The 57671-nt window shown below is 40.1% G+C and carries 46 protein-coding genes (1 of these 46 running past the window's edge); 28 read left to right on the top strand and 18 right to left on the bottom strand.

Annotated features, from left to right (window positions below):
* Nucleotides 1–347: 347 nt before the first annotated feature.
* Entirely contained in the window at nt 348–1082 is a 735-nt protein-coding gene (locus tag DDZ16_RS18145) for a DNA-binding domain-containing protein (protein ID WP_109265905.1), read from the bottom strand.
* 532 nt (nt 1083–1614) lie between these two features.
* Nucleotides 1615–2046 (bottom strand): hypothetical protein, encoded by a 432-nt coding sequence (locus tag DDZ16_RS18150; RefSeq protein WP_109265906.1) that lies wholly within the window; start codon nt 2044–2046, stop codon nt 1615–1617.
* Between the two features lie 274 nt (nt 2047–2320).
* On the opposite strand from DDZ16_RS18150, the gene DDZ16_RS18155 reads away from it, so the two are divergent.
* The 3 genes from DDZ16_RS18155 to DDZ16_RS18165 all read left to right on the top strand — a co-directional run bounded on the left by DDZ16_RS18155 (nt 2321) and on the right by DDZ16_RS18165 (nt 5328).
* On the top strand, nt 2321–3079 hold the full coding sequence (locus DDZ16_RS18155; protein ID WP_109265907.1) for a helix-turn-helix transcriptional regulator: 759 nt from the start codon (nt 2321–2323) through the stop codon (nt 3077–3079).
* A gap of 1345 nt (nt 3080–4424) precedes the next feature.
* The gene (locus tag DDZ16_RS21075; protein WP_262511948.1) at nt 4425–4547 is read left to right on the top strand and encodes a hypothetical protein; all 123 of its coding nucleotides are present in this window, start codon (nt 4425–4427) and stop codon (nt 4545–4547) included.
* Nucleotides 4548–4707: 160 nt separating this feature from the next.
* On the top strand, nt 4708–5328 hold the full coding sequence (locus tag DDZ16_RS18165; RefSeq protein ID WP_198416760.1) for a hypothetical protein: 621 nt from the start codon (nt 4708–4710) through the stop codon (nt 5326–5328).
* 187 nt (nt 5329–5515) lie between these two features.
* Here DDZ16_RS18165 and DDZ16_RS18170 read toward each other — a convergent pair whose 3' ends face one another.
* Complete coding sequence (locus DDZ16_RS18170; RefSeq protein ID WP_109265909.1) at nt 5516–6235, bottom strand: (Fe-S)-binding protein; 720 nt, start codon at nt 6233–6235, stop codon at nt 5516–5518.
* Nucleotides 6236–6534: 299 nt separating this feature from the next.
* Here DDZ16_RS18170 and DDZ16_RS18175 point away from each other — a divergent pair, with 299 nt between their 5' ends.
* Nucleotides 6535–8031, top strand: a complete 1497-nt coding sequence (locus DDZ16_RS18175; protein ID WP_109265910.1) for a choice-of-anchor Q domain-containing protein — start codon at nt 6535–6537, stop codon at nt 8029–8031.
* On the opposite strand, the gene DDZ16_RS18180 is transcribed toward DDZ16_RS18175, so the two are convergent.
* The 5 genes from DDZ16_RS18180 to DDZ16_RS18200 all read right to left on the bottom strand — a co-directional run bounded on the left by DDZ16_RS18180 (nt 8011) and on the right by DDZ16_RS18200 (nt 14508).
* Nucleotides 8011–8463, bottom strand: coding sequence for a methionine-R-sulfoxide reductase (locus DDZ16_RS18180; RefSeq protein WP_232526812.1), 453 nt, complete (start codon nt 8461–8463; stop codon nt 8011–8013). The genes DDZ16_RS18175 and DDZ16_RS18180 overlap by 21 nt on opposite strands.
* Before the next feature lie 235 nt (nt 8464–8698).
* Nucleotides 8699–8905 carry a heavy-metal-associated domain-containing protein gene (locus DDZ16_RS18185; protein ID WP_109265911.1) on the bottom strand — a complete coding sequence of 69 codons (207 nt, stop codon included), beginning with the start codon at nt 8903–8905 and terminating at the stop codon, nt 8699–8701.
* Nucleotides 8906–9050: 145 nt separating this feature from the next.
* Complete coding sequence (locus DDZ16_RS18190) at nt 9051–11480, bottom strand: heavy metal translocating P-type ATPase (RefSeq protein WP_109265912.1); 2430 nt, start codon at nt 11478–11480, stop codon at nt 9051–9053.
* A 314-nt stretch (nt 11481–11794) separates the two neighbouring features.
* The gene (locus DDZ16_RS18195; RefSeq protein WP_109265913.1) at nt 11795–12358 is read right to left on the bottom strand and encodes a helix-turn-helix domain-containing protein; all 564 of its coding nucleotides are present in this window, start codon (nt 12356–12358) and stop codon (nt 11795–11797) included.
* A gap of 110 nt (nt 12359–12468) precedes the next feature.
* Nucleotides 12469–14508, bottom strand: coding sequence for a M3 family metallopeptidase (locus tag DDZ16_RS18200; protein WP_109265914.1), 2040 nt, complete (start codon nt 14506–14508; stop codon nt 12469–12471).
* 553 nt (nt 14509–15061) lie between these two features.
* On the opposite strand from DDZ16_RS18200, the gene DDZ16_RS18205 reads away from it, so the two are divergent.
* Together DDZ16_RS18205 and DDZ16_RS18210 are read left to right on the top strand one after the other, a co-directional pair.
* A complete protein-coding gene (locus tag DDZ16_RS18205) occupies nt 15062–16006 on the top strand; it encodes a hypothetical protein (RefSeq protein ID WP_109265915.1) in 945 nt (314 codons plus the stop codon).
* A gap of 58 nt (nt 16007–16064) precedes the next feature.
* Nucleotides 16065–17072 (top strand): DUF6588 family protein, encoded by a 1008-nt coding sequence (locus tag DDZ16_RS18210; RefSeq protein ID WP_109265916.1) that lies wholly within the window; start codon nt 16065–16067, stop codon nt 17070–17072.
* On the opposite strand, the gene DDZ16_RS18215 is transcribed toward DDZ16_RS18210, so the two are convergent.
* Complete coding sequence (locus DDZ16_RS18215; RefSeq protein WP_109265917.1) at nt 17059–17574, bottom strand: nitroreductase family protein; 516 nt, start codon at nt 17572–17574, stop codon at nt 17059–17061. The genes DDZ16_RS18210 and DDZ16_RS18215 overlap by 14 nt on opposite strands.
* A gap of 355 nt (nt 17575–17929) precedes the next feature.
* Between DDZ16_RS18215 and DDZ16_RS18220 the strand changes: the two genes are divergently transcribed.
* Entirely contained in the window at nt 17930–18481 is a 552-nt protein-coding gene (locus DDZ16_RS18220) for a YdcF family protein (protein WP_232526813.1), read from the top strand.
* Between the two features lie 209 nt (nt 18482–18690).
* The gene (locus DDZ16_RS18225) at nt 18691–19482 is read left to right on the top strand and encodes a GIN domain-containing protein (RefSeq protein ID WP_109265919.1); all 792 of its coding nucleotides are present in this window, start codon (nt 18691–18693) and stop codon (nt 19480–19482) included.
* On the opposite strand, the gene DDZ16_RS18230 is transcribed toward DDZ16_RS18225, so the two are convergent.
* Together DDZ16_RS18230 and DDZ16_RS18235 are read right to left on the bottom strand one after the other, a co-directional pair.
* On the bottom strand, nt 19479–19778 hold the full coding sequence (locus DDZ16_RS18230) for a hypothetical protein (protein WP_146192261.1): 300 nt from the start codon (nt 19776–19778) through the stop codon (nt 19479–19481). The two genes, DDZ16_RS18225 and DDZ16_RS18230, sit on opposite strands and share 4 nt — an antisense overlap.
* A gap of 167 nt (nt 19779–19945) precedes the next feature.
* Nucleotides 19946–21244 carry a DASH family cryptochrome gene (locus DDZ16_RS18235; protein ID WP_109265921.1) on the bottom strand — a complete coding sequence of 433 codons (1299 nt, stop codon included), beginning with the start codon at nt 21242–21244 and terminating at the stop codon, nt 19946–19948.
* A 247-nt stretch (nt 21245–21491) separates the two neighbouring features.
* On the opposite strand from DDZ16_RS18235, the gene DDZ16_RS18240 reads away from it, so the two are divergent.
* Nucleotides 21492–22898: a radical SAM protein gene (locus DDZ16_RS18240; RefSeq protein WP_109265922.1), complete on the top strand. Its 1407-nt coding sequence runs from the start codon at nt 21492–21494 to the stop codon at nt 22896–22898.
* Here DDZ16_RS18240 and DDZ16_RS18245 read toward each other — a convergent pair.
* The 3 genes from DDZ16_RS18245 to DDZ16_RS18255 all read right to left on the bottom strand — a co-directional run bounded on the left by DDZ16_RS18245 (nt 22892) and on the right by DDZ16_RS18255 (nt 27365).
* Nucleotides 22892–23455 carry a DJ-1 family glyoxalase III gene (locus DDZ16_RS18245; RefSeq protein ID WP_109265923.1) on the bottom strand — a complete coding sequence of 188 codons (564 nt, stop codon included), beginning with the start codon at nt 23453–23455 and terminating at the stop codon, nt 22892–22894. The genes DDZ16_RS18240 and DDZ16_RS18245 overlap by 7 nt on opposite strands.
* 132 nt (nt 23456–23587) lie before the next feature.
* Nucleotides 23588–26053: an AMP-binding protein gene (locus tag DDZ16_RS18250; protein ID WP_232526814.1), complete on the bottom strand. Its 2466-nt coding sequence runs from the start codon at nt 26051–26053 to the stop codon at nt 23588–23590.
* A gap of 103 nt (nt 26054–26156) precedes the next feature.
* Entirely contained in the window at nt 26157–27365 is a 1209-nt protein-coding gene (locus DDZ16_RS18255) for a uracil-xanthine permease family protein (protein WP_109265925.1), read from the bottom strand.
* 235 nt (nt 27366–27600) lie between these two features.
* On the opposite strand from DDZ16_RS18255, the gene DDZ16_RS18260 reads away from it, so the two are divergent.
* The 5 genes from DDZ16_RS18260 (at nt 27601) to DDZ16_RS18280 (ending at nt 31766) form a co-directional block, all read left to right on the top strand.
* Nucleotides 27601–28308, top strand: coding sequence for a head GIN domain-containing protein (locus DDZ16_RS18260; protein ID WP_109265926.1), 708 nt, complete (start codon nt 27601–27603; stop codon nt 28306–28308).
* Between the two features lie 598 nt (nt 28309–28906).
* Nucleotides 28907–29653, top strand: coding sequence for a sulfite exporter TauE/SafE family protein (locus DDZ16_RS18265; protein WP_109265927.1), 747 nt, complete (start codon nt 28907–28909; stop codon nt 29651–29653).
* Between the two features lie 13 nt (nt 29654–29666).
* Entirely contained in the window at nt 29667–29999 is a 333-nt protein-coding gene (locus DDZ16_RS18270; protein WP_198416761.1) for a cupin domain-containing protein, read from the top strand.
* Between the two features lie 187 nt (nt 30000–30186).
* Nucleotides 30187–30882: a YiiX/YebB-like N1pC/P60 family cysteine hydrolase gene (locus tag DDZ16_RS18275; protein ID WP_232526815.1), complete on the top strand. Its 696-nt coding sequence runs from the start codon at nt 30187–30189 to the stop codon at nt 30880–30882.
* A gap of 95 nt (nt 30883–30977) precedes the next feature.
* A complete protein-coding gene (locus DDZ16_RS18280; protein WP_109265930.1) occupies nt 30978–31766 on the top strand; it encodes a PhzF family phenazine biosynthesis protein in 789 nt (262 codons plus the stop codon).
* On the opposite strand, the gene DDZ16_RS18285 is transcribed toward DDZ16_RS18280, so the two are convergent.
* Nucleotides 31756–34011 carry a TonB-dependent receptor gene (locus tag DDZ16_RS18285; RefSeq protein WP_109265931.1) on the bottom strand — a complete coding sequence of 752 codons (2256 nt, stop codon included), beginning with the start codon at nt 34009–34011 and terminating at the stop codon, nt 31756–31758. The two genes, DDZ16_RS18280 and DDZ16_RS18285, sit on opposite strands and share 11 nt — an antisense overlap.
* Before the next feature lie 151 nt (nt 34012–34162).
* On the bottom strand, nt 34163–35599 hold the full coding sequence (locus tag DDZ16_RS18290) for a PQQ-dependent sugar dehydrogenase (protein ID WP_109265932.1): 1437 nt from the start codon (nt 35597–35599) through the stop codon (nt 34163–34165).
* Between the two features lie 664 nt (nt 35600–36263).
* Here DDZ16_RS18290 and DDZ16_RS18300 point away from each other — a divergent pair.
* Both DDZ16_RS18300 and DDZ16_RS18305 read left to right on the top strand, forming a co-directional pair.
* Nucleotides 36264–36608 carry a DsrE family protein gene (locus tag DDZ16_RS18300; RefSeq protein ID WP_109265933.1) on the top strand — a complete coding sequence of 115 codons (345 nt, stop codon included), beginning with the start codon at nt 36264–36266 and terminating at the stop codon, nt 36606–36608.
* A gap of 362 nt (nt 36609–36970) precedes the next feature.
* Entirely contained in the window at nt 36971–38533 is a 1563-nt protein-coding gene (locus DDZ16_RS18305; RefSeq protein ID WP_109265934.1) for a PAS domain S-box protein, read from the top strand.
* A 173-nt stretch (nt 38534–38706) separates the two neighbouring features.
* On the opposite strand, the gene DDZ16_RS18310 is transcribed toward DDZ16_RS18305, so the two are convergent.
* A complete protein-coding gene (locus DDZ16_RS18310; RefSeq protein WP_109265935.1) occupies nt 38707–38847 on the bottom strand; it encodes a zinc ribbon-containing protein in 141 nt (46 codons plus the stop codon).
* A gap of 273 nt (nt 38848–39120) precedes the next feature.
* Here DDZ16_RS18310 and DDZ16_RS18315 point away from each other — a divergent pair, with 273 nt between their 5' ends.
* The 4 genes from DDZ16_RS18315 to DDZ16_RS18330 all read left to right on the top strand — a co-directional run bounded on the left by DDZ16_RS18315 (nt 39121) and on the right by DDZ16_RS18330 (nt 42480).
* Nucleotides 39121–41055 carry a S9 family peptidase gene (locus tag DDZ16_RS18315; protein WP_109265936.1) on the top strand — a complete coding sequence of 645 codons (1935 nt, stop codon included), beginning with the start codon at nt 39121–39123 and terminating at the stop codon, nt 41053–41055.
* 148 nt (nt 41056–41203) lie between these two features.
* A complete protein-coding gene (locus DDZ16_RS18320; RefSeq protein ID WP_198416762.1) occupies nt 41204–41494 on the top strand; it encodes a DUF2089 family protein in 291 nt (96 codons plus the stop codon).
* Nucleotides 41487–42086: a hypothetical protein gene (locus DDZ16_RS18325; protein WP_146192262.1), complete on the top strand. Its 600-nt coding sequence runs from the start codon at nt 41487–41489 to the stop codon at nt 42084–42086. The genes DDZ16_RS18320 and DDZ16_RS18325 overlap by 8 nt, the downstream gene beginning before the upstream one ends.
* A gap of 79 nt (nt 42087–42165) precedes the next feature.
* Nucleotides 42166–42480 (top strand): hypothetical protein, encoded by a 315-nt coding sequence (locus tag DDZ16_RS18330; RefSeq protein WP_109265938.1) that lies wholly within the window; start codon nt 42166–42168, stop codon nt 42478–42480.
* 109 nt (nt 42481–42589) lie between these two features.
* Here DDZ16_RS18330 and DDZ16_RS18335 read toward each other — a convergent pair whose 3' ends face one another.
* Nucleotides 42590–44488 (bottom strand): methyl-accepting chemotaxis protein, encoded by a 1899-nt coding sequence (locus DDZ16_RS18335; RefSeq protein WP_109265939.1) that lies wholly within the window; start codon nt 44486–44488, stop codon nt 42590–42592.
* 1102 nt (nt 44489–45590) lie between these two features.
* Between DDZ16_RS18335 and DDZ16_RS18340 the strand changes: the two genes are divergently transcribed.
* From DDZ16_RS18340 to DDZ16_RS18380, 8 genes are all read left to right on the top strand, one after another.
* Nucleotides 45591–47921, top strand: a complete 2331-nt coding sequence (locus DDZ16_RS18340; protein WP_109265959.1) for a glycoside hydrolase family 20 protein — start codon at nt 45591–45593, stop codon at nt 47919–47921.
* A gap of 852 nt (nt 47922–48773) precedes the next feature.
* Nucleotides 48774–49232, top strand: coding sequence for a response regulator (locus DDZ16_RS18345; protein WP_109265940.1), 459 nt, complete (start codon nt 48774–48776; stop codon nt 49230–49232).
* Nucleotides 49229–50461 carry a YaiO family outer membrane beta-barrel protein gene (locus tag DDZ16_RS18350; RefSeq protein WP_109265941.1) on the top strand — a complete coding sequence of 411 codons (1233 nt, stop codon included), beginning with the start codon at nt 49229–49231 and terminating at the stop codon, nt 50459–50461. Before DDZ16_RS18345 ends, DDZ16_RS18350 begins: the two co-directional genes overlap by 4 nt.
* 1 nt (nt 50462) lies before the next feature.
* Nucleotides 50463–51698: a hypothetical protein gene (locus DDZ16_RS18355; RefSeq protein WP_109265942.1), complete on the top strand. Its 1236-nt coding sequence runs from the start codon at nt 50463–50465 to the stop codon at nt 51696–51698.
* 7 nt (nt 51699–51705) lie between these two features.
* Nucleotides 51706–53169, top strand: coding sequence for a glycosyltransferase family 2 protein (locus DDZ16_RS18360; RefSeq protein WP_109265943.1), 1464 nt, complete (start codon nt 51706–51708; stop codon nt 53167–53169).
* Nucleotides 53170–53273: 104 nt separating this feature from the next.
* Nucleotides 53274–53681, top strand: coding sequence for a bacteriohemerythrin (locus tag DDZ16_RS18365; RefSeq protein WP_109265944.1), 408 nt, complete (start codon nt 53274–53276; stop codon nt 53679–53681).
* A 113-nt stretch (nt 53682–53794) separates the two neighbouring features.
* Nucleotides 53795–56365, top strand: coding sequence for a T9SS type A sorting domain-containing protein (locus DDZ16_RS18370; RefSeq protein WP_109265945.1), 2571 nt, complete (start codon nt 53795–53797; stop codon nt 56363–56365).
* A gap of 489 nt (nt 56366–56854) precedes the next feature.
* A protein-coding gene (locus DDZ16_RS18380) for an AMP-binding protein (protein WP_109265947.1) crosses the window boundary here: on the top strand, nt 56855–57671 show its start. It continues 836 nt past the right edge of the window; 817 of the gene's 1653 nt are visible here — the first part of the coding sequence; its start codon is at nt 56855–56857; its stop codon lies off the right edge, out of view.

The raw sequence follows: 57671 nt of genomic DNA on the forward strand, positions 1-57671 counted from the left end.
TTATTGTTAAATAAATCACAGCAAATATATGAAGAAAATTCGACTATCATCCCGAAAGGGGTGAGTTGCGTCTGTTTACCAATCTTCAAATCAAGCACTTAGGCTTTGTAAGCCTGACGGCTATGCCTGTAGGGGCAGGTTATTGTTTTGTTCTTTTGGACTTTATGCCCGACGCACTCGGGTTATTGAAAACGCTTCACCAAAGTTCGTGAAAGCGCTTCACCAATGCTGGTGAAAGTGTTTCACCAATGCTGGTGAAAGTGTTTCACCAATGCTGGTGAAAGGTCTTCATCCGTGTTAGTGAATTGCTTTCACCAGCATTTTTACTTTTCACAAGGTGGACTTTACTATTCCACTGTCAGGGGAATAGCAAAAACCGTGGATCTGGGTTCTTTCAGTAGTGAGCTCTGGCTATACTGCGTCGTCACCTTCACGTTATAAGTCCCGGCTTCCAGATTGGGCGTAAAAATGATCAGTTCCGAAGGCATATTTTCCACGATGTCGGTAGGATCTACCTTTACCACATCGCCGGTGGAAGCGTTGACAAAGCTGACGCCCACATCGGGGTGGTCGCCGTCAATTTTAACCTTTGTACCTCTGATGCGCAGGTTACGACCGGACGTTACCACATCGTTGACAGATCCGCTTTTTACATCCACCACTTCCATGATGACAGTTCCCGTGTCGGCCACACCCTGTATTTCCACGTTGATGTTTTGGATCTCTTCACGAAGAAGTGCGCCCTGGTTAAACTGGAAAAGTACGGAGTGCTTGTTGGGGTCGAAGCTTTCACCGGGACTGTTGAAAACACCTTTGATTAAGGCCCCGGCAGTAAAATAGCCTGTGTTGACCGAGAAACCGTTGCTGAGCTGGTAGCCCATTTCTTTAAAAAACAAATCCACATGATATTCCATGGATTCGGCGGTTGTTGCCGCGCCTCCACGTGTCACTGCTGAGCTGCAGATGTCGCCTGTGGAAAGCGATTTTTCGGAATCGACCCTTGCAGAATAATCGTTGGGGTCGTCGGTCAGCAAATTCAGGTAAAGATTTGCTTTGATGCTGTGCAATGTTGAAGTTGCCATAGTTTAAGATTTAATGGTTAATAAATCATTTCAGAGCGAACGGCTGAAATACGAATTAATAATCAAACCGTGAGTTTATGCAACAAATTAAAACCAATCAATGGTACTAAAGTATGGTTTTTTATTATTGTTAAATTGTAGTGTTGAGGTGATTACCTTGTCCAAATCGACCGATGGGAGGTGGTGTTTCTGATTGGAAATCCTGAAAATAGTCATCCATATTATTGCCTGCACCTGATTGAATGGTGATACTGCTATTGGGGATTACCACTTTTTCGTTTAAAAGGTCGTTGTTTTGCTCCTGGTTATTTGAAAAGAGAAGAATCCAAGGAGGAGTGCAAGTAGTATTTGCTTCATGAAACAGTGGATTAGTGAAAACAGGGAATGGCGCTCAAAAGAATACCAGATATTAATACTAAAAAGTTTCTGCACTAATATCAGTGCAAAACCTTTTAATTCTATGTTTGCTTAATCATTAATTCAACGTTATGACGACACAGCTTACAATGAGCTTTCCTTAATACCCGGGTTTTTATTCTTTCCCAAACCTGTAGGTAAATCCTACTGTTCCGCGAATAAAGAACCGGTCATCATATCCATCCGGGAGATCCCATTCATATTCTGTGCCGTATGTGCCGTACACTTCCATTACAAATCCAAAATTTTTGTTGGCAAATGGAAACGCGTCAATCCCCACTGGAATTCGTACACCGGAAACATGATCCAGATCCACCAAAGTTATACCTGCGTGGAAAGTATAATCTTCCTTCTGAATAATTTCATATTTTACCGAAGGCATGACCATCGCCCATTTGTCAACATCAGGATCAAAAGTCGCTCCCAACCTGAACCGGTTTATTTTGTAATCAATAGTGGATTCCATCTCGGTGTTGACACTTGCTCCAATTTGACTATATGCACTTATGGAGGTGAGCACAAATACTAAGGTTAGTAACTTTTTCATGTTTTTCTTTTACTATTTAAAAACTCATTTCAGGAATTTCAGCTGCAATTTTAACAGATAAACGTACTGTTCCCAATAGTCCTTTAGTATGGTTTTTTATTATTGTTAAATACATGTAAGACTACGACATGTAGTTTGTCTAAATGACTATTTTGGGGGTTTGTTGATATATCATTTCTTTTATTGTTCTATTGGAATGGCCGTCATTTCAAAATATTTAATAATTTTGATTAATTGAATTAGCACGAAATGTAACCTTAAAGCCCAAAAGTGTATGTCTTTCGTAAAACATCTTATCGATTCGGTTGGAAGTGCAGTGACTGCAGAAGGTATCCCGGTAGAGATGCCCGATTCGTTTAAACTCCTGGATGTTTTCTCCACGTTGATGAATCAGAGTATATATGTGGCCGATTTCAGCCGGGGGAAGTTTTTATATGTATCTGATCATCCTTTGTTTCTGTGTGGTTTCACGGCTGGTGAAGTGAAACAGATGGGCTTCTCTTTTTATGAGAAAATCATTGCTCCCGAAGATATTCCTTTAGTGATGAATGTGAATGAAAACGGGTTCCGCTTTTTTAATACCAAACATTCGTTAAATTGCCGGGATGATTGCTTTTTGTCTGTGGATTTTAGAATAAAACAGGAAGACGGAGGCCTCATGCTGGTTACTCAGCGACTGGTGCCCCTGGTTCTCTCGGATGATAATAAACTGATATCTGCCCTTTGTTTTGTTGTTCCTTCTTATTCTTCCTGCCCCGGAAACGCCGTGATTCAGAGTCTCAGTGAACCCTATCAGTACAGATTTAACCCTTTTACCCGCCGGTTCGACTTCCGTAATCAGCACCAACTTTCCAAACGCGAAAAAGAAGTGCTTAGCTTGTGCGCCAAAGGGTGCGGCAATCAGGAGATAAGTAAAGTGCTCAATATAGCTTTATCGACCGTTAAGCACCACAAGCAAAACATTTTTCAAAAACTGGGTGTGACCAGTACTTCTGAAGCTGTTTATTATGCCATTAGAAACAGGATGTTGTAAAGGGGTAATTTGTTAATTTCGATGGGTTCTTCGTTTTCCTCTTTCTCACATCCTGCCCCCAATAAAGCCAGGAGAAGGAGTAAGGCACTGATCTTTAAAGTATGAGTGTTCATGGTGATTAGTTGACTTTTGATATGTTTTTTAAAGATATCTGGTTGTAATAATTCCAGGGGAAAGACGGGAAAAACGCAGTGCAAGGGCCACATGAAAATTTAATTTTTTCTTTCTCATGTGATTCCCTGTATTGAAATCTTATTCTATAATTGGATTTCAAATATTCAGGGAAAAATGAAGGTCCACAATCATTGAAGCTAGAGGTTTGGTTTAAAACATCATCTGGAAAATCAAAAAACTCAGAAGGCAGATCGAATGTGTAAAAGTCCATAGGCCAGTGAGCATCCTCATTTTCACTTCCTTCCAATAAAATACAATAGCCTCGTTTAGTTCTGTTCCCTGTGGCTACATCGGTTTTTGGGTCGATTTCATCACATATAAATGAACCAACAATTTAGCCTACAACGGGTCCCTGGAGCACTGGTTCTTTCTCCTTCTACACCCCGCTCCCATCAAAGCCAGAAGCAGAAATGCGGCACTGAATTTTAAGATAAATGTTTTCATGGTTGTAGATTTGTATGTTTGACAAAAGAATTGAATAGCCCTGTATTGCCGGGCCTTAACTGAAAATGTAGGGTGGCGTATCCATAGTTTAAGTTTTAGAAGTGACACTATTATTTTGCGAATAGTTAAAGAGCTTATTAAGTGTTTCATTGTCCGCAGTGTGAGGGGCTTGAAATGCCTTTCTGCCAAACAGCTTCTAGCTTCTATCATCTAGCCTCTAACATCTAAACTCCAGCATCTAACCTCTAATCTCTATTTTCTAATATCTAAAAATCTAATAGTCTATTACCAAGATGCATTAACATACAATAAGTTGCGTGGTTTTGGTGTATTTTAAATTAGAAGTTAAGGTGGAACAAAGCAATAGTTCTTTAGTATAGTTTTTAGTTATGTTTCATTGAATAGGAAGAACTATGACTTCAATTGAATAACGGGAATTGGGCTTTCAGCCCGCTATAGGCCGTTGGCCATTTTCCCGGGGCGGTGCCCCAGGCTGGGATAAGCTGGGCCTGCGGCCCGTCAGGGGTTGAGGTGTAATATTGGAGCGTCTAATATTTATTTTTCCAATCTTTCTTTTCCTGTGGTTTTTGTCTTGATCATTGGAATTTCTAATTTGTTCCGGGCTCTCGCCCTGTAAGGGCTTTTAAACCCCGCCCGGGGCATCGTCCCGGGGAGGAGGCCGGATGGCCGTTAACGCCCCGTCGGGGCAGATTATTTTATCTGTCAAATGCCAATCAAGAATATTCTGAATGGCATTCTGGAGTTGGGCTTTCAGCCCGTCTTTGGCCGTTGGCCAATTCCCCGTGGCGGTGCCCCGGGGTTGGCTAAAATGGCCCTTCAGCCCGTTTGAGGCCTGGTTTTAATTAGGGCGAATTATTAACATTATTCTGGGATTGCCATTGCGTAAAACTTCCCCTTTAATTATTCAATATTTTTATACCTCTGAAACTTCATATTTAAACTTGCGTAAGCTTTCACATCTTCATTGTTGATTGGATTTTGTGAGAGTTATGAGACAGGTTACTAGATTTTTTTGGGTGGTATTGTTGATGTTGGTTGCTGGTAATGCATCAGCGCAAATACCTGAGGGGTGGCGATTTCCTGAGAAATATACTTCACTGGTTGAATTTTTGGCAGACAGTCTTCCCGATCTGCATGACATAAAAATCAAGGTTAAAGAAAAACCGATAGGTACTACGATGGCAATGCGTCCGGCATTTGGATCCTTTTTCAAAAAACCGGAAAAGAGAACCTATGTGTTATGTATCAACAGTAAGGAAAATTTTTCAGGAGTACTTTATGACGATGTGCCGCCGGAAGCCCGGGTTGGACTGGTTGTTCATGAGTTTATGCACATAAGGGACTATCAGGATCGAAACTTTTTTGGTCTGTTAGAACGGGGGTGGCAGTACTTGTCAAAAAAGGGGAAGCGGAAATTTGAATTTGAAATAGACCAGATGGTCATTGAAGCGGGTTTTGGATTTTTTCTTTATGCCTGGAGCAGCTACGTAATTGATAAATCAGGTGTGGATGAGAAATATCTGGAGTTTAAGAAGGAAGTTTATATGGGGCCTCATGATATTCTTACTGAGATCAATCAAATTGGCGATGGTGAAATCCTGAATCTTTAATCTCCATTATTATTAAACCGTAATATATTTAATAGTCCTTTATCCCGATGGTTCGGGATTGCAATGAGCTTTGAATGAATCGTTTATAGAATAGTAACTCCTCTATGTAAAGCCCCGATTATCAACTTGTTGTGATTTATCTTGAATCTTATATCTATAAGTCTAATGATCTAATGATTTAGGGATTTCAAAAATTGGCCAAAACATCTGCGATGTGCAAGGTTTTTATGGGAAGTTCATTTTTGCGAATGTAACTTTCGATGTTAATAAGACAGGAAGCCTCCGTTGAAACAATGTATTCAGCTCCGGTTGATAAGGCATTTTCTACTTTTTGTTCCACCATGGCGGTTGAAATGGGGACAAATTTCACCATAAAAGTTCCTCCAAAACCGCAGCAAGTGGTGTTTTCGGGCAACTCCCGAAGATCAATCCCTGCCACATTTCTCAATAATTTTCCGGGTTCATCTTTTAGCCCATACTCTCTTAAAGCCGCACATCCATCGTGATAGGTGATTTTGTGGGGGAAGCAGGCTCCAAAGTCTTCAATTCTTAAGTGATTGACTAGGAAATCAGTCAACTCAATAACATTGCGACACACCCGGTCCACATCTTCTTTCAGCTCAGGTTGATCTTTAAATAGCTGTGGGTAATGATTTTTGATATATCCGGCACAGGAGGCAGATGGCACCACAATAGGCCTGTCGTTGGGGAAATCTTTCAAAAACTTCTGAGCAATTTTCCGGGAGGGATTCCAGTAACCACTATTAAAGGTGGGCTGGCCACAGCAGGTTTGTTTGGGGTTGTAATTAACTTCAATTCCCCCTTTTTCCAGCACTTTAACCACATTCCATCCCGTTTGGGGGAAAAGCTGATCGATAAAACAGGGGATAAACAGATCTACTTGCATAATGCAATACTTAGTTGATTTTGCAAAGAGCTAAAAAGCAGTTACTTGTAATTTGCAGGGCAATTGCTTTCAAGCTCAGGTTATTAGTGTTATCAGATTTGTCTTAAATCTTAGTTCTAAAAATCTAACGATCTTAACATTTGGGAATTTACTGAATACAAATATAGTATTAATGCATTGGATGTTATTTTAAGCTGAAATGATTATTGATAAAAGGCTCTGTGGTCTGTTTTTGAATGTTTTATGATGGGATTTAAAAAGTTTTTTCTATTTTAAAGCCCAAATTAAAGGGTTGCATTATGAAAAATTTATACTCCTTCATGCTGGTTTTTCTTTTTTCTGCTTTTCTGCCTGTTTCTGTAAGTTCACAGGATGTTTCCGGAACCATTAGCGGTAATGTTACCTGGGGGCCGGGTACTGTTAATGTAGTTGGGAATGTTTCGGTTTCCGGCAATCTTACCATTGCAGCGGGAACAACCGTTTCTGTCTCTGATCAGGTTATGATAACGGTAACTTCAACCGGAACCATTACTGCGCAGGGAATTGAGGGAAACGAAATTCTTTTTACTGCTGCCAATGCTTCTATAGGATGGGAGGGGATTTATTTTAATGGCGGGCCAGGCGATGAGTCGGCGTCGGTATTTGAATATTGTACTTTTGAATATGGGAAAAAGACCGGAACCGGAACTTTTGATTCATCAGGAGGGGTTGTTTATCTGGACAACCATTCCAATGTAGCTTTTAGCAATTGTACGTTTCAAAACAATGAAGTTCAAAGATATGGAGGGGCATTTAAAGCGGTTGAATCACAAGTATCTATTTCCAATTGTGTATTCAAGAATAATTCCACTACCTCATCTGATGGGGGAGGAGCCATTGATATTGTTAACGGAGAGGGGAATGTATTGAAAATTGAAAACAGTAGTTTTTATAATAATTATTCTCATACTGGTGGAGCATTAATGGCAGAAGGGTGTTCAGGATTGAACATTGTGGGCTGTATTTTTGCAAATAATGAAGCCAATTTTGGAGGCGCCATCACAATTAGCCAGGCTAGTAATAACATTTCTTTATATGCCAATACTTTCGCGAACAATAAAACACTAAATTCTGATGCTACGATCCGTGTAGATGCCATTCAGTATTTTAATTTCATAAACAATATTGTATCCGGCTTTGATGCTGATAATGCAATAGAATTTGATGGTGCTTATGCTGATAACCTCACATTCGAAAATTGCTTAATTGAAGGTGGGCTTTCTTCTGTTTTGGGTTTGCCGGCATCTTATGTTTGGACTGATATGGTGGATGGAACGGCTTCTTTTGTTGCTCCTTCATCTGCGTCGGGACTTGCCGGGGATGGAAGCACTGCCGACTGGCAGTTAGGTGATCAATCACCTGCCATCAATGGCGGAAAGGAAGATATTTCAGGTTTGAATCTGGAGACGCTTGATTTGGCCGGAAATACCCGGGTTCAGCAAGGTAGGATAGACATTGGAGCACTTGAAAGCAATTTTGTGCCAACTTCTGTTTTTAATCCCGGAACTGATGAAACTTTTGATGTTTTCCTGAGACGGGATGAGAATAAAATTCTGGTTAAAGCGGATAATTCTTTCGTGCGGTTTTCAGGTATTTTATTCGATATTTCCGGGTCTATTGTGTCAGACAAAAGATCTGTTTTGCAACAGCATCAAATGACCTTTGAAACAACCGGACTCAGAAAAGGCATTTATGTAGTAAAAATCCTTAGCGAGTCCGGTAAAGTATTGGAAATATCAAAGATCATTATCAATTGAGTCGGCCGGAATAAATTCCATCGAAATACTGTTGACGCAATGCCGTGTGTTTTTGGAGGTGAAACCTTCTCCAATAAATACATGGCCCAGATGCGCATCGCAACGGGCACAGATTATCTCCGTTCTGCGGCCATCGGCATCCGGCACACGTTTTACCGCACCGTCAATCTCATCATCGAAGCTTGGCCATCCGCAGTGACCATCAAACTTTGCACTGCTTTTGTACAGATGTGCGCCGCATCTTTTGCATGTGTAGATGCCCTCTTTATAATGGTCGTTGAATTTGCCGGTGAAAGGTCTTTCGGTTCCTTTGTTAATAATAACATACTCCTCCTCCGGGGTCAACTCCTTAAAGTTGAACCGTATGCTGTCTTCTTGCGCCATAGCGTTTCCTCCGATAAAGATTAATAATATGATTGCAAACTTCTTCATTTAATTATCAATTTCACTGATCAATAGATCGTTAGATTTTTAGATTTAAGATGAATCATAACCAATTGATATTCGGAGCGTTAATCCAAAATGCGATTGGCGTATAAACAATTGATTCAAAGCTCATTGCAATCCCGAACCATCGGGATAACGAACTATTAACTGATAAGAAAACAAGAATTCTTAGACTAAACCGGACTTGTTATATCAACTAATGACTATATCTAGCCACTATTTACACTTTTTCTGCTTTGTATCCGGCCTCCTTAAGTAACTCAACTACTTCATCAGCATTCCCTTCAGTTTCTACGGTTAAAATCCTTTCAGGACTTTCCAAATCAACGCTCCAGCCAGAGACATTGTTCGAACCCTCTAGAAAAGGTTTTACGGTATTAACACATCCGTTGCACTTAATGGTGGTTTTGAATTTTAAAGTTTCCATAATTTGTTTGTTTTATAATTGTACAATACTTCGTTAAATCTTTCATGGCATTGCATGTCAGTTGTTTGAGTTTATGGGTGTTTGTTTGTTAAAATACAGAATATCAAGACTGTATGAATTATCTAAAATTCTAACGATCTATTGATTATATTTTGGCCCTTTTTAATCTCAGGCTGTTGCTCACTACAGATACAGAACTAAAAGCCATAGCAGCTCCGGCAATCATGGGGTTTAAAAGAAACCCGGAGACCGGGAATAAAATTCCTGCCGCAATGGGGATGGCAATAACATTGTAAAAGAAAGCCCAGAATAGATTTTGTCGTATTGTTCGCACTGTTTTATGAGAAAGCTTCAAAGCTTCAGGTACCTTCAATAAGTCGGATGATGTGATGGTCATGGCTGCTACGTCCATAGCCACATCAGCACCTTTCCCCATAGCAATTGAGAGATCTGCAAGAGCCAGGGCTTCAGAGTCGTTGATGCCATCTCCAACCATGCCCACAGTTTTACCCTTGCTTTGTAATTCTTTTACAAAATTGGCTTTGTCTTTTGGCAAAGTCCGTGCTTTAAAATGTTTGATTCCGGTAGCCTTAGCAACTGCTGAGGCGGTCTGTTCATTGTCCCCGGTAAGCATATAAACTTCAATGCCCTGTTGATGGAGCTTCTTAACCGCTTCTTTAGAGGTCTCTTTTATTTTATCGGCAATGGCTAATATTCCTGCCGGTTTATCATCAATGGCCACCCATATTACTGTTTTAGCCTCTTCCTGCCAGGAGCGTGCCTTTTTCAAGAGGTTTTCAGGCAATGGAATATTGGATTGGGCCATCAATTCTTCGTTGCCCGTCAATATTTTTTGTCCGGAAATTTCGGCCTTAACACCATTTCCGGAAAGATTCTCAAAGTTTGAAACAGAAGTCTCGGACGAACCAAATTCTTTTTCTATGAAATTGGTGATGGCCTGAGCAAGGGGGTGTTCTGAATGGTTCTCCAGAGCATACAGGTGTACAAAGAATGTTTGGTTTGAATCTGATATTACTTCATAGTTGGTAACTTCCGGCTTACCTGATGTGATAGTACCTGTTTTATCCAAAACAATTGCATCAGTTTTATGTCCTTTTTCCAGACTGGTGGCATCTTTTATCAGAATTCCGTTATTGGCTCCTTTTCCAACGCCTACCATAATGGCGGTTGGAGTGGCCAGTCCGAGTGCACAGGGACAGGCAATAACCAGAACCGATACAGTTGCCAGAAGTGCCTGTGTGAGATAGGTGGTGCCACCAAATATCATCCAAAGGGAAAATGTTAATATGGCAATGCCGATTACCGTAGGCACAAATATTCCGGCGACTTTATCTACCAATCTTTGAACCGGTGCTTTTGTGGCCTGAGCATCCTGAACGGTTTTGATAATTTGTGAAAGAACTGTTTCTCCGCCTACTTTTTCGGCTTTCATGGAGAAACTGCCACTTTGATTGATGGTACCGGTGAAAACTTTACTTTCAGTGGTTTTTTCTTCCGGCATAGATTCTCCTGTGACCATACTTTCATCAACAAAAGAGGCCCCCTCAGTGACTACTCCATCAACCGGAATCTTGTTCCCGGGCTTTACTCTTAATACATCTCCCTTTTCTACAAGGTGAATATCCACTTCTTTCCAGGAGCCATCTTCCTGTTGTTTAACAACTGTTTTCGGTTGTAAGCCCATTAGTTTTCGGATAGCAGAAGAGGTCCCTTCCTTGGCTCTTTCTTCCAGCCACTTTCCCAGCATGATAAAAACGATGATCACTGCGGCGGCTTCAAAATAAACGTGAGCCTCAAGCCCTTGCGATGTCCACACTTCAGGAAAAACAGCATTAAACGAACTGAAAAGATAGGCCATGCCGGTACTCAATGTCACCAATGTGTCCATATTCGCAGCCCCATGTCTGGCCTGCTTGAATGCATTGATAAAGAAATGACGGCCAAATACAAATAAAACGGGTGTAGTTAATGCCCACATTATAAAATTGGCATAAGGGATGTTATTAAAAAACATACCAATCAGAAAGACCGGAAATGCCAGTGAAGCTGCCCAAATCAATCGTTTTCTGGTGCGTTGGCTTTTCTGCTTTCGGGCTTCCTCCATCGCTTCATCAGATGCCGCCTGTTCATCAATTATGAGGTCGTATCCTATGGATTGGATGGTTTTTTTCATTGCCGAAAGGCCAATATTTTCCGGCACCCATTTCACATTCACTGTATTCTGGGCGAGATTTACAGAAGCCTCCAGAATACCCGGTTGACTATTCAGCATGCTTTCCACGCTGGATGAACATGCTGCACATGACATCCCATCCACAGGTAGCTTTTTTTCTGATACGACCGGTTCAATGCCAATATCTTTTAAACCACGAACAAGATCATCTAATCCGTTTTCCTGCTGGGTAGTAACAGTTATTCTTTGATTGGCCGGTTCCCAGTTCCAGTTTTCGATGTTGTCAAAATCTTTGAAAGCTTTGGCAATCATGGATTCTGATATGTCACTGGTGGATGTGGCAACCGGTATTATCCATTCTTTTTTATCTTGTTGGCTCATATCTCGTTTTTATCTCTTTTTGTAGTTACAAAGATAGGAGGGAAGAGGCCTGATATTTTTACATATTTTTCGGAAATACTTGCATAAGAGAAGGTAACTGGCCAATGACGTTTAAAGTTTTAAACAAAAAAAACTGCCTTAAAAAGCAGGTCTGTAAACTCCACTTCTTAAGGCAGTTTGATGAATGAGGCTTTTCCAAAAATATAAAATACCAATCAAGCATTTCATTTTGAGTCTGAGCCTTTGTTTATCAAACGAAAAGATTCTTCGACAAGCTCAGAATGACATCCAATTTGGACCTTTGATACAATCTTCTATAGCTTATCTATAGTATTTCGTACAGGCTTTCTTAATTTTTTAAAATCTCCGGGCGTCATTCCGGTAATTTTTCGAAATTGATTCGACATATGTGCCGGACTGCTGTACCCAATTTTATATGCTATTTCAGAAAAATTAAGTTGTTGATAAGCTATCAGTTCTTTTACTTTTTCAATCTTTTGCTTGATGATGTATTGCTCTATGGTCATGCCCTCAAAGGCGGAAAACAGGTGACTTAAGGACTTGTAATCCTGGTTTAGATTATCTGATAGATACTTAGACCAATTAAACCCCTGATAAAGCCTCTCGTGATGAATTTTCTGAACCACAAGGGTCTTTATTTTATCAATAATTTGTTTGTTGTGGTCTTCAATGCGTTCAAAACCCAATTCTTCAAGTTTCTTGTCAAGTTCTTGAAATTGAAATGGAGTCAACTCCTTTTCTTCAATTTCAACCTGACCAAGTTCAACAGAAACCGGGTGAAGGGGCAATTTTAAGAGTAATTCCCTTACTGCTGAAATGCAGCGTGGGCAGACCATATTTTTTATGTGCAGGAACATAACAATTTTTGTTTGATATTAAAAAGCTAACATAGAACTCAGGACCCAGAACTCAAAACCACCGGCAACTGACCACCCATCACTGAATACTGACCACTGATAACTGGCTACTATTTAAGCCCACTACGTTCAAGTAATGGTTCGATGGATGGCTCCTGTCCCCGGAAAGAGACATAAAGATCCATTGGATCTTTTGTGCCCCCTTTTGAGAGGATATTATCCCTGAATTTTTGGGCCGTTTCCTTATCAAATATTCCGTTTTTCTTAAACAGGTCAAACGCATCAGCATCCAATACTTCTGCCCACTTGTAGCCGTAATAACCGGCGGCATATCCACCATCAAAAATATGGCCGAAAGCTGTGCTCATACAACTTCCATCCACATCCGGAAACAATTCGGTTGCTTGCATTGCTTCATTTTCAAACTCACTTACCTGCTTTGATACTGGTTTTTCAATGGTATGCCATGCCATATCGTTCATCCCAAAACTCAACTGGCGAACGGTAGCATAACCACTTTGAAAATTGCCTGCAGCAATTATTTTATCAACCAGTTCACCGGGTATAGGTTCACCGGTTTTGTAATGCTTTGCCACCTTCTGTAACCAATCTTTTTGTTGAGCCCAGTTTTCCATTATTTGTGATGGCAGCTCAACAAAATCCCGGTATACCGATGTGCCGGCCATACTTTCATAAGTCACGTTACTAAGCATTCCATGTAACGCATGACCAAATTCGTGGAGGAAAGTATTGACTTCATTGTATGTCAGCAATGATGGTTTTGTGGAAGTGGGGCGGGTAAAGTTGGTAACCACTGAGATATGTGGCCTAACGTCTTTGCCGTTTTTTTTGTGCTGTTCAAGGTATGAAGTCATCCAGGCACCGCCCTGCTTACTGTCTCTGGGGAAGAAATCAAGATACAAAACGGACAGGAATGATCCGTCGTTGTCATATACTTCATATGCTTCAACTTCCTTGTTGTAAACGGGGATTTCCTTGTTTCTTTTATATGAAAGTCCATACAGTTGATTGGTAAGATCAAATATACCATCCTTTACCTTTTCCAACTGAAAATAGGGCTTTGTCATTTCATCACTGATGTTGAAACTCTCAGTTTTGAGTTTTTCGGAGTAGTAGGCAAAATCCCATCGTTGCAAAGTTCCTTTAAATCCTTCTTTCTTAGCAAATGTCTCGACGTCCTTTACATCTTTTTGAGCAAAAGGAAGTGCGGCCTCTAAAAGTTCATTAAGAAAACTGTTGACTTTATCGGGTGTTTTGGCCATTCTCTCAGTCAAAACATATTCTGCATGATTTTTAAAACCAAGAAGTTTTGAGCGTTCTGACCTAAGGGCGACTGTCTTTTTAATGATTTCATTGTTGTCCCTTTTGTTGCCCTTATTGCCTCTTGAGGTGAAGGCTCTGAACATTGTCTCCCTCAAATCACGGTTGTCGGCGTATTTCATAAAAGGTAGATAACTGGGGATTTGTAATGTAAATATCCAGCCTTCCTTGTTGTCACTTTTTGCTCTTTGTGCAGCTGCATCCAGCACATCCCCGGGAAGCCCGGCAAGATCATCCTTGTTGGTAATGTGGAGTTTGAAATCATTGGTTTCTGCCAGAACATTTTCTCCAAACTGGAGCGATAACTGAGAAAGTTTTGAAGAAATTTCTCTGTAGCGCTCTTTTTCTGATCCACTTAAAGAAGCCCCTCTTCGGGCAAAGGCCTTGTAAGTATCGTCTAAAAGTTTTTTCTGTTCTACATTGAGTTGAGAGTTATTCTCATGCTGGTTATAGACCTGTTTTACCCTTTCAAAAAGCTTTTCGTTCAGCCAGATGTCATTACTGTACTCCGAAAGCATAGGAGATACCTCTCGGGCAATACTTTGGATTTTTTCATTGGTTTCTGCGAGGTTGAGGTTGAAAAAAACCGAACTTATGCGATCAAGCAATTTGCCCGATTTTTCCATCGCTTCAATGGTATTTTCAAATGTTGGTTCTCCCGGATTGTTTATGATGGCTTTTATTTCAGAACGCCCCTCTTCAAGAGCTTTTTCAAATGCCGGCATAAAATCCTCTTCCGTTATTCTATCGAAGGGAGCTGTTTGATGAGGAGTTGAAAAATTCTGTAACAATGGATTAGTATCGCCCATTTTAACTTGTTTTTTGCATGATACAAAACAGGTTGCACTGCTAAAAAGCACTGCCAAACCTAAGATTTTAATTCGATTCAAGATGTTAGTTGTTTTTTTACTGTGCCCAAAAACAATCTTGTGTGTTGTTCTTCAGTATTGTTTTATGGGAACATGGATTTAAATATAGTGTTCATTTACAATACTTCGTTATCCCGATGGTTCGGGATTGTAAAAGGCTATCAATCAATTTCCTGGAATTACAAGCATGGTTGCTTCAAATCTCTGGTTATTAGTACTATATGGTTCCTCTTAAATCTTGTATCTATCCCGAAGCATCGGGACTAACGATCTATTGCATTTAGGTGTACTGTATTAATATGCAATTTTACGGTTTTAGGCTGATTTCTCAAAGAAAGGAATTTTTGCTTACGATTGTTTATGCGGTTGCCTTTCATGATAACATATTGTAACTTTTCGAGGCCGGAAATGTAAAGAACTGCTGAGGCTTTTTCAGATGCTTTCCAGCAGACTGTTTTTTATATGATAAGTTTAATGGTTTCAATTTTTGGGAATGAAAATTTTTGCTCAGTTTATTTTTTTTCTGGTTAGTCTGTTTTTAAGTGTTTCTGCTTTTTCTCAGACCAATGATTTTTACCTTGTTTCTCCAGAATTGCTTCCGGCAAAATATCAGTCCGGTATTGAAAAAGCCAAAAGATACATAAAGAAAGGGGAGGTGTATCTCGAAAAAGCAGCGCAGGCCCAACAAAAACTTCAGCGTTATCAGGAATCCGAATCAGTTAAACCTATGAAGGTAATGACTCTGAAAGAGGGTGTGTTCAGACATCAGCTAAAGGCTTCTTCTTATTTTCATGATGCCCACCGCACAGAATTTAAAACTTTAAAAAGGTATTTGAAAGATGAGTTTCCAATACCTTATGAAAGAATCTATGAAAGGGCAGCAAAACAATTTCACCGTGGCTCCGTTTTAAGGAAGCGAGGTTCAGAAGCCGTTCCAAACAGCAGCCCATTGGCTTTTATTCATGAGGCAGTTGGTTATGAACAGGAGGCATTGGAAGATTTTGAAAATGTTTATCTGTTTGGTGAAGAGCTCTTGGTATCAATGCCATTGCCTGATTTTGAGTTGGATAGCGTGTTTTTTGTGGCAGGTGCCATAAAAGCACCTTTAGAAAAGCATGGGGTATTGAAACCAGAACCCTTGCAACCCGTAGAAAGGAGCATTGTTTCAAATGAGAAATCCGGGGTGTTTTTTTCAATCCAGTTTTTGGCAACGAAAGACCCGGTTTCGGAAATAAAGGCCCGGCAGGTTTACCAAGGGGCTTTGCCGTTGATAAAAAGTTACGGAAGCGGTTGGCATCGTTATTCAGCCGGCAGATTTACATCTGTTGAAGAAGCCTCCAGGCTTATGAAAGAGGAAGGAATTTATGGTTTTGTTATTGCTTTTAAGGGCGATGAGAGAATTTCAATAAAAAAAGCCAAACAACTAATGCGGCCTTGATTTTAATTTGAATTTTAAGAGTGATAAATCAAATAAGAATTAACCAGAAACTTTATCTATGAAATTAATGAAAAGAAGTTTTTCCGTTCTGTTAGCTTGTTTTATAAGTCTGTCGGCATTTTCTCAGGAACCACTGCGTAACTTTTTTCAGGCAGGTGAAGATAATGCCCGTATCTTAACAAAGGCCTATTTAAAGCCTTATGGTGAGATGTTGGGGACTTCCCTCAATGCCGGATGGTACAATACTGCAAAAGTACATAAGTTAGGTGGTTTTGATTTGACATTCAGTGTGATGAATGCAGTGGCGCCATCTTCAGCCACTACATTTGATGTTAGTGAGCTTAACCTGAATGGCTTAACTGTTGAGGGGACAAGTGCTCCCACTATTGCAGGAGATATGCCTGAAGCTGATAGAGCCGTGCTAAGCCCGTCTGCAGCAGGTGGTGATATGGCTGAGTTTACCATGCCCAACGGGGCAGGCAATGATAAATTGCCCATACCCATGCTGCAGGCCGCTGTAGGTTTGCCATTCAATACTGAAGTGATGGCCCGTTTTGTTCCTACCATGGATTTTGGAGATGCAGGTGAAGTGAGTGCTATAGGGTTTGGATTAAAACATAGTTTGAAGGATTATATTCCTTTCGTTAAGAGGCTTCCATTTCTTCAAATGTCGGTTTTGGCAGCTTACACCGACTTTAATAGTTCTTATGGTGTAGGAAGCGGAGGCATGATGGAGGTTGAAAATGGTGCGTTAGACATCTCTTCGGGTGCCTTTACCACAAGATTACTGGTTGGAGCCAACTTTCCTGTAGTAGCTATTTATACAGGGGTTGGTTATGGTTCTACCAATAGTGACTTCGATGTGAAAGGTACTTATACTTACACCAATGACTCCTCACAAGAAATCAGCATCGGGCCTGATCCTTTTACACTTGGGTACAAAACCACAGGTATCGACTTTAATGCAGGACTCAGGCTTCGTCTTGGATTCCTGGCCCTGCATGCCGATTACACTGTTGGAGATTATTCAGTTTTAACAGCCGGTGTAGGAATTAATATCCGTTAAAAACAACCATCTCAGAAAGAGTTTTTCTCCTCTTGGGAGGCGCTTCAACCTCTTCGGGACGACCAATTGGCAATAATACTGCCGGTTCGAGATGCCCGGGGAGGTTGAGTGTTTTTGAGACCTTGGCAGGATCAAAATTACATACCCAGCAAGTTCCCAATTCTAATTCTGTTGCACGCAAGGTCATATGATCCGTGGCAATAGCCAGGTCAATATCTGTATGATCTTTGCCATCAACCGATCGTTTCCAGGCAGTTTTGTGATCCCCGCATATCACTATTACCTGAAGGACCTGGCTAAACCAATCGCGCGAATAGGCTTCATGAAGTTGTTTTAATTTATCAGGGTCGTTTACTACTACAAAAACAAATGGTTGCTTATTGACTGCTGTGGGCGCCATTCGGCCGGCATCCAATACTTCATTGAGTAGTTCGTCTGATAAAATTTCGGGTTTGTATTTCCTGACAGAATACCTGGCTTCTATTAGAGGTTTAAAATCCATAATGTTTTGTTTTTAGTTTGTCATATGGATTAAAGACGGTAATTTTTCGCAATTTTGCAACATAATATTATATAAGACATCTTAAAAGTTTTCAGTCCCTCTCGTCAAAAAAGGGGGGCAGGATTAATATTTAGTTACTATTGTTATGTTCTTTATTCTCTCAAAGCTTCTTGATGTTTTTTTATCGCCATTATTTTGGGTTGTTTTCCTGGCTTTGGGGTCTTTTTTTCTGAGTTGTAAACTGAAAAGAATATTCAGATTAAGTTCGCTGATTTTGTTGGTTTTGTTTTCAAACAGTGCTCTTTTTAATCTTGTTTCCGTAAACTGGGAAGAACAATCTGTAAAACCCGATGACTTGCAAAAAGCTAATTCTTTTGCTGTGGTTTTAGGAGGAATGGCATCAGAAAACATGCATAATGGTCTGCCCAGGTTTGCTAAAAGTGCTGACCGTTTATGGCAGGGGCTTTATTTGTTGAAGCAAGGCTATGTCGATACACTTCTGATATCAGGAGGTTTGGGTCGTTTATTTGATAAACAGATACCGGAAGGTGAATTGTTAGATAACTACTTAACGGCTATTGGATTGAAGGATAAAACCATAATTATTGAGTCTTCTTCCCGGAATACCTTTGAAAATGCCCGTAATACCGCTAAATTATTTGACCGGAAAAAACTACCTAAAAAGATAATTCTGATAACTTCAGCTTTCCATATGCCGCGGGCGAGAGCTTGTTTTGAAAAGCAGGGGTTTGACCTGGAAGCCTTTCCTGCTGATCCTTTGTCTGATACCAGACCTATGCAGTGGAAAGACTATTTAATCCCCTCCGGAAGTGTTTTAGCTCAGTGGAATGTATTGATTCGTGAATGGGCGGGTATGGTGATGTATAAAATAAATGGGTATATTTAGAAGCTACTGAAAAAGTCAGAAGGGCAAGCGTAACGCAGTAAATGAGACTTTATGGACACGCACTGGTTAGTGAAATATGCGTTTTTCAGCGGACCCTGTTTAGTTCGTTTTTTGTTTACGACAGATAGGCGCTTTGAGAGCTAAAAGCCGAAACATACATCTCCAGGGAACTAAATGGCTTTTAGAATGAGTGATTAAAAATTTTATAAATGACCGAGAATTTGTTGAAATCTATTTTAGGAACAGCCATTGTTCTTTTTTTCTCTTCCTGCGATGAGATTTTGAATGTTGAGATAATAGGGGATGGGAATATCAAAACCGAAACAAGAGAATTTGGTTCCTTCGAAGAGCTAAGCTTGAATGCTGATTTTAAGCTTTCCCTTACCAACGGGTCTCCATCTGTTGAAGTTGTGGCAGATTCTAATCTTCTCACTTATATTGAAACTGAAATTGTGGGAAGCGAGCTTCAAGTGTCAGTTAAGCCTAATTTTCAGATAGTCCCTCGTCAGCCGGTAAGAATTTATGTAAGCGTCGATGATCGGTTTTCCGGAGTTGAAATTACGGATGGAGGAACTGTTATTGCCGACTCTTTGTGGACACAAAAGCTAAATCTCGCGGTTTATGGTGTTTCTAATTTTGTTGGAGATACCTTGGGGGCTCAAGCTCTGAATGTGTTTTCTGAAGGGAGTACCAATATTGATATAAAGGGAAGTTTTGATGATTTATCCATAAGACAAATTGGTTCCGGAAACATTTTTTTGGAAGGTTACTCTGAATTCGGGTCTATCATACTTGAAGGTTCCGGGAAAATTGATTCACAGCATTTAACAATAGGCAACGGAAAAATTAAACTCTATGGCAGTGGCCTGGTTTTATGCCGCATTATTGGAACTTTGACTGCCGAAATAGAAGGGAACGGGCGCATTTATTACTATGGCATACCAACCAATCTCATTAAAAAAATAGAAGGAGAGGGCTTGGTTTTACCGGCTGACGATTAAATGCATCCACAAACAAATCCCTCAGCCAGGCTGTCCAAAGCATCCTTTTCAGCCGTCTTTTCAGCTTCAGTTCCTTTGCATTGGTTACAAACAGGAAGATTTGTTTTGGCGTTGAAGTTTTTCTCTGCTTTGTCTGTAATTTCCTTTTTGCAAACAAAGCATTGATTCATAAGTGTTTTTTGCTCAGCCATATTTTCGACAATAAATAGTGTTTGTCTATAAAGTCCAACTTCTGCGTTGTTGCTTAAAATCCAAATCCTCAAATACATTAGTATTCTGCGGTTTCGATTTTTCACACGCCTTGAATTTGAACTTTCTAGTTCAAACACCTGAAAAACGCTTAGTTTATGGACAGGCTCTAAATAGGTTCTTTTCAGGCTGCAAAATTACTGATTTTAAGTTTTAAATCAAGCATTCATTTTGCAATTGAAGACCGGAAGCTAAGGTGACTCGAAATGAATTATTAAAACTCCAGTTGCAAATTCTGGTGCCCCGGGTTCCATCTTTCTACAAAAGTACCTTTGGGGTCGAACTTGTTGAGCTGGGTTTGCAGATTGAATTTTCTGTTTACGCGGCTGTCAGTCCCCCGACCGCTTTGATAGGCCCAATTTCCATAGTTGCAATAAACGTCATAATCAATTAATCGGTTTTCAAACCAGGCTGCTCCCCATTGCCAGTTCACCTGCATCTCCTTCGATAAATAAAAACTCACAAGCATCCGGCCTCTGTTACTCATGAAACCGGTCTCGTTTAATTCATTCATCAGGGCATCGATAAGTGGTTGTTCGGTTTTTGCATTTTTCCACTTTTCAAATGCTTCCATATCATCATACATGGAAGGCTCTGTCTTTCTGAGTCCCTTAACAGTGAATAGTTTCCGGCCATATCGTAAAAATAAAAACCGGAAGTAGTCTCTCCATATCAGCTGCTCCAATAATGGTTGGATGTTTTCTTGCTTTTCGGGATGCTCTTCCTGCTCTTCTTTTAACCGGCTAAAAAACAAACGGGGTGATAATGTGCCATTGGCCAGCCATGATCCCAGTTTACTGCTGAAATTGTGACCCTGAAATTGGTTTCTGGTTTCACCATAATGTTGGGGCCCCCTTTCTGTGAAGTAGTTCTCCATTCTGTTCAGACCTTCAGATTCTCCTCCTTTTAAAACCGGCTCTTCTGAAACAATTAAACTGTCAGGGTTGAATGTCTCAATGCCTTCAGGAATTGAATTACCCGAAGGCGAAAAGAGTTTTCCGGGTGTTGAAACCGGAGATGGGGAAAATGGATGTTCCAGCACCTTATTTTTAAATTTTGTGTAATAAAAAGGTGACTTTTCAACCGGAAAATCAACCTGATCTGGTTGGTACAACATACTGCCCCATATTAAGTCTAATTGGACTTTATCGGCGACCTGTCTTTCAATGCTGATTTCCTCCCAGGCAGCCTCCTTTTGAGCAACTACCTTTAGTGCATTGAAGTGTTTTGCTATTTTGGGAATTATTTCTTTTGTGTCCCCTTTTAATATCAGTAAATTACTTCCTCTTTCTTTTAAATTTCTTTGCAGGTTTAGCAATGATTCAGCCAGAAATTGTTTTCGCTTATCACCGGTCCGGGGGAATCCAATGTAAAAATCGGAGTTGTACCATAAGTCCTCGAATATAAATACCGGAATAACCGCGTGGCCTGTTTCAAGGGCTGTAACAAGAGCCGGATTATCATGCAAGCGTAAATCGTTTCTAAACCAATAGATGATGGGGGATTGAGACATTTGTGTTTAATTTTTTGTTTTGATTAGATAAACAGATGTTGTTGGCTTCGGTTCAATGACGTGTTTATTAATAAGAAAAATCAAAAGAGATAATGCAGGTTAGGTTCTTTATTTGGAAAAAACAATTAAATTCGCAGGCCTCTCAAAATATTGAGATGCAGGTCTTAATTGTTAATTAAAATTTTTTTCAACCTGCCTGAAAACTCTGGGCAGTTTGACTTGTGTCTTTATTCATTTTATTACTTAGATGGAAGGATTGTTGCGCTATCGCAACCGCATGGTTGAGCGGAATCGTTTGGAGTACGGAGTTTATTACGACGATATCAACTGGATTAATTATGGTCAGGCACTTCAGCTTGAGCAGGAACGTGATGAATTATTGACCGGCCTTAAGGATATGGTTCAGTGGGGATTCAAAGGGACCAAAACTGATGTGTCCGGTCTTTCTCCTGGCTGCAGGTTGTGCGCTGAAGGTCAATGGAGTTGTTTGTTCATCAATGGAAAGTGCAATTGTAATTGTTTTTACTGTCCTGCACCACAGTCCGAAATCGGATCTCCGGTAACACAAACTTTAAGCTTTGAAGATCCGTTGGAATATGTCGATTATATCCGGAAGTTTGGTTTTAAAGGAATTAGTTTTAGTGGAGGTGAGCCATTTGTAACCTTTGATAAGATGTTGAAATTTCTGAAAGTCTTTAGACGGGAATTGGCGGATGATTTGTATATATGGGCGTATACTAACGGGACTTTAGTCAGGGAAGATAAATTGAAAGCTCTTGCTGATGCGGGGATAAATGAGCTTAGGTTTGATATAGGGGCTACAAATTATGATTTACGCTTCGCGAAAAAAGCATTGCCAATAATTCCTAAAGTTACAGTTGAAATTCCTGCCATTCCTGATGAAAAGAATCAGATTGTTTCAAGCGTAAAGGAGTTGTGGGAGGAAGGGCTGTCATATCTAAATCTGCATCAGCTGAGACTTACACCGTATAATCGTCAAAAATTATCACAAAGGGGCTATATGGTTGCCCATGGTGCAAGGGCTACATTGCCTGAAAGTGAAGTTGCCGCCCTCGGAATATTACATCATTTTCGTAAAAACGGGATTGAGGTTCCTGTAAATTATTGCTCATATGCATATAAAAATCGTTTTCAGAAGTCGGGTTTGCGTCACAAATTAGCCCCCCGAACTGTTAATGAATGGGAAGATATTACCGAAAACGGCTATATCAGGAACCTGTCGGTTGATCTTAATAAATTTCCCGGAGCCTCTGAAGTTCTTATGTCGCTATTTAAAGGGAATCATTCAGGAATAAAGTGGGATAGTGAATCGAATCGTTTCTTTTTTAAGTTGGAGTATTTGAAGACCGTTCCTGCAGAATTAACGGTTGAGTTGGGTTACAGAGATGTAAGAATATCTGATAAACTTGGTGAAATACCGGACTTTGAAAAGGTGAAAATCGGGAATAATCGTGAAATATATGTTGAAACGGCTTTCGTAGTTAATGATCTGGAGATACATCCGACTATGCGGGAAATGTTATTGAGGATTGCAACGGGGGTAGCCAGCCCCGAAGAATGGCAAGCTACCGAATCGTTGCATTGGATTGCTCATTTCGAAATAATCGAAGAAGGGCTATCTGTTTATTATTGATGGACGATTTCAGGGACCACCATTTTTTCTCTTAACTCGGCTGCCTTATCAGGCCCAAACAGGTTGGAGATTATTTCGATTGAAAATTCCATGGCAGCACCAATGCCTCTGCCTGTGATAATGTGTCCGTCAGTGATGGCCGGAACAGGATAATGGTGGGCTCCTTTTAAATGGTGCTCAAATCCGGGAAAGCAACTGGCTTTTCGGTCTTTAAGCATTTCCAACTCTCCTAAAATCATTGGAGCTGCACAGATTGCTGCGATCCACTTCTTCTTATTGTCATACTCCCTGATTAAATCTGTCAGTTTTTCATGGTTTTTTAAATGCTGTGCTCCGGGTATGCCTCCGGGAAGGATTAAAATATCTTTATATTCAATGGGCTGTCCGTCAAAAACTCTGTCGCAAACAATGGTTAATCCATGTCCGCCCGTAACGTTTTTATCTTCAGTAATTGATATGAGCTCAACCTCTGCTCCGGCACGTCTTAGCACGTCAGCAGGTGTTAAGGCCTCAATTTCTTCAAATCCCGGGGCAAAAAATATTGCTGCTTTCTTCATAACTGCTTGTTTTTATGGTTTCACATTAGGTGAATTCGAGCTTAAATAATGCCTGGGTATTTCCCAAATCAGCATATTAAGCCTTTAAATATTCAAAAAAGTTAAGAAGTTTTTGGTGCAATGCAAAAGCAATCAGGCAGGTTCGTTCATTTTATATTGAATCTGCTCCTTTACCTTGATTGCAAGATCATCATATGTTTTATCTTCGGGGTAAACAGGATTTAGGAACTCAATGTTCACTTTCTTAAATGGACGTGGGAAAATGCTTCCTTTGGGAAGAGCTTCATGAGCCCCTTTAATGGATACAGGTACCACGGGGATGTTTAACTCCCGGCTCAGTATGGCAAAAGTTTTCTTAAACTGGCCCAGTTTCCCGTTTTTAGTACGTGTTCCTTCAGGAAAGATGATAAGGTTTTTCTCACGTTTTAAAACTTCCGCCATTTTCTGAATAGACGATTTTAAATCGTTATTAAGATCCATTATGATGATGTTATTCCTGTTTGCCAGAAATTTCAGCCATGGTTGTCTCACATGTTTTTCTTTGGCATAGAAATAGGTCTTTCGAATTTGGCGGGTTCTAAGATAAGATGCCACAAACAAACCATCGAAAAAGCTTTGATGATTGGGGGCAATAATACATGGCCCGTTTGGAATATTCTTCATTCCCCTTGCTTTGAAACGAAAGTAGGAGTGGAAGAAAAATCTTGAAATACGCACCATCAGGCTTCCGGTAGCCCAGGTTTTAGGAAGCTGAAGATTTACCTTTTCTTTTAGTATATCCCTCCAGTTGATTTTTTGTTCTTCCACTTTGGTTTTTGCTTCCCTTACATGCTCAGCAAGCAGGTGGACATTGTTGAAACGTAACATCTCTACAGGATCCAGACTAACACCAAATGTTTGAAAGAGATATGTTTCAAACCCTACCTTATCCAGAGAGTCCAGTCCCAAATCCATTTCGAGATGATGATGCGGCAGAACATCACGCCCCTTTTCTTTGGAGAGGTAATCTGTAATCATCTTATATTCTTCAAAATCAGGTTTTAGCTGAAGATGATCATCTGTTTCGGTCTTTTTAGCAAACTCTTCTAGTTTAAAACGTTGAAGCTTTGATAATCTGGTGCGCGGTAAATCCTGATCGGTCAGGTAAAAGCGCATGATTTTTTTATACGAAGAAACATTTTGATTGAAATGATCAATCACGTTCCATCTGACAATATCTTCAACAGACTTGTCTTCGGGCTGGCCGATGGCACTTTTCTCAGGGACAATTACGGCCTGAAGCAGGTCATCTTTGAAAAAAACGCCACATTCACGCACCAAAGAAGACTCCTCGACCTTTTGCTCTATTTCTGATGGGTTGACATTCTTCCCATTGGACAGCACTATGATCTCCTTCTTACGCCCGGTAATGAACAAATACCCCTGTTTATCCACGTAACCCAGATCGCCGGTGAAAAGGCGACCGTCTTTAAGGACTTCAGATGTTTCTTCAGGGCGATTGTAATAGCCTTGCATTACCTGTTTCCCTTTTACGGCTATTTCACCGTCAATGGTTTCAATTGTTGTTCCCGGAAGTGCTTCACCCGGTGATCCCAGTACTACTCTTCCCGGACGGGTGAAAGTAATCATAGGAGCAGATTCAGTCATTCCAAACCCTTCCAGAACCTCGAAACCAAGTGTCTGATAATCTCTGCCGACTTCTTTGTCTAAGGCAGCACCTCCTGAAACAAGATGTTTTAAAGATCCCCCCATCTTTTTATGAACTGCTTTAAAGATGGTCTTTGAAAATTTCGGGCTCTGTAATTTCTCTGCTAAATTAAAAAGCATTTTAGCAATGGCACTGGCGTTGATTTTATCTTTTATACCTTTTCTGATGGCAGCATAAAGTCGGGGAACCCCAATCAGAATGGTGATCTTATTGTCCTGAAGTGTTTTTATAATGTCTTCAGAAGCCATAGAGGGACTAATGGCCACACTACCGCCTGCATACAGGGGGATGATCATAGTCCCCATCAATGGAAAAATATGATGAAGCGGCAGTAGCATGAGAGTGCGGCTTTCGGGTGTGAAAATGGGAATGTTATGAACAACGCCATCAATATTGGCAATCAGGTTATCAAATGACAGCATAACGCCTTTGGGGCTTCCGGTTGTGCCGGAAGTGTATATAATAACTGCCGTTTCCTCTTTATTAGCAATCTGAACAGAGCTGTCAGAAGCATTTTCCTTTTGAAATAACTCGTGCTCATCAGCTCTGATTACGATGGGATTTGTTCCGGCTTTCTCAATTGCAGACTCCAATACTGCTGCATTACCCGAGGAGCTGAAAATTATTTTTGGTTGGCAATCCTTTAAAATGAATGCCACCTCATCGGCTGTAGCCAGGAAATCAATAGGAACAGCAATGGCTTTATTTTGCCACGCTGAGTAAAACGCATAAACCCAGGAGGGGCGGTTTTCCATAAAAATGGCTACTTTTTCTCCCTGTTCAATGTTGTAAAGATTGGCAAACTCTTCAATCTTTCCAATTAAACGGCTATAACTGATTTTATCACTTCCAAAAGTGATGGCCGTTTTGCTACCCATGTTCTTTAGCATACCGTTTTATCAAAAAATGAAGCCGCAAAAGTAATCATTTTGCGGCTGGTTTTATTATTCGCAATATTTAATAAACAATTATTATGCCGTGTTGTTCGGGCAGTTATTTCTTCATTTTTACAGGTTTAGATTTGTCTGGCAAAATGAGATTCAGAATAACACCTGTTACAGCCGCAAGACCAATACCGGCGAGAGAAAAGTTTCCGAACTGGATTACTGCACCACCAATTCCTACGGTAAGGATAATGGAAATGATTACCTGATTTCTTGTTTTATTGATATTGGTTTTTGAGTCAATTAATGTTTTGATGCCCACACTGGCAATCATTCCAAAAAGCAGAAGCATGATGCCACCTAAAACAGCTCCGGGAATGGTCTCCAAAAATCCGCTGATTTTCCCAAATACAGAGAAGACAATCGCTGTTATTGCTGAAATTCTCAAAACTACAGGATCAGTCACTTTTGTGAGAGAAACAGCTCCGGTAACCTCGGAGTAAGTAGTGTTCGGGATACTACCCAAACTTCCTGCCAGGGCAGTTGCAATACCGTCACCCAACATTGTGCGCTGCAAGCCCGGATCTTTAACATAGTTTTTACCAGCCACGGCACCAATGGCATACATATCTCCAATGTGTTCAATTATAGGTGCAATGGCAACGGGGATCATATAAAAAATTGCTGCCCAACTGAATTCGGGTGCCTGAAAAGCAGGTAAGGAAAACCAGGGAGCATTTGTTATTTGGGAGAAATCCACATCGCCTGTGAAAATGGAAATCACGTATCCGACAATAATCCCGCAGAAGATAGGGATAAGTTTGAGCATGCCTTTGGCAAATACAACTACTAATATGGCTGTTGCCAGTGCGGATAGGGCAATGGGCCAGTTTTCTGTTGCCATTTTAACACCCTCGGATGCAAGGGAGAGCCCAATGACCATAATTACAGGGCCTACTACAACAGAAGGAAATACTTTGTCAATTAAAGCAGGTCCGCGCCATTTTACGATGGCAGACATGACGGAATAGACTATACCCACGGCAATGATCCCTGAAAGGGTTCCTGCAAAACCGAATAACCGTGTTGCTTCAATTATCGGGGCTATGAAAGCAAAGCTGCTTCCCAGAAAGACAGGGACTTTGCCTTTGGTAATAAAGTGGAAGAGCAGGGTTCCAATTCCGGCAGTGAAAAGAGCGATGGAGGGACTAATGCCAACCAGCAGAGGGACCAAAACAGTGGCGCCAAACGCAACAAACAGAAATTGAATGCCAAGAATTGTTTTTTTCGGAAACGATAGAGGACTCTCTTGTGTCATTTTTTTTAATTGATAGGTTTAAAATCCGGCACGAAAATATAAACTCTTGTCCTAAACCCTGATATAAATTGTTAAAAACTTTTTTCGAATGATTGTAACTTTTTATGAGGTTGGGGCGTCCAACAAACGTTTTTGATTATTTATCAGGCTGTAAACTTGTCATTTACCCTGTTGCCTTCCAGATGGGGGTTGTTTTTAATTGTATTGAAATTATTTATTTACTAAATAACCAATTATGAAGAAATTAAATTTATTGTTGCCTGTTTTACTTGCTTTGCTTGTTTGCCAGGCATTTCAGAGTAGTGCCCAAAACCGAGAAGAACGCCAGGTTGACGGGGATTTTGATGAAATTGAAGCTTCCAGTGGTATTAATGTGATTGTTAAACAGGGAGAGGATGTTGAGATTGTGGTTGAAGCCGATCCTGATGATATGGATGAGGTTGTAACCAGGTTGAGAGGGAATACCTTGAAGGTATACTTCGATTCAAGTGTTTTTGACTGGTTTACGAGTCGGTCCGCTAAAGTTTATGTTACCACCAAAAACATTAAAAAATTGTCTGCATCAGGTGGTGCTGATATTAAAAGTACAGGAACGATAAAGTCCGGTCGAATTGTCGTTTCCGCCTCTGGTGGAGCCGATGCGGAAGTTACTATTAAGGCAAGAGAAGCTGTATTGAATAGTAGTGGTGGTGCTGATGTGTTAGCAGAAGGAGAGGTTGAATTACTTGAGGCCCACGCAAGTGGTGGGGCAGATGTAATGGCCCGTAAGTTGGTTGCTAAAAAGGTTGTTGCTACTTCTTCCGGCGGTGCTGATGTGGAGGTATACGTAACAGAGGAACTTGAAGCCTCGGCCAGCGGAGGCGCTGATGTTGATTATTATGGCCCCGGAAGCCCCCGAAAGATCAGTGAATCAGGAGGAGGAGATGTTACGGGACATGAGTAATAATATCAAAAAGAGAACAATTTGATATTTGAGCTTACTGAATAAAATAAGAAAGGCGGGTTACCTTAATAGAAAAATCCGCAAGAGATGGTTCTCTTGCGGATTTTTATTTAAAAGAGCTTTCACACGGTGCGTTCACAGACAAAGGGAATAGGTGGTTTAGGTAAAGAAACGCTTTCCGTTCAAGGCTCTAAGTCGGATTTCAAGTGTTATATCTAATTTCTGTTTCCTTCGTTTTTATGCGATTGCAAAACTAGTTAAAAATATCGTTTTGTATAATAAAACGACCTAAAAAATTGATTTTTATCAATAAATTGGCCTGAATAAAGTCATATTTATTGGGAGCCGTTGGGAGTGGTTTTTGATGTTATCAATGAAAAGTCCTGTGTCTTGTTTGTATTTTTTTGTTAGGTAATTGGTTGATTTTTATTGCGTTTTGCTGAGTGTGAATAGTTTTTATGAAAGCCTTGATAAAGAATTGTCATCTTTGTTTATTAATCTATTGTGAATGCTTGTTAAATAGGTTAATTGTCTGGTCTTTTTTTCTAATATTTTTTTATTTGCGGGTTCATTCCATAAACTAAAAAAAAGAGGAACGATGGGTGAAATGACCTTATTATTGGTTTTGTTGAGTGGTCTTGTTATTCTGATGGCGTCTCTGCTTAAAGGCATGACCGGTTTTGGATTTGCGCTAATATCCATACCGTTTTTGTCTATGATGTACTCCGTTAAAGTTTTAGTACCTGCAATGGCTATGTTTAATCTGATAACAAGTATCATTTTGTTGCTTAAAATCAGGGAAAAAGTATCATGGTACTATTTCATTCCAATGTTTGCTGCCAGTCTTGGGGGGATTCCTTTGGGCATATACATGCTTGATTACCTGGATGAGAAAGTACTAAGGATAATCATTGGGGCAATTTTAATCATGGTTTCGGTAAAAATGCTAATCGGCATACCCCTTGCCAAAAAATTCAGGAATAAACCCATTATTTTTGCCGGATTCCTCAGCGGGGTTCTGTCCGGTAGTGTTTCTCTTGGTGGACCACCATTGGTTATTGCAATGAATCGGAAGAATTACAGCAAAGAGTTGTTTCGGGGAATTTTCGCATGGTTCAGTACGTTTAGTTCCTTTTTTGCATTAGCCGCATTTTATGTTCGAGGGCTTATTCCGGCAGGTTCGATGAATCTGGCTCTCTATTATTCGCCATTATTACTTATCGGCTCTTCACTTGGCAACAGGTGGGCGTCGTTGATTAATGCGGAAAAGTTTAAAAGGGTGGTTATTATTGTCAATGTTTTTACAGGTGTACTTACTGTAGTTTCTGCTATCTTTGCGTCGTGAAAAAGTTATGATTATGGATAAATCAACTCATATTTTTAAGGATGATATTAATATTGAGGATTTGGGAGAGGGCATTTCCCGTCAAATTCTCGGGCATGATAATGAACTGATGATGGTAAAGGTAAATTTTGAAGAAGGAGCCATTGGAAAATCGCATTCCCATCCACACCGTCAAACCACTTATGTTGATTCCGGTGTATTTGAGGTAAGTTTAGGTTCAGACGTCAGAACATTGAAAGAGGGAGATGCTTTTTATGCTGCACCTGATGAGGTGCATGGAGTACTATGTCTGCAAAAGGGAAGTTTAATTGATGTGTTTAATCCTTCCCGGGAGGATTTTCTTTAATCAGGTGAAAAGAAACGGGGGTCCCGGGCACCGGACCTCTGGTAAATCATTCAGCTTAAGGTATAGCCTGCTGTTTTTTTAAAATACTTTTTATATCAATACTCCGTTAAATTTTTGGAATGAGCTTTGAATCAATTGTTTATATGTTAACAGCTTTCTGGGTTAACGCCTGGATTATCAATTGGTTATGATTTATCTTAAATCTAACATCTATCCCGAAGCATCGGGACTAACGATCTATTGTTATATGATATCCCGGAATTTGTTTTTTGTTTTAACTTTTTTATTAATGTTTGTTGTTGGTAGTGGTTTTGGACAGGTAGAATTGAAGACCGGAGATATTTTATTTCGCGGGAAGAATCCTACCAAACTATCGGAAGCAATAGATGAGGTTACCCAAACCGGCTCAGGACACCATTTTTCGCATGTCGGAATTGCAGAGGTTACAGATGGAGAGGTGTTTGTTATCCATGCTGAAGGGGAGAAAGGTGTTTGCAAAGAGAGCTTGGATTCATTTTCGATTGATGAAGTGGGACGCAGCCTGTATGTCGAAGCTTACAGACTCAAGCCTAAATACCGGGATAATATTGATTCTGCAATAGTCAGTGTCAATTCGGTAATAGGAGAGCCATACAATTACACCTATATCATCGAAGACAAGGGTTATTATTGTAGTGAATTGATTTATTGGGCTTTTCAATCAGATTCAGTCTTTCAACTGAATCCCATGACTTTTAAAGACCTTGAAACCGGTGATTTTCATCCTGGATGGATCGAGCATTACAATAAGCTGGGGATTGAAATCCCTGAAGGCTTGCCGGGGTGTAATCCTAATGGAATGGCTGCTTCTGAAAATCTATTGCTTTTGGGCGAAATAAATTGATAGTCAGGAGTAAGCCACTTTACTGAAGAGGATATTTCTTTTTTTGAGGTCTTATTTTATCTATAATCCATGTCCTCAATAATTTCAATTTTATTATGCGTTTAAAATTATTTCAGGTTGATGCTTTTACAGATAATGTTTTTGGGGGAAACCCGGCCGCTGTTGTTCCTTTGGAAAAATGGTTAGCCGATGCAGATCTTCAAAAAATTGCCATGGAAAACAACCTTTCCGAAACCGGATTTTTTGTTCCTGAAAAAGAAGGTGGTTTTCATATCAGGTGGTTTACCCCTGAAGTGGAAGTGAATTTGTGTGGGCATGCCACTCTGGCTACTTCGCATGTTATTTTTAATCATCTTGAATGGCCAGGGTTTGAGTTGGAATTTAAGTCGCGAAGCGGGCTGTTGAAAGTCCGGCGGGAATCGGGGCTGCTAAAACTAAATTTCCCAACCGATAAACCAAAGGAGGTTGAATACAATGAAAAACTGGCTGACTGTTTTGACAAAAAGCCATTGGCTGTACTGAAAGGGAGTGCCGATTATTTGATGATATTTGATGATGAAGAATATGTAAGGAATGTCATTCCTAATCTTGAAGCCATCAAAAAATTAGATGCCGAAGGGGTTATTATTTCTGCAAAAGGGAAAAGTGGAGCAGACTTTGTTTCCCGTTTTTTTGCGCCTCAATTAGGTATTCCTGAAGACCCTGTTACCGGCTCTGCTCATACTGTTCTGGTTCCTTATTGGGCGCAAATAACCGGAAAAAAGCAAATGATTGCCCGTCAGCTATCTCAAAGGGGAGGGGAATTGTTTTGTGCGGATAATGATGATCGTGTTGAATTAGGCGGCAAAGCGGTTACTTTTCTCGAAGGTGAGATTAATTTCTGAATCTGATTTGCAGCCTTAAGTAAGCATTCCGTGGAGCTCCCGGGTAATAATACCGTGGAGCACTTCCTCCGAAAGAAGGAGCATTCACCACAACCATTGCTGCATAATGATGATCAAACAGATTTTGAATGCCTCCCTGCAAGTTTATTTTAAATGATTTTCCGGAATAAACATCTTTTGCCGCTTTTATGTCAAGCAGGTGATGCCCTCCATATTCCTTGGAATTGGCGTCATTTAAGTACATAGAGCCGGAGTACTTCCAATCCAATTGTATCCGGGTCCTCTTCGGAAATGAGGTTTTTAATGAACTTCTGAAAAAATGACCGGGTATGCCCGGTAAATGATTATCTGAGTAATCGGTGCCATCATCGATGAACTCTTTAAACCGGTTTTTCATATAGGTATGAGAAAGGGCCAGTTCCAGAATTGTGGATGAATTCATTTTCGTAATGGTGGCATTTAGGTTCGTTTCCAGGCCATAATGTCTGGTTTTTCCCGCATTAATCCCGTAGAATATTTCTTCGGTTTCCCGTTTTGTGACAAGCAAATTTTTCAATGAAACGTAATAAGCCGTAATATCATAGGTTATTCGTTGGTTAAATAAATTTCCACGTATGCCCAAATCATAATTAATTCCTTCCTCAGGTTTAAGATCGGGATTAATAGATCCTTCCGGCAATAAGGTTTCTTCTACACTGGGAGCTGAGAAACCATGTCCGACAGAGGCAAATAGTGTTGATTTGGAGGTAATTTCACCTGTGAACCCAAATCTTGGCGAAAAAACAGGATCGTAACTGTATTCTCCAGATAAGTCTTCACCGTCAGGGAATTGATCCTCTAAATCAAACGATAAGAAATGTAAGTTTGCGCCTGCTGAAATCTGCCATCCCGGAGCAACTGTGAAATCTGCTTTTCCAAAAGCATTGATGAAATTTCGCTGCTCTTTATTGTCTGCAAACTGATTTCCTTCTTCACCGTTATTCGTTTTCATTAACTGCCACTGATAGACTTCGCGAAATAGTTCAGCTCCTGCAGTGACGTTGAGATTTTCAACGTTTACCGTAAATTCATTCCTGGCACCCACCGAGAGCATTTTATCATCCAGAATGTTGAATGGGCGCGATTCATAAGCATCTGTGTGATTCAGAAAAAGCGATAATTTATTACTGGTTTTCTCCGAAAAATTGGATTTCAGCGTTAATCCGGACAGCCACTTCTGATATTTCTCAAATCCTTTCACCTCCAGCCAGTTTGATGCCGCTTTATCCGGTGATTGATTGAATGTTTTCAGGTTAAGGGAACTCGGAATCTCAGCCCTCAGGTTAATAAAATTGGAAAGTAAGAACAGAGAGTGTTTCCCGAAATAATGACGAAACATTATTTGTCCGTTTTGCCTTTCGTAATCACTGTTTTGTCTGAATCCTGTAGTTCTGGTATCACCGGCACTCAGTTTAAAAACCGAACTGTGTTTTCGGACTCCCGCATTAACAATAAACTTTGATTGATCAAAAGGGCCTGCTTGTGCTGTTGCTTCCAAAGAAAAAGGAACTTGCTGTGTGTGATCCGGGTGGAAAACAATTACACCTCCCAGGCCACTGCCGTATAGTGCCGAGGCAGGTCCTCTTATGATCTCTGTTCGGGCGATGTTACTCATCTCCAAATCCTCAACGGTGGTGTTGCCATCTCCAGAGGTGAGGGGGATCTCATCAAGATAGGCTCTTATGCGGGTAGTGGCGTATGGTGATCGGCTTCCTATACCCCGGATAAGAATTCGTCCGGTATTTAAGGCTCCTTTCTGCATTACTACTCCGGGCGATTTTTCAATAACATCAATGGCGGAGAGATCAGGGTGCAGGGAATCTTTCAAAACCAGCGAAAATCCGGCAGGTACCTTTTTTTTGCTGACATTCAGAAGTGGTGCAGATACAGTTATTTCATCAACTGACTTAGAATAAGGTTTTAATAAAATAATGTTTTCCCTGTTTGGTGTTAATCTCTCTTTTGAGGCTTCAAATTGTGGATGTAAAACAAAAACTGAAATGACACTATCTCCGGCAATGGAAAACCGTCCGGCCCGGTCAGACTTAGAAAGTATCTCACTTGCGTTTTCAATTTTTACTCCTGAAACAGGTTGGCCTGTTTGAGCATCAAGGCATCTACCGAAAATTTGCCCGTAGCTGCATGGTGAATTCATGAGCAGTACGGGCACTATGAAAAAAAGAGTCCTGAGAAACGGAATATGCATATAACTTTCTGTTGCTTTTTATTAGAAAAAAAGTATTGAATTAAAATTAGTGAAATGGCCCCGGTCAGTCCCCGGGGCCATTCTTATATCAGGTTTATAGCGGGCTTAGTGAATGGTATTGAGAATACGGGGAGAGAGTCCCGTTTTGTCTCTATTCCTCCGGGATTAGCCGGAAAACATATCCCGGATTTTCTACTCCTATGTAAAGATAACCGTCCGGGCCGGTCTCGATTGATCGAACCCTTCCTGCTTCACGAAGCATTATTTCGTGTTTCTCAACTTCGTTCCCATCTAATTGCGTCCGCACAACGTACCTGAAACTAAGTGAGCCTGAGAATATACTGTTGGCCCATTGAGGGTAGGTTTCCGCATCGGCAAATGCCATTCCGCAGGCAGCAATAGAAGGCGTCCAGTAAATAACCGGCTGTTCCATTCCAACTTTGGCTGTATCCTCGGTAATAATGGTCCCGTTGTAATTTATTCCATATGTTATTTCCGGCCATCCATAATTGTCTCCTTTACGTATAATGTTCAGCTCATCGCCCCCCTTTGGGCCATGTTCAGTTTCCCACAGAACACCTGTTTTCGGATGGAATACCAGACCCTGAGGATTTCTATGCCCATATGACCAAATGGAAGGCATGGCATCGGTATTGTCCACAAACGGATTGTCTTCCGGAATACTGCCATCATCATGGATGCGATGAATTTTGCCGCAATGATTGGTGAGATCCTGGGCATTAGGTGGATTTCCTCTTTCACCAACTGAGAAGAAAAGGTAGTTGTTTTCGTCAAATGCCATTCTACAGCCAAAATGTACTCCACTGTTGGTGTTGGGCTGAGCTTTAAAGATCTTTTCTTTATCAATTAATGAATTTCCATATATTTTGGCCCTCATAATTGCTGTATTCCCTCCTTTTCCTTCCGGCTCTGAATAAGCGAGGTAAATCCAGCCATTTTCTTCATAGTCCGGATGTAATTTTATATCTAAAAGGCCTCCTTGCCCGCGTGCATAAACTTCAGGGACCCCATCAATCATCCCTTCAAATGTTTTGTTTCTGAAGCGAAAGAGTTCACCACTGCGCTCTGTTACCAAGAGGTCGCCATTGGGAAGCCATGCCATTCCCCATGGGATACTTAAACCTGAGGCTACGGTGTCGATGCGAAATGCCAGATTTTCGGTTTGCACTACCTCAGGGAATCCGGGCCTGTACTTATGCGCATTGGCATCATTTTTTATGTCGGTTAATATATGGTCGGCCACTGCGGTTACCTCTTCTTCAGTGAAAACATCACCAAAAGCGGGCATGCCTGTTTCATAATCTCCTTCGCGGATGATTTTTTCCATTTCATTTTGAGGCAGCTCAAACATCGCCTGTCTGTCTTTACCCGCAAAGCGTTCCATGTACATGCCGTGGCAACTTGCGCAGTAATTCTCATACAATTCTGCCGCAGGGCGGGCTTTTTCTGATTGGTTGCTTGTTTTTGCTGAACAGCCGGAAGATGTTGTCGATGTTAGCGCCAACCATAAGATAATGGTGGAAGCAATAAAAATTCCTGTTAGTCGAATGTGTTTAGTTTCAAGCATGATATGAAGGTTTAGTTGGATTATGAAAAGTCAACTGTTACGGCAATTTAATTCATTTTCTTTTAATTGTAAACTAACTTTTTAACACAGAAGAGATTAATTTTGTTTAATAATCTGGGTTTTCGGGAATATGTAATAAAAGTGTAAATGAGAGCAGCAGAAATATTTCTGGGAAATGTTCATAAATACCCATGAATGAATTTAGATATTTATATTTTTTGTTAGTTTTAAATTATATTTGATGGGGATTAATTGTGTCTAGGTTTAATTACAATAGATCGTTAGTCCCGATGCTTCGGGATAGATATTAGATTTAAGATAAATCATAACCAATTGATAATCCGAATGTTAACCCAGGAAAACTATTAAGATGTAAGTAATTGATTTAAAGCTTATTGCAAAAGTTCGACGGACTATTATATTAGAGCCTGTCTATAAAGTCGGGAAGTTTGTAAAAAGTCATGTGTCTGATCAGAAAGTGCCAGTTGCAAACCTAAGGGAGGCTTCGGGAGCGAAGCCCCCAAAAGCGGAGTCCCGATGCTTCGGAATGAGTATTTTGGGAGCAAGCGTAACGACGCAAATGGTACTTTATGGACCGACACTAATTGTTGTCCCGGTTGCGACTTAGAAGTTTTTATATGAATATATTTAAAAAATTGAAGTTATGAACAATACAGAGAAAGTGGCAGTTTTATGGACCAGTGGTGATGTTGAGGTTGCTGAAAAAGTGGTTCTCATGTATACGAAAGGAGCAAAGATGAATGGTTGGTTTGAAGAAATTGTGCTGGTTGTTTGGGGACCATCAACAAAACTTCTGGCCACGAATGTCTCTTTACAAAACAGAGTTAAAGAATTAATAGAAGCCGGAGTAAAGGTTAAAGCTTGCAGTGTATGTGCCGGTGAGTATAATGTTACTTCTGATTTAGAGAATGTAGGACTTGAGGTCATTCCTATGGGGCCCCCGTTAACTGATTATTTGAAAACTGACTGGAGGATTTTGTCTTTTTAATGAAACCGAAATAATCTGGTTTCCAGTTGAGGGTATTCCAGGTAAGTATTGATTATTATCTTCTTAATTATTTCTATTATCAATATATAACAGTCCGTTAGGCTTTTATAATAACCATTGAATCAGTTGTTTATGTGTAAAGAGTATTGTGTGTTAATATGCAGATTTTCAGTATTATACGATTCAGCTTAAATCTTATATCTATCCCGAAGCATCGGGACTAACGGTCTGTAGAATATAGATATTGGTGTTTAATTTTCTTATATTGCAACAGATGTGGCAACTATCTCGTATAGGAGTTTTTGGCGTATACTTCGAATGACTCTAATTTCAGACTATGGTTTTAATTCATCTGTTATTAAATGACTCAATCTCCTACAAATAAAGAACTGGAAGAAAGAATAAAGTATCTTGAACAGGAATTGTTTCGCCTCCGAAAGAGATCTGAGATGGAGCTCAGGGAGGAAAATGAAGACCGCTTCAAAACCTTGGCAGAGGCGGCTCAGGAAGGCATTTTTATACTCGAAAACGGATACTGTATTGAAGCCAATCTGAATGGTTGCCAAATGTTTGGATATAGCTATGAGGAAATTATCGGGCGTAAAGCAAGTTCCGTTTTTGTGCATGAAGACCGGGAATTAGTAAAACAAAATATTATTGATGAAGTAACTACGCCATACGAAGCCTTAGCTTTAAGGAAAGACGGGAGTCAGTTCTTTGCTGAAATCAAGGGGAAGAATTTTACTTTTAGGGGACGCAAAGTCAGGGTGACTTCTGTTATAGATGTCACTAACCGGAAGAGAGCAGAGCAAAGACTTATTGAAAGTGAAAGCAAATACCGTGAAGTCATTGAAAATGCTGCTGATGGGATCCTTATCGGAAATTTAAGGGGCGAGATTGTTGAAGTTAATAAGGGATTTCTCAAGATGACCGGTTACAGCCGTAATGATGTTATGAACAGACATATAAAGTTTTTGTTTGATCCTGAAGTTTTGGAGAAGAAGCCTTTACGGTTCGATTTGTTGAATAAGGGGCAGTCAATCATCATTGAGCGAGATATTATAGATGTTAATGGAAAGCCTATTCCCATTGAGATGAATTCTAAACGGCCACATGCTAACTATTATTTGGCCATTATACGCGACTTGCGTGAACGACGTAAGGCAGAGGAAAATTTAATTTCTGCCAATAAAAAACTTCTTGATGCTAAAGAAAGAGCAGAAGAGAGTGACCGTCTTAAATCTGCCTTCCTTGCTAATATGAGTCATGAGATCCGGACGCCAATGAATGGTATAATCGGATTTACAGAACTTCTTCGAAATCCTGACCTTACAGATGATGAACGCTCCGATCATCTTAATGTTGTTATCAGTAGCGGACACCAATTGTTGAATATCATTAATGACATCCTTGAAATATCACGTATTGAAACGGGTCAGTTAACTCTGACGAAGAAGTTTGTTAAGGTTGACTCAGTATTACGGTCTTTATTCCTTTTCTTTCAACCCATGGCTGAAGATACGAGGAATAAGCTGAGTATATCCATGGATATGCATGATCTTGAACCTGTCATCTATACGGATGAAGGAAAGCTAAGACAAATACTTACCAATTTGATAAGTAATGCCTTGAAGTTCACTAATAACGGGTCGGTGACATTGAGTTTTGACCAGGAGGGTGATTACGGGCATTTTGCTGTTAGGGACACAGGAATTGGGATTCCTGCTGATGCCATTGAAACTATTTTTGATCGCTTCGTTCAATTAAAACATGTTGGGGTCGCCAAAAAATCAGGAACAGGTCTTGGGTTATCTATTTGCCATAAGTTGGTGAGTCTTCTGAATGGAGAAATTTGGGTTGAATCGAAAATAAATGAAGGATCCCGGTTTCACTTTCTTTTGCCCCTTAGGCCAAAAGAAGAATAAGAAAAGAAGGATTTACATTCCAAAAATAGCAGTTGGTGATTCTTTTGAAAGGACTTTCAATTCGAGCCATTATTTGTCGGGGCAAACAGTGTAAGTGTTGCAATAAATATTCGAAATCCAGCCATAAATAGAGAGAAGGACCGGCAAAAATAATCTTGCCGGTCCTTTATTTGTTATCCGATTTTGTCCCACTTTTCATGTCCACAGACAGGACATTTTGGTAATGCATCATTGTCGCTTTCGAGAACAATTTCTTTCCCGCATTTCTGACATTTGTAGGTTCCTTTTCCGGGCTTTTCTCCTGATGTGTGCATAGTTTTTCTTTTTAAAGGTTATTATTTAAACCATTAAGATAAGAAATGAAAAGGAAAATGTAAAAACAGATTGTTATGTTTTTCCATAGATTTCCGAAAACAATAATGAGAATTTAAAAATATTTTTTGGCTGGTGTCGGCATGTTTAAATGCTCATTTAATACTTTATTGCATAATATCCTGATTGCTAATGATAATCTTTTTATCTAATTTTAGTTGTTCAATATTCGAAACTTTGAATTTGTATTATTTACAACTTAAACCTTTTGTTTTATGAAAAAATTAAAACTTGCCCTTCTTTTAGCTCTTGCCTCTATGACCATATTTGGTTTAACCTTTAGTTGCCAAAATGCAAATGCTAAAAAGAAAGCTGTTAAAATTCCAATGGAAGACTTTTTTAGGAATCCTGAAAAAACTGCTTTCCAGATTTCGCCAAATGGTAAATTTTTGTCATTCCTTGCTCCCTATGAAAACAGGATGAATGTTTATGTAAAAGACCTGCACGGTGATTCAGCTGTTCGTGTTACCTCTGAAACTGCCCGGGATATTGCCGGCTACTTTTGGGCTAATAATGAGCGACTTTTATTTTTAAAGGACACCGGGGGCGATGAGAACTTTTCCTTATATGGAGTAAACAGGAATGGTGAAGAAATGAAAGCCTTAACCGAATTTGAAGGTGTTCGAACAACTATGATTGATGACTTGCCTGATATTGAGGAAGAAGTTATTATCGGTCTTAATAAAAGAAATGCCAGAGTTTTTGATCCATACCGATTGAATATTGAAACGGGAGAAATGGAAATGCTTGCAGAAAATCCTGGAAATATTCAGGGGTGGGTTACTGATCATGACGGGAAACTGCGGGCAGCCGTAGGTATAGAGGATGGAGTTAACACCACCTTACTTTACAGGGATTCTGAAAGGGATTCATTTGAAGTTGTCATTAAAAACAATTTTAAAAATGAACTCAATCCCTACTTCTTTACTTTTGACAATGAAAAGATTTATGCCGTTTCTAATTTGGAACGTGACAAAAAAGCCCCGGTGATTTTTAATCCTAAAACAGGAGAGATTGAAGAAGTGCTTTATGAAAACGATGAATACGATGTGACTGGCTTGAGCTATTCCCGAAAAAGAAAAGTGCTGACCACCGCTTCCTACACCTCATGGAAACGACAACGACATTTCTTTGATAAAGAAGCCCAACAGCTTTTTGAAAGTTTAGAAGAAGATTTAGGAGAATATGAAATAGCAATAACTGATTCCGATAAGCCTGAGAAGCGTTTCATTATTCGTACCTACAGTGATCGTTCTCTCGGAGCTTACTATTATTATGATTCCGAAAATGATGAACTTAACAAGATTGCTGATGTTAGTCCCTGGTTGGATGAAGAAAATATGGCAGGAACTACTCCTGTTAAGTATCAATCCAGAGATGGTCTTACAATACATGGATATCTCACTCTTCCAAAAGGATACAGTATGGAGTCGTCCCAAAACTTGCCCGTTGTTGTGAATCCTCATGGCGGGCCATGGTATAGAGACAGTTGGGGGTTTAATCCTGAAGTGCAATTTATGGCCAATCGTGGATATGCTGTCTTTCAAATGAATTTTAGAGGATCCACCGGTTATGGAAAAGAATTTTGGGAAGCTTCATTTAAGCAATGGGGATTATCCATGCAGGATGATATTACCGATGGTGTTAAGTGGTTAATTGAAAAAGGTATTGCTGATCCTGAAAGGGTGGCCATTTATGGGGGCAGTTATGGTGGCTATGCAACATTGGCAGGCATGACCTTTACTCCTGAACTTTATGCTGCGGGTGTTGATTATGTTGGTGTATCAAACCTTTTTACTTTTATGAATACAATACCCCCTTACTGGGAGCCCTTGCTGGATATGATGTACGAAATGGTAGGACATCCAAAGAAAGACAGTTTGCAATTGCGGGAAACTTCCCCTGTATTTCATGCTGACAAAATTGAGGCACCATTGTTTATCGCTCAGGGGGCCAATGATCCAAGGGTGAATAAGGATGAGTCAGATCAAATGGTTGAAGCTTTAAAGAAGAGAGGAGTTGAGGTTCAGTATATGGTCAAAGATAATGAAGGGCACGGTTTTAGGAATGAAGAAAACCGGTTTGATTTTTATGGTGCAATGGAAAAATTTCTGGCTAAACATTTAAATGGTGAGGAAGTCAGAGAGTAGCTTTTTGAAATTGAGTTTTTAAAAGGATCGCCATGTGCGGTCCTTTTTTTTGCACAGATTAATAAAGTGAAATACGAGATGAGTAAAAATAATAATCAAATTGACAAAATTAATTTGAATTTTTACTTTTGTGAAAAACAACTGTATTATGGAAAAGATTTTGCCCATCACATGTCCGGGGTGTAGATCCGAAATGCAAGTGAAGAGTCTTTATTGCCAGGCATGTGATACCACCATTACAGGATCCTTTAGTTTACCCCTGTTTTTGAAGCTGGAACCGAAGGAACAAGATTTTATTATGAAGTTTGTTCAAAACAGCGGTAGTCTCAAACAAATGTCTAAAACCCTAAAACTGAGTTATCCTACTGTTCGAAATATGCTGGATGATTTAATTGAAAAAATCAATCAATTTAAAAAAGAGAGCCATGAAAATGAATAAAATATTTAATCCTTTTCATGAGATTGCCGGAAGTAAGGCACTCTTTTTAGGACTTTTGGCTATGCTGGCAACAGGTCTTATTGGTTACTTTAGTCATACCCATTTCCCGGATATTATCTCAATAAAATATATTCCGGTAAGTTTACCATTATGGTATTATTTCATTCAGCAATTGGTAATATGGTTGATACCCTCCGTTATTTTTTATTTGCTTGCCCTTTTGGGGGCATCGTCATCAGTTAGAATTATTGATGTTTTTGGCACTCAGGCATTAGCCCGCTATCCCTATGTGCTTGCTTCCATTACAGGCTTTTCAGGTTCCATGAAACGATTTGGGGAATACATTATAGAAGTTGCAATGGAACAAAATCAGGAAGCCTCAATTTCTTCATTTGATTTAATTATGTCTATACTAATCATCGTTGCATCTCTGTTATTGGTTGTATGGATGGTTGGATTAATGTATAATGCTTTCCGCATTTCAGCTAATCTGAAAGGAGCTAGAGCAGTTGGTTTGTTTATTGCCGGTTTTGCAGTTTCGTTTTTGGTTTCTCTATTTACCGGTATACAGTTGTATAACTTTTTACAGTGAGTTGAAATTTTTTGGTAGGGTAAATGAAGAATAAAACGGTGTATTGGTAAAAGGATTTTTTAATCAAATACTAATCACCATGAAAAAGACTGTATTTTTTATTTTCGCTGTTCTGTTTACTGTATTTTCTTCTATTGATGCTCAAACTCCCGTTGTGAAGAAGCGCCAAATGAATCAACAAACCCGCATTAATCAGGGGGTTAAAAGTGGGGAGTTAACCAAGAGGGAAACTGTTAAACTTCAAAAGCAACAAAGGAATGTTCGCAAAACCAAAAGAGCGGCAAAAGCAGATGGAGTTGTAACCAGAGGAGAACGGGCTGTTATTCAGCATAAGCAAAATAAGGCTAATCGTAATATTTACCGGAAAAAGCACAATCAATTGGACCGGGATTGATGGTTGGTTTTTATAGAACCAATTGAAAAATCGCAAAAATCCCTCAAAATGTCGATCCTGAAAACAGGAACATGACACTTTGAGGGATTTTCCACCTAAGAGGCAGATGTTATTTTTGTTGGTAGTTAAAAAAAGCAATGGCCTCTTTCAACTGTTCTGCCTGTCCGGCCAGTTCCTCTGCATTTGCCGCCAGCTCTTCACTTGAAGATGCGTTTTGCTGAGTGATGTTATTCAATTCCTGAATGGCACTGTTCACCTGATCTACACCGCTGTTTTGTTCCATGCTCGCAGCCGAAATTTCCTGGATTAATTGTGTGGTGTTCTCCAATTTCGGAACCGTTTGCATGAGAACCTGGCCGGCCTCATTTGCCAGGAGAAGGTTGTCCTGACCGAGCGCTACGATTTCGTCCGCTGCCTGTTTACTCTTTTCTGCCAGTTTTCGTACTTCAGTCGCCACCACTGAAAATCCTCTTCCTTCTGTACCTGCGCGGGCTGCCTCAACGGCTGCGTTTAGAGCCAGAATGTTGGTTTGAAAAGCAATGTCGTTAATAACGGTAATTTTCTCTGCAATGACCTCACTTGCCTTCAGCGATTTTCCTGTTTTATCGGAGGTATCATGTATGCTTGAGAGATTCTCTTTTGACATACTTTCTGTTTGTTTGGCATTTTGAGTGTTCTGTCCAATATTGGCAGATATTTCCTCCATGGTGGATGAAACTTCTTCAATAGAACTGGCTTGTTCGTTGGCTCCCTGGGATAGTTGTTCTGATGCAGAACTCATTTGTTGACTTGCCAGAGCAATATTATCTGCACTAACTGTTATGCCCCCAATAATTTCATTCAGCTTTGTTGTCATGCTGTTCAGAGCTTTTGCCAACCGACCTATTTCATCATTCTGATCCAGTTCAATGGAGGTGTTAAGATCACCAGATGCAATAGACTCAGCCAATGATAAAGCCTTCCGTATGCCCTTGGTGATGGCTCTGCTTATGGTTGTATTGATAAATATGAAAACTCCCAGCCCCAGTATTAAAGCGATTATAATGGAGTTACGTGTTTGGTTGATCAAATCCAGTAGTTCGTCTTCATAAATTGAAACTGAAACATATGCATCAATGATGTCAATGTATTTATAATACTGGTATTTTGTTTCACCTTCCCACTCATACCGTGTTTTGCCTGAATTTTCTTTTGAATTAATGAGTTGTTGAAAAAATGTTTGTCCTGATTGGTTTTCTCCCTCTTTGGATGGGTGTATGATGAATGTTCCATCCTGCCCAACCAAAAATGGATATCCTGATTTGAAATATTCTTTGTTTTTAAATAACTCCCGCAATCCAGCCAGGTTTTTCTCAGGAATACCATAATATATTATACCTATAATTTCATTGTTTTTTGAGATAGGAGCGTACCCCGTGAGATACCAGTCGTTTACAACAAAGGCTCTGCCGTAATAGGTTTCCCCTTTCAAAATGGTTCGTATTACCTCTGAATTATTAGGGATGTAAGTTCCGGTGGCTCTTTCCCCGTTTTCTTTCATTACATTTGTAGAAACCCGCAGAAAACCTTGTGGTATTCTCTGGAAGATAGTTACTGTGCCTCCTATATTGTTTGCAATTGAATCCACTATGGCGTTCGATTTCTGGATGGTTTCACCATTTAGCAGCCATTCATTGGATTGCACCGGGGTGCTTTGTTTGGTTATTTGATTAATGGCATTAAACTGAACATCGTCGTCAGAAATCTGTATTTCCCCCAGGTTTTTGAAATAATGCTCGGTATACTGCATACCGATGTTTACTTTTTCCTGTTGTTGTTGAATTTCATTTTCAATAATTTTTGAAAGATCATCTACCTGCTCTTTCATCCTGGCATCAGTGAGTTTTATTATCTCTGCTTTCTCTTTGGAAACAATATATATCCCCAGCAATATTACAATTATGGCCATTGTTGCAGCCAATAAAACATTGAGTCTAATCCCAATGTCGATGTCTTTCATCTTTTTCATTTTGGTCAGTTTTATGTGCTTGTGTTTGTCTGAAAATTTTACCCGGTGAGGTCAGGGGTAAAGCGGGATAGACTTTAGGTGAGAAGTTTTTTTGTATGACTTTTTCTTTAATTTCTGATATACGATAAAAACAATATTCAGTTATATAAAGTTATTGCATCAAGAGTGGATTATCGTTCTTTGTTAAGAAATGGTAAGTAATTATAAAACGAAATAGAACGCTACTGATATGGTTTGTGTAAGTGGTTGATTAATGAGATGAAAATTAATAGTTTAAATATTAGAGAGTATATCCGAAATTATTTCTGAAACTTAATAGCAATACTTCGTTATCCCGAGGGTTCTGGATTATAAAAGGCCTGAAATCAATTGTTTGTAATGAAAGGAGTGTTTGCGTTAAGGGGCAGAATACCAGTGTTATATGGCTTCTTTTAAAGCTTATACTTATCCCGAACCATCGGGACTAACCATCTATTAATTCTTGTTGTCAAATAACAATACCCTTTGGTTTCCGGATAAATATTTCAAAAATTCCGGACTTTGAATTAATTTGTTGAAATATAGTGATTAAAGTCTGGTGGTATTATAGTATCACCAAAATGTGTTTGACATAAATCTGTGAATTCCCAATGTATTCGACATATAAGTATATTGAGGTTTCTGTTCAAACTTTATCATGTTGTTTTGCTACAAAAACAAAATATCTATGCAAAGTTGAGGATTTTCTTCTTGATAGTTGATGTATCAAGCCCATTTATAGCTGTTTTCAACTATTGGAGTCTTTCTTTTTGATTCAAAAAAGCATATTGTTTTTGCGAGAAAAAATTAATAAAAATTAACAAACGCTTTCTTTGCCTCTGTTTTTAAGCCTTCCGGCAAAAACAATATTTCATAAGCATGATTCCGGGTTTCGCTTTAAAATAAGTAAAAATAAAAATGACAAAAAGGTGTATGTTGAAAAGCAAAAAAATAACAAAAGTACACTGAGGTAAGGTTAAAAATAAATAGATTTGTGCATTTCAAAATGTGAGCATCCGGAGCTTGTATGTTGAAAATTGAAATAATATGGCCATTAAAGAATTATTTAAAACGAAATAACGGTATGGATAGAAGAAAAATTATTCGAGCGATTTTTTTGACCCTTATATGTACTTTAGGACTTAGCGTCAACGCTCAAACAAAGGTTGATTACCGCGTAGTTCCACTTCCGCATCAGATTTTTGATGAAGCAGGCAAGAGGCTAACGATCAATGAAAAAAGCCCGATAATCAATATGGAGCCCGAAAATTCCATGATGAGGCGAAATGCTGAGTTTCTGGCTGAGTATATTGAAGATCATTCCGGTATTAAAATGGCTGTAAAATCCGGAAACAAAAAGAAAGGTGTCATACTTCTTAAATTGGGGCTGGAAAATGAAAATCCTGAAGCTTATAAAATTGAAGTTAACAACAAAGCCTTAGTGATATCAGGTGCTTCTGAGGCTGGTGTGTTTTATGGGATTCAGACTTTGCGAAAAGCCATTCCGGTCAAACCAACATCAGCAATTGAATTTCCGGCTGTAACGATCAAAGATGAACCCCGGTTCTCATACCGGGGGATGATGCTGGATGTTGGTCGACATATATTTTCGGTTGATGAGGTAAAAACCTACATTGATATGCTTGCCCTGCATAATATCAACAATTTTCACTGGCACCTCACCGAAGATCAGGGGTGGCGAATCGAGATTAAAGAGTATCCCAAACTTACCGAGATGGGTTCTCAAAGAAAAGAAACGGTTATTGGAAGAAACAGTGACCGTTACGATGGTAAACCCTATGGTGGATTTTACACTCAGGAAGAAATCCGGGAAATCGTTGACTATGCAACCAAACGCTATATCAACGTTATTCCCGAAATTGACATGCCCGGTCACATGTTGGGGGCCCTTGCCTCTTATCCGGAGTTGGGATGCACAGGGGGCCCTTACGAGGTTAGAACCAAATGGGGCATTGCCTATGAGGTGCTTTGTGTGGGCAACGATCAGGCTTTAGAGTTTGTGAAAAATGTGCTGAATGAAGTAATGGATCTTTTCCCTTCTGAGTTCATCCATATTGGAGGCGATGAGTGTCCCAAAACCCGTTGGGAAAAATGTCCCAAATGTCAGGCAAGAATCGAAGAACTGGGTTTAAAAGATGATGAAGCCCATACAGCTGAAGAAAAACTTCAGAGTTACTTTATCAGTTACGCCGAGAAGGTTATTAATGAGCGGGGACGGCGTATGATTGGCTGGGATGAAATTCTGGAAGGCGGATTGGCTCCCAATGCAACTGTGATGTCATGGCGTGGCATGTCGGGCGGTGTTGAAGCTGCTAAAATGGGGCACGATGTTGTAATGACACCCAACTCTCATGTTTACTTCGACCATTACCAGTCTACCGATAATGCCCGGGACCCGCTGGCTATTGGTGGTTATTCTCCCGTTGAAAGAGTATATGCGCTGGAGCCTGTCCCTGACGAGCTAACCAACGAAGAGAGAAAACACATTCTGGGAGCCCAGGCCAATTTGTGGACGGAGTACATTCCTGTATTTGAGCATGCCCAGTTTATGGTTTTACCACGTATGGCCGCTCTTTGTGAAGTGCAGTGGATGCAGCCTGAACAGAAAAATTACGAAGATTTCCTCTCCAGATTAATGCCATTGATCGAAATCTACAAGATCAATGATTACAACTATGCCAAACACATCTTTGACATAAATGCTGAAATTGTCCCTAATCCCAAAGATGAAACCATTGATATTTACCTCGATGCACTAAACAACGGCGATATTTATTACACCCTAAATGGTACAGCTCCGGTAAAACATTCCCCTGTTTACGATGAGGTGATTAAAATAGATGAAAATGCCCAAATAAAAGCAGTTACTTTTTTTGATGGTGAAAAAAGCAGGGTTTTTAGTGAGGACATCACTTTCAATAAGGCAACCACGAAACCGATTGAAGCTCTGCAACCTGTTGATGAAGGATATAGATTTGAAGGAATATCTACTCTGGTGGATGGCTTAAGTGGAAATAGTAACTATCGTACCGGTCGCTGGATTGCTTTCCGGGGCAATGACCTGGAGGCTGTCATCGATCTGAAGAAAGAAACTACGATCAAAGAGGCCGGACTAACTTCTTATGTGCTGAAAGGTGACTGGATATTTGACATGCGCAGTTTCACTGTTCAGGTTTCTGATGATGGAAAAAACTTTGAAACGGTTGCCAGAAAAGAGTATGAACAATTAGGTCAGTCTGACAGCAACGGCATTAAAAAGCATACATTGAGATTCGATCCAACAGAGGCCCGTTATGTTAAAATAATTGCCGAAACGGAGAAGGAAATGCCCGGGTGGCACAGCGGTGCAGGAAAACCGGGTTATCTTTTTGTAGATGAAATAATAATAAATTAAAATGAGATTGTCCTATAAGAATAAAGCACCAAAGTCTTTATGTTGAGCAAAGTTGAAGCATCTGTTTTTCAAACGAAAAGATTTTGCAACCAACTCAAGATCACATAAATTTGGACTTTTGAGACACTTCCGGTTTGTTAAGGATGATTTAAGAGCGCAGAGAGCATTGGCTTTTTGCGCTTTTTTTCACTGGACGATTGAGTCATTATTGTTAGCGGAATTTATTCAGTTAGTCTTAAACAAAGGATGTCCTTTGCATTATGTTCCAACAAAAGCAAAGAAATACTCATGTAGTTGTTTTTTCCGCCGGAGACGGAAAAACTATGTGGTATTTGCAAGCTTGAGAAAGGTAATTCTCATCTCCCGGCTGGCTTTTGATATTTGTGACGCTTCCCTGCGAAAAAACCTGCCATCATAACTTTTTTGCAACAATCAAATTTGGATCAGGAAGAAGAAACAGAGCCCGAATTGTGATCAAAACAGGAAGAGTTATCTACTGCGGTAAAACCTAAATTGCCGGATTACTGGCCCGTATCTTCAGAAAATCAGTTGTTAATTGCATTACCTCAAAACTGTTACAGACCGGGTATTCCTGCATTACCGATGACATAGAGGGACACCGGCGGATTATGGAACCCGGACTTTATTTCGTATAACCTTAAGCCCGCTTTTTCGTAACATTTTTATTCTGATAAATAACTTCCGGTTGATAATCCGTCGGATCGGGCAGATTCTGTCTGAGCGACAGTATTATATCAATAATGTGGTTATGGGGTAAAATCCTTACAAATCAGAAATTTGTTTTTAGATGTTTCAATGTTATCAGTTCCAAAATGAACAAGTGAATTTGCCATGAACAGATCTTTTAAAATATTTATAATTTGCGAAGACGTGGTTTTGAATAACTTATTGAAAAAGTCATTAGACATATGGATGGAAGTTGCTTCTGTTCAGTTTTATACTTCTTTTTCAGAAGTCAAGGCAATTAATCCGGGTGAAAATTTGGACTGTATTGTTTTGGATGACATCATTACCGGATCCGCCAGCCATGAAATTGTGCACATATTGCGGCAGAAAAAAAAAATTAAATGCCCGGTTTATTATCTAAGCAATGCTGAATATGGGGAGGAAAAAAAAGCCTTGTACCAGGGGGCAAGTTATTTTTTTAAAAAACCATTTGACCCGCAGGAGTTAATGCGCCACATTGCTGGTAATACTAAAGCCCGGGCAACAATGAATGTGCCAAACAATGCCAGTCAGATTAAATCGATTGAAGAAGAACAGGGTAACTTATTAAGAGTTGAAAAATGATCAGAAAACTATTCTTGATTATTGCCATAAACAGCTTGTCGTTTGGCGTTTTTGGTCAGATAAATGTGGATTCTTTATTTAATCTGGCAACAGACCATGCGCAAGATCAGGAATATGGTGAAGCTCTGGCAGATGCGGAGAAAGCTCTTGAGGCTGACCCTGCAAGATTTGATGTTATGGTGTTCACGGCCAATGTATATGCGTGGAACGGGAATTATGACAAAGCCCTGGAGGTAATCGGCCGGGCCCGGGAAATAAATCCGGAGTACAGGGAATTATACGACAGTTGGCTCAATATTTTGCTCTGGAAGGGCGACTACGTTGCATTGCTTGATAAAGTTTCACTGGCTGTTGAGCACGATTACCCCGATAACAATAATCTGGCTTTAAAAACCATGCTGGCCTATAAGAGCCTTGGCAGATACTCTGAAGGCATTCAGTATGCAGAGAATAATACCATGTTAATGAATTCGGAAACCATTTGTGCCGTCTATAATGAGATGGTGATGCTGGACAGGCAGAATATTTTTTCTGCTTTTTATTCAGTGGATATTTTCGGAAATAATACTCCCGGGCCCTTTCATCTTGCTTATCTCGATTACGGATTTAAGATCGATCGTCACACTTTATTAGCCCGGTTCAATTATGCACATCGTTTTGGTTCATCTGATTTGCAGCTGGAAACGGATTACTATCATGTTTTTAATAACGGGCATTATTTGTATGCCAATTATGGAATTGGTATACAAAGCACGCTTTTTCCGGATCATCGGGCAGGTCTGGAGTATTATTTTCCCGTCCATAAACAGTTAGAAGCCAGTCTGGGAGGCCGTTACTTCTATGGCGACTCAAAAAGTGTTTTTATTGTAACCGGTCATGCTGGCCGGTATTTCCCCCGCTTTTGGTTAGCACTTAGGCCCTTTTATGTTTTTGGCGAAAACGGAAATGCATTAACTACCGTATTTAATATTCGCCATTTTCAGGATAATCCGGTTAATTATTGGGGGCTTGAACTTGCTTACGGCAATTCGCCCGATGAACGATATGCGGTGGATTCCTCATTTGAATTGCTCCGAATGGATACTTACCGGCTTAAAATTGAGAAGAATCTGCAGGTAGGGAAGGTCAACGAACTGAAATTATCTGCAGGGTATGCTTACGAAGAGTACATTGCAGATAAATACCGAAACAGAATTCTGTTTGAAGTAATTTTTAAACACCGATTATAGGATGAATTTACAACTCCGTTTATATTTCAAAAGAGGGATAAAAATTTTTCTCAGAACTCTGTTGGTTCTTTTAATAACAGGGATGGCTTATTTTTTCTATCAACCCGGGGTGAGAATATTCAATACCAACGTGGATAATCCTTTCTATGCCCGCGTGGCAAATCTTGAGCCGTGGTTATATTTGGTGGTATGTCTTATCGTCTTTTTTCTGTTTTTGTTTCTGTTTCTTTTTTTTCTCAGTTACTATTTTGACCTTAAGCGCAAAAGGGAGGCGAAATTGGTTTTAATCCATGAGAATTTCTTTTCCGAAAGGCTGTCAGAATATTTGCTTTGTGCCAAGTATGAGAATCTGGAGGAAAGAAAAGCCTTTGTCCGGACTATCGCTCCTTTTACACGAAAAACTTTTCAGATAGAGGTTCTGTTTAATACATATACCTTTATTCAGGAAACATTAGCCATTAATCTTAGTCACAAATTTATTATTCTGTTAAAAGATCTTCGATTGTATAACAGGCAGAAATCTTTTTTATACAGTAGCAGGATTTATAAGCGAATTATTGGCATGAAAATGCTTTCGTATTTGCGGATAGCGGATTTTAATAAGCGCATATTATACTATACCCACAGTCCTAATTATGCGCTTCGCACCGAAGCATTTGCTGCTCTTGTCAGGTTAATGGATAATACCGACCAACGGCTCTCCTTTATTGGCGAACACCATAGCTTATCGCTTTTGGAAATAAATGTTGTGGTTAATGCTGTTTTGAAAAATTTTAAGACGGACATTGACTATAAAAGCCTTTTAACTGCGACTCAGGTCTGTAAAAAAATTGTAGGGGCGCAGCTTATTAAACATCGGAAGTTAAATGAATACAGCCATCTTCTGTTTGAGGGACAAAACATCGGTACCCGTAATCTTTTGCTGAGGCAGTCGGTGTGGGATTCTTTCCTTGAATTAAGCGAGGAGTCCGAATTTGTTGATGTTATTTTAGAGCGTTTTGATGCTGAGGCTGAAGAAGTCAAAATATTGATATTGGAAAAGCTGTCAGAAGCGGAAAATCCCCGGTTTTTGGAGTTTTTAGGCGATATAGTTGAACGGCAACCCCTTTTGGTAAAAGTTGAGGCCCTTAAAACCTTGTTCAATAGTGATATAGTGCGGTTTATAACCTTTAAAGGTTCTACCGATATTGAATTGAAGAAGGCATTTAATGAAGTTTCTGACATAAATATAAACTAATCTGAAAATGGTTGTATTGACTCTGTTTTTTGAAGTTTTCAACAATGTATTTTTGTATTATGCAATGTTTCTCTTTGTATCGTACCTGCTTATTGCGGTGTTGTCAACTTCGGAATTGAAAGCATACATTGATAGAAACAAATACTTCAGGTACAAAACCATCCGGAGTTACAAGATCGTTCCTTCAGTTTCTATTATAGCACCTTCCTACAATGAGGAGGAAAGTATTGTTGAAAATATTCGAAGCTTGCTTTCGTTGCACTATCCCAAGGTTGAGGTGATTATTGTCAACGATGGAAGTAAGGACAACAGTCTGCAAAAAGTGATTGACAGTTATGAACTTGAAAATGTAGATTATGCTTTTAACGAAACCATTGAAACGGCTAAAGTACGAGGTGTTTACAAGTCTTTAAACAAAGCCTACTCCAACCTCATTTTTGTGGATAAAGAAAATGGTGGTAAGGCGGATGCTTTAAACGCCGGAATTAATATCTCGCGGTCCGATCTGTTTCTTGCCATTGATGTGGATTGTATCATTGAACCGGATGCAATTTTGCGAATGGTTAAGCCTTTTTTGGAAGAAGAGGGTAACAAAAGGGTCATTGCTTCCGGAGGTGTGATCCGGGTTGCCAATTCCTGCGATGTTAAAGACGGAAGAATCGTAAAGGTCAGGTATCCGAAAAATATATGGGCCAAATTTCAGGTTCTCGAATATTTCAGGGCTTTCACTCTGGGACGAATGGCATGGAGCAGGATTAACGGCTTGCTGATTATTTCAGGCGCTTTTGGGATGTTCGATAAAAAGTTGGCCATTGAGGCCGGTGGTTACGATACTTCCACTGTGGGCGAGGATCTCGAATTGGTGGTTCGCATGAGAAAATACATGCACCGCGTGAAAAAAGAAAAATATAAAATTGCTTTTATCCCCGATCCTTTGTGCTGGACAGAGGTGCCCTCAACAGTGAAGGTTTTAGCACGGCAAAGAAACAGGTGGACCAGGGGATCCATAGACACTGTGTTAAAGCACCGGGATATGTATCTCAACCCGAGGTATGGAAGAATCGGGATGGTGAGTTTTCCTTACTGGGTGCTATTTGAATGGTTTGCTCCGATATTGGAAACTTTGGGCATCATATATTTCATCGTTGCCCTGATTCTGGGAATGGTCGATTATCAAATTTTCTTTTTACTCCTGTTATTTGTGTTTTCCTTTTCACTAGCCTTCTCGTCGTTGGCAGTATTTTATGAAACTTACTTTTTTAACCGGTACAAGGGAGCAACGTTTCTTCTGAAAATAGTGCTTATCGCAATGGCTGAGATGATTATTTTCCATCCCATGAACGTATTTTTCTCGCTGAAAGGCAATTTTGATTACTTTTTCAGGAAAAACAAGAAAGGATGGGGAGTAATGACGCGAACCGGCTTTGGTGATAAACCGGCCGGGGAGAGTTCTGTGCAACCAAATGAATAAAGGTTTTTTGATTTTCAAAACACCTGCGGAGGCAGTTTTGTTATATTTGATCTTCGAAAACAAAAGGCTGTAATAACAAAAGGCGGCCTGATAAAAATAAAACTATGGCAAGTATCTGGAGCGATAATTTTTCATTAAACATTCCCGTGATTGACAACCAGCATCGAAAATTTTTTGAGATTTTTGAGAAAGTTTCTAAAGGATATGAAAACAAAACGTCCGAAGAGCTTGATGCCTTAATTGGTGAACTTGAAGAATATCTGGAATTTCATTTTGAAGAAGAAGAGAAACTTATGCGGGAGAGTGGCTATAAGTGGTATGAGGCTCATAAGAAGCAGCATACATTCTTTATAAGCCGCATCGAAGAAATGAGAAATGAGTTTGATTATCTGAATCCCATGTTGTTTAATAAAATCAGGGTTTTTATTAAAAAGTGGTTTGTTAGCCATATCCTGCATAAAGATTTTGATTATAAGGAGGATGTGGCAGGGATTGCTCCCGATGGAAATTAATTTTTTACTTAAGACACATTTCAACCTGAGTGTAATCAAAGTGTTGTGAGTAATTGATGAATGATGGTGTTTAATTCGCATTTTATATGCTCTGTTGATTAACAGTTCTAAATATGGCAAAGCTGGTTGTAACTATTTTCCTGACAATATTGACTCAAATTTCTGCCGTTTCAATTAAAGCAGAAAATCCCGTTCCGTTTTCCACCGATTCTTCGCATTTAACCATCTGGAATGGGAACGAATATGTTCCGTTTTTCCTGAAGGGGATGAACCTGGGGGTGGCTGTGCCAGGCACTTTCCCCGGGCAGCTTGCCGCTACTCGCGAACAGTATGCCCGTTGGTTTGAGGATATTAAAGAGGCGGGCTTCAACAGCATCCGGCTTTATACTTTGCATTACCCCCGGTTTTATGAAGTGTTGGATTCTTTTAATAACGCTAATCCGGAAAATCCTTTATTGTTTTTTCAGGGGGTCTGGTTAAATGAGTCCCCTCCCGGTTATGAGGAGGATTTGTTTTTTATGACTGACACCTTCAGGGTGGAAATTGAGGAAAATGTAGATTGTGTGCATGGAAACCGGCAGATAGGAGTCAGGCAGGGCAAGGCTTTCGGTCAATATCAACACGACGTTTCCCGGTGGTGCCTGGGATACATTATTGGACGTGAGGTACATCCGGGGGAGGTTATTACCACCAATGAGAGTCATCCGGGGGTGACGGAACATCAGGGAGAGCATTTCTCCATTACCAATGGTATTGCCTCTGAAGTCTGGTTTACCGAAAAGATGGATCACCTGGTGGGTTATGAACATCAGAAATATGGCACACAGCGACCCGTAAGTGTGTCCAGCTGGCCCACACTGGATCCGCTTTCTCATCCGGAAGAGGCGAATGACTATGAAGATTCTGCTTCTCTGGATTTTTCAAAAATTGAATTAGAAAATGCGCCTGCGGGCATGTTTATTAGTTATCATGCCTATCCGTATTACCCTGACTTCATCAGTTTGCAATCCGATTACCGCGAATACAACGATCAATACGGACCTAACAGCTACCGGGGCTATCTTAAAGAATTGAAATCTCACTATAAGCAATTTCCTGTCATCATAGCTGAATATGGTGTGCCGTCAAGCTGGGGCATTGCCCATTATGCTACTTCGGGAATGAATCATGGTGGCTTTGATGAGCAAAGTCAGGGCGATACTAATATCCGGATGCTGAAAACCATGGAGCAAACCGGATGTGGCGGGGGCATTCAGTTTGCCTGGATCGATGAGTGGTTTAAGCGCACCTGGATTACCGACCCGGTGGATTATGATCCTCAGAGCCGGATTTTATGGCACAACATTACAGCAGCTGAGCAAAACTACGGGTTGGTCAGTTATGAAAAAACAACAGACTTTACGTCTCTCAAGACTTTTGGTGAGACATCGGCCATTACTGAGATGAAAGCAGATGCCAATTACGCTTTCTTTGAACTGGAGATAGGGCTGAATGCCCCTCTGGACATTCCCGATGAGATGTGGGTGACTTTTGATACCTATGCCGAAGAACTGGGGGAGTTGCTATTGCCTAACGGTGAGGAAATCCCATCAAGAGCTGAGTTTTACCTGCACATCACCAATCATTCGGCCAATTTGTATGTCACCGAAGCTTATGACAGGTATGGCATCTGGCATGGCGTTGCCTCACCCGAACAGCAATTCCGATCTGTTCCTTCCGATGGTGCTCCCTGGTATATTGTGCGTTGGAAAAATAACTACAGCCATTCGGATGTTCAGTATATTGGAAGTTTGCAGCTCAATTACGATTTTCAAAATGTCTCATCCAAAGATGCTGTAACTCTCTCCGATGATAAGTTATCTGTTAAAATTCCATGGTCACTGCTGAATGTGGTGGCGCCAGACAAACGAAAGGTTCTGCACGACGACAGAAGTACTCCTGAGACTGAAGCGATGGTGTCCGATGGTTTCCGCCTGGCCGTTTATTATAAGGATCAGTGGTATGATACCGGTCAACGGTTTACATGGGATACCTGGAATACCATTGATCCGGAGACTTTAAATGTAACTAAAAAGATTTCATACCATGTAATGAAAGACCGGCTGCCGGAATTTAATACACCTGCAATTGCCGTTCGTGATAGTTTTGACTTTTCCTCGGAAACCTTTCCAGTGGTGTTGGATGCTGAAGAAGGAGTCTTGAAAAACGATTACGATATTGACGGAGACTTCAGGGTGGCAGTCATTAGTGAGCCTCCCGTCTATGGAGATGCCGAATTGCGAAGTGATGGCTCCCTGGTTTACCAGGCACAGGAGGGGTATAGTGGTGTCGATACGTTAAAATATTATCTTTTTGATGGTTACAGTTTATCCCGGCCCAATCTGGTGGTTATGGCGGTTTCAGGTGATGAGCCGGAGACTGAGGAGGAAGGCAGCAGAGGCACGGACCTCCTTAATGTTTATCCAAATCCCACTTCCGGCAAAGTTTATATAGATACAGCCGTCTTTTATGAAGAAATTCTTGTATTTGATTCCTCAGGTAGGTTGCTTGAAACGCATAAGTCCGCATCCGGGATTATTGATGTTGATTTGTCCCGTTACAAATCGGGGGTTTATTTGATTGTAGCCAAATGGGAGGATGAGTATATCTCCAGAAAAGTGATTTTCCATTCAGCAGATGACTAGTGTCAAGTCAAGTGTAGAATGTCGGGTAAGCCGCCGCTATTTTTCACCTTGTGCAAAACAACAAAAAAGTAAGCATAGCCGAAGCTACGTGAGTCTTTTTTTTGAGAAGCACAAGGTAGAAAGAGCAAGGCTTGGGCCGTCAGACTATGCTTGACTTGGCACTAGAGTCAAGGAAGATAAGGCCGCAGTGGGGATTTTTTTAAGTTGGCCAATCGGTTGACGACAAATTGTATGTTCTTTGCTATCACTTGAAAATCTTTCTTGTTCGTGCAAGATTTTATTCGTCTGGAAGATAGGGTCTTGGGTTTTGAGACCTTCCTGACCATACTTCCTGATTGTTCAATTTTTTGCGACAAAAGGCTGAATTTTGTCATAGGATTCATACTTTTGCGGGCATTTATCGCTGATCTAAACTTCACTAATCAAAGGCATGATGGTTGCCTGGTAATTATTTACGGAATTCTGGCCATTACACTTTAAGATTTTATTATGCAGTTATTTAAGAATTATTTGTCAAAACAGGAGTTTGACTCGCTGGAAGATTTTCAAAAGAATTTTAAAATAAATATTCCTGACAATTTCAATTTCGCTTACGATGTGGTGGACGAATATGCCCGCCTCGAACCTGATAAAATTGCTATTGTCTGGGTGGACGATGAAGGAAATCACCACGACTTTACTTACCGGGAGCTAAAGGAGAAAACCGATGCCACGGCATCTTGGCTGCAATCTGTAAATATTGGACGTGGCGATAAAGTCATGTTAATCCTAAAGCGCAGATATGAATTTTGGTTGATATGCCTGGCTTTGCATAAAGTTGGAGCAACTGCTATCCCTGCCACGCATCTGCTTACCTCCAAAGATATCATTTACAGGTGTAATGCAGCAGGTATAAAGTCCATAATATCTGTTGGGGAGGACAACGTGATTTCTCATGTGGAAGGTGCTATGGCCGAATGTCCGGATGTGGAAACATTGGTTTCTGTGGGCCCCGTATTTCCTGAAAATTGGCGGAATTATCAGAAGGAAATGAAACGGGCTCCTGAGTTTGTGAAACCCGAGCTGCCATCGGAAAACGACGACCTCCTGTTTCTATATTTCACATCAGGAACCACGGGCAATCCCAAAATGGTGGCCCATGATTATACCTATCCGCTGGCACACATTGTTACAGCCTCGTTCTGGCACAATGTGAAGGAGGATGGCCGTCACCTGACTGTCGCAGATACCGGTTGGGCCAAAGCTGTATGGGGAAAACTCTACGGACAAATGATGGCCGGATGCAGCGTATTTGTTTATGAGCACA

The organism is Marinilabilia rubra, assembly GCF_003121985.1.
Taxonomy (GTDB): Bacteria; Bacteroidota; Bacteroidia; order Bacteroidales; family Marinilabiliaceae; genus Marinilabilia; species Marinilabilia rubra.

Excerpts from the sequence above, each read along its gene's own strand:
- DDZ16_RS18145 (WP_109265905.1), bottom strand. The coding sequence starts at position 1,082 with ATGGCAACTTCAACATTGCACAGCATCAAAGCAAATCTTTACCTGAAT.
- DDZ16_RS18150 (WP_109265906.1), bottom strand. The coding sequence starts at position 2,046 with ATGAAAAAGTTACTAACCTTAGTATTTGTGCTCACCTCCATAAGTGCA.
- DDZ16_RS18155 (WP_109265907.1), top strand. The coding sequence starts at position 2,321 with ATGTCTTTCGTAAAACATCTTATCGATTCGGTTGGAAGTGCAGTGACT.
- DDZ16_RS21075 (WP_262511948.1), top strand. The coding sequence starts at position 4,425 with ATGCCAATCAAGAATATTCTGAATGGCATTCTGGAGTTGGGCTTTCAG.
- DDZ16_RS18165 (WP_198416760.1), top strand. The coding sequence starts at position 4,708 with ATGAGACAGGTTACTAGATTTTTTTGGGTGGTATTGTTGATGTTGGTT.
- DDZ16_RS18170 (WP_109265909.1), bottom strand. The coding sequence starts at position 6,235 with ATGCAAGTAGATCTGTTTATCCCCTGTTTTATCGATCAGCTTTTCCCC.
- DDZ16_RS18175 (WP_109265910.1), top strand. The coding sequence starts at position 6,535 with ATGAAAAATTTATACTCCTTCATGCTGGTTTTTCTTTTTTCTGCTTTT.
- DDZ16_RS18180 (WP_232526812.1), bottom strand. The coding sequence starts at position 8,463 with ATGAAGAAGTTTGCAATCATATTATTAATCTTTATCGGAGGAAACGCT.
- DDZ16_RS18185 (WP_109265911.1), bottom strand. The coding sequence starts at position 8,905 with ATGGAAACTTTAAAATTCAAAACCACCATTAAGTGCAACGGATGTGTT.
- DDZ16_RS18190 (WP_109265912.1), bottom strand. The coding sequence starts at position 11,480 with ATGAGCCAACAAGATAAAAAAGAATGGATAATACCGGTTGCCACATCC.
- DDZ16_RS18195 (WP_109265913.1), bottom strand. The coding sequence starts at position 12,358 with ATGTTCCTGCACATAAAAAATATGGTCTGCCCACGCTGCATTTCAGCA.
- DDZ16_RS18200 (WP_109265914.1), bottom strand. The coding sequence starts at position 14,508 with ATGGGCGATACTAATCCATTGTTACAGAATTTTTCAACTCCTCATCAA.
- DDZ16_RS18205 (WP_109265915.1), top strand. The coding sequence starts at position 15,062 with ATGAAAATTTTTGCTCAGTTTATTTTTTTTCTGGTTAGTCTGTTTTTA.
- DDZ16_RS18210 (WP_109265916.1), top strand. The coding sequence starts at position 16,065 with ATGAAATTAATGAAAAGAAGTTTTTCCGTTCTGTTAGCTTGTTTTATA.
- DDZ16_RS18215 (WP_109265917.1), bottom strand. The coding sequence starts at position 17,574 with ATGGATTTTAAACCTCTAATAGAAGCCAGGTATTCTGTCAGGAAATAC.
- DDZ16_RS18225 (WP_109265919.1), top strand. The coding sequence starts at position 18,691 with ATGACCGAGAATTTGTTGAAATCTATTTTAGGAACAGCCATTGTTCTT.
- DDZ16_RS18235 (WP_109265921.1), bottom strand. The coding sequence starts at position 21,244 with ATGTCTCAATCCCCCATCATCTATTGGTTTAGAAACGATTTACGCTTG.
- DDZ16_RS18240 (WP_109265922.1), top strand. The coding sequence starts at position 21,492 with ATGGAAGGATTGTTGCGCTATCGCAACCGCATGGTTGAGCGGAATCGT.
- DDZ16_RS18245 (WP_109265923.1), bottom strand. The coding sequence starts at position 23,455 with ATGAAGAAAGCAGCAATATTTTTTGCCCCGGGATTTGAAGAAATTGAG.
- DDZ16_RS18250 (WP_232526814.1), bottom strand. The coding sequence starts at position 26,053 with ATGCTAAAGAACATGGGTAGCAAAACGGCCATCACTTTTGGAAGTGAT.
- DDZ16_RS18255 (WP_109265925.1), bottom strand. The coding sequence starts at position 27,365 with ATGACACAAGAGAGTCCTCTATCGTTTCCGAAAAAAACAATTCTTGGC.
- DDZ16_RS18260 (WP_109265926.1), top strand. The coding sequence starts at position 27,601 with ATGAAGAAATTAAATTTATTGTTGCCTGTTTTACTTGCTTTGCTTGTT.
- DDZ16_RS18265 (WP_109265927.1), top strand. The coding sequence starts at position 28,907 with ATGGGTGAAATGACCTTATTATTGGTTTTGTTGAGTGGTCTTGTTATT.
- DDZ16_RS18270 (WP_198416761.1), top strand. The coding sequence starts at position 29,667 with ATGGATAAATCAACTCATATTTTTAAGGATGATATTAATATTGAGGAT.
- DDZ16_RS18275 (WP_232526815.1), top strand. The coding sequence starts at position 30,187 with ATGATTTATCTTAAATCTAACATCTATCCCGAAGCATCGGGACTAACG.
- DDZ16_RS18280 (WP_109265930.1), top strand. The coding sequence starts at position 30,978 with ATGCGTTTAAAATTATTTCAGGTTGATGCTTTTACAGATAATGTTTTT.
- DDZ16_RS18285 (WP_109265931.1), bottom strand. The coding sequence starts at position 34,011 with ATGCATATTCCGTTTCTCAGGACTCTTTTTTTCATAGTGCCCGTACTG.
- DDZ16_RS18290 (WP_109265932.1), bottom strand. The coding sequence starts at position 35,599 with ATGCTTGAAACTAAACACATTCGACTAACAGGAATTTTTATTGCTTCC.
- DDZ16_RS18300 (WP_109265933.1), top strand. The coding sequence starts at position 36,264 with ATGAACAATACAGAGAAAGTGGCAGTTTTATGGACCAGTGGTGATGTT.
- DDZ16_RS18305 (WP_109265934.1), top strand. The coding sequence starts at position 36,971 with ATGACTCAATCTCCTACAAATAAAGAACTGGAAGAAAGAATAAAGTAT.
- DDZ16_RS18310 (WP_109265935.1), bottom strand. The coding sequence starts at position 38,847 with ATGCACACATCAGGAGAAAAGCCCGGAAAAGGAACCTACAAATGTCAG.
- DDZ16_RS18315 (WP_109265936.1), top strand. The coding sequence starts at position 39,121 with ATGAAAAAATTAAAACTTGCCCTTCTTTTAGCTCTTGCCTCTATGACC.
- DDZ16_RS18320 (WP_198416762.1), top strand. The coding sequence starts at position 41,204 with ATGGAAAAGATTTTGCCCATCACATGTCCGGGGTGTAGATCCGAAATG.
- DDZ16_RS18325 (WP_146192262.1), top strand. The coding sequence starts at position 41,487 with ATGAATAAAATATTTAATCCTTTTCATGAGATTGCCGGAAGTAAGGCA.
- DDZ16_RS18330 (WP_109265938.1), top strand. The coding sequence starts at position 42,166 with ATGAAAAAGACTGTATTTTTTATTTTCGCTGTTCTGTTTACTGTATTT.
- DDZ16_RS18335 (WP_109265939.1), bottom strand. The coding sequence starts at position 44,488 with ATGAAAAAGATGAAAGACATCGACATTGGGATTAGACTCAATGTTTTA.
- DDZ16_RS18340 (WP_109265959.1), top strand. The coding sequence starts at position 45,591 with ATGGATAGAAGAAAAATTATTCGAGCGATTTTTTTGACCCTTATATGT.
- DDZ16_RS18345 (WP_109265940.1), top strand. The coding sequence starts at position 48,774 with ATGAACAGATCTTTTAAAATATTTATAATTTGCGAAGACGTGGTTTTG.
- DDZ16_RS18350 (WP_109265941.1), top strand. The coding sequence starts at position 49,229 with ATGATCAGAAAACTATTCTTGATTATTGCCATAAACAGCTTGTCGTTT.
- DDZ16_RS18355 (WP_109265942.1), top strand. The coding sequence starts at position 50,463 with ATGAATTTACAACTCCGTTTATATTTCAAAAGAGGGATAAAAATTTTT.
- DDZ16_RS18360 (WP_109265943.1), top strand. The coding sequence starts at position 51,706 with ATGGTTGTATTGACTCTGTTTTTTGAAGTTTTCAACAATGTATTTTTG.
- DDZ16_RS18365 (WP_109265944.1), top strand. The coding sequence starts at position 53,274 with ATGGCAAGTATCTGGAGCGATAATTTTTCATTAAACATTCCCGTGATT.
- DDZ16_RS18370 (WP_109265945.1), top strand. The coding sequence starts at position 53,795 with ATGGCAAAGCTGGTTGTAACTATTTTCCTGACAATATTGACTCAAATT.